We start from the raw sequence: 56,039 nt of genomic DNA, 5'->3' as shown, positions 1-56,039 counted from the left end.
CTCCTTCCGGCAGGTCATTCATGAGGCAGCCCTTGGGCTGTCTTACCCTGCCAATAGTTGACGGTTGATTAGCAACACCCAGGCGGGCGGTGCTCCTGGCATCCACTGCGCTTCTTCCCCGGGCCATGGGCCCGGACCGTAAGAGGCGCAGTCCTCCGCACACTGAAGGGTTTAAGCTTCGAATGTGGAGGGCTGGATACGCGTAGTCAGCCACTGCTCCCCCGCACCCCAGAATGAGGCGTGCCGGCTTGAACAATGGATTGATCAAGCGTGAGGGCACAGCAAACTGCTCCACCAAGTGTACTACAGGGCGGCTGGCGGATTGAACGGATTGCGGGGATGCCGGGGGTTGGCTGCGGCCGTTCGGGACCCGAGGCGGCCACTGTGCCGGCGGCTTCTGCGGGGCAGCCTTGGGGTCGCCCTGCGGGTCGTTTCTGGGCCGCCGCGCGGGCCGTCCCTCGTGTCCACATAGCGCGATGCGGTACTTCCGACGATCCGGCGTCGGCGGCAGGCTGGGTCCATGAAGTCTCCGGCGCCCCTTGCCACCCTTATTGCCGCACTGCTGCTGGCGTTCGCACCCGTGACTGCGTCCGGCGGACCTGGTCCGGCAGTCCGCGCCGCGACTGACCCCGCGGTTCAGTCGGCGCTGAGCGCTGTGGCTGGACCGACAGCCGGACCGGCGGATGGTCCGTCCGCCGAGGCAGGCACCTGGAGCTGGCCGCTGGATCCCCGGCCAGAGGTAATTCGTGCCTTCGATCCGCCGGCCCGGCCCTGGCTGAGCGGCCACCGCGGTGTCGACCTCCGGGCCGCGCACGACGGCGTTCCGGTCATCTCGCCGGCCGCCGGCACCGTGAGCTTTGTCGGCGCAGTGGTAGACCGGCCGGTCATCACCGTTGACCACGGCCACGGACTGCGGAGCAGCTTCGAAGCGGTACGCAGCGACCTCAGCATGGGGGCAACCGTCGCGGAGGGGGATGTGCTCGGCTGGCTGCAGCCCGGGCACTGCGGTCCGGCGAACTGCGTTCATTGGGGTGTGCGCCGCGGAGAGGTGTACCTCAATCCGCTGGCCTTCGTGACGGACCTGCGGCCCTCCGTCCTGCTTCCGCCCCTGGATCCCGCACCCGGGTAGGGCATGGGTAGGGGTGACTTTAGGATGAAGGGCCGCGGGCAGTGCTGCCGGCCACCGGGCGCCTGTCGTCTTGGGGCCGACGCGCGCTTCGGAGGCCGTCTCCTAGACGATCGCGGAAATTCCCGTGATCGCCCGGCCGGTGACGAGGGTGTTGATCTCGTGGGTGCCCTCGTAGGAATAGATGGCTTCGGCATCGGAGAAGATCTTGGCCATCTCGTAGTCCGTGACGATCCCGTTGCCTCCGAGGAGGCCGCGGCCCAGGGCGACGCTCTCGCGCATCCGGGCCGTGGTGAAGGCCTTGGCCAGTGCGGACTGCTCGTCCTTCGCCTGGCCCAGATCCTCCAGCTGGGAGAGCCGGACCATCATGCCCATTGAGCTGACGGCATTTCCGAGGATCTGTACGAGCTGGTGCTGCACCAGCTGGAAGGAGGCGATCGGGCGTCCGAATTGGCTGCGCTCCACCGCATAGCGGCGGGCGACGTCGAAGGCCGCAAGCTGCTGGCCGACTGCCTGCCAGGCGACGGCCAGGCGGGTGACTTTGAGGACCTTGTTCGTGTCGCGGAAGCTGTTGGCGTTCGCCAGCTTGAAGAACTCGGGCACGACGACGTTGTCCAGCGTGATGTCGGCGTTCTGCACGGTGCGCAGGGAAATCTTGTTCTCGATCTTCGTGGCGCTGTAGCCCTCGGCTTTGGTGTCGACAAGGAAGCCCTTGACCTGGTTGTCTGCAAGGTCGCGTGCGTAAACGACGACCCAGTCGGAGAACGTGGCATTGCCGATCCAGCGCTTGGCGCCGTTGAGAATCCAGCTGTTGCCCTCCCGGCGCGCTGTCGTCCGGGTGCCGCCGGCGACGTCTGAACCGCCCAGGGGTTCGGTGAGGCCGAACGCGCCGATCTTCTTGAGTGAGTAGATGTCCGGCAGCCAGGCTTCCTGCTGTTCCTGCGAGGCCAGAGCTTCGATGGAGCCGGTGAAGAGGCCGTCATGGACGCCCAGGAACGTTGCAATGGAGGTGTCCGCCCGCGTCAGTTCAGCATGCAGGACGCCCGCAAAGAGGTTGGAATAGCCCTGCCGCCTGACGGGGCTCACCAGGTCGATCTCGGCAAGCTTGGGAATAAGCTCCATGGGGAACTCGCCGCGGTTCCAGCAGTCGGCGGCTATCGGCTTGACCTCACGGGCGAGGAATTCGCGGACTTCGGCGAGCCGGTCCTGCTCCTTGCCGCTGAGCAGCTGTTCGAAGGCAAAGAAGTCGCCGTCGGCGTACGGGAGGTTATTGATGTCGATGTCAGCTTTGGACATGGTGTTCCTTCACGTGTGTTCTGCAGCGACCGGATTGACGCGGACGTCGAACCGGCGGAATGTTACTCACGAGTAACTTACCGCATGGCGTGGAAGCCCTGCAAGTGATGGAGCCGGTGCGCAGGCCGACTATGCAGTCGATCGCGTTACTGGATGGGGACCGCCGACATCAGGCGGGCTCCGGACTTCTGGCAGAGCGGAACCGGTAACGGGGATCGGGAGGGATGAAAAAACAGAGCCGGGGCCGACGTCGAAACGTCAGCCGCGGCTCCTTGGCGGCGGATCCCTGACCGGGTACTGCCGAAAGTAGGGCTACTCGGACTTGAACCGAGGACCTTAGGATTATGAGTCCCGCGCTCTAACCAGCTGAGCTATAGCCCCGTGGCCCGGAAACTGTGCAGGCCCGCAAGAGGCCGGACGGTTTCCGGGCGAAAATCACTCTAACAACAATAGTGGCCAGAGTCAGACAACGAGATCGTCGTAGCTCGCGCCGCGGTACAGATCCTCGAAGGCCTGCAGGGTGCGGCCGAGGCTGTGGTTCTCCACGATCCCCCGGCTCGCCTTGCCCATCGCCGCCAGCTCGTCCGCGGGAAGCGAGAGCACGCGGACCATTTTGGCCGCGAGGTCGTCGCTGTCATTGGGCGTGAACAGGTAGCCGTTTTCACCGTCATGCACGAGGTGAGGCAGCGCCATGGCGTCAGCGAGGAGCACCGGGGTGGAGGCCGACATCGCCTCAAGCGTCACGAGCGACTGCAGTTCTGCCGTGCCGGGCATGCAGAACAGGTCTGCCGCGAGGTAGGCCTGGCGGAGATCGGCGTCGCTGGCCAGTCCCAGGAATTTGACCCGGTCCTGCAGTCCGAGCCGTTCCACCTGGGCTTCGAGTGCCGGACGCACTTCGCCGCCGCCGACGACCTCGAGGTGGATGTCCAAGTCCTGCGGCGTCTTGGCAACAGCGTCGATCAGGACATCGATGTGCTTTTCCTCGGCGAGCCGGCCGACGAACAGCACGGTGGGGCTGGCGTGGGGCTCCAGTTCCTCGCCTGGCTTGAGTTCGTAGGCTGCGGAGTCGATGCCATTGGAGAGCGGCAGCACCTTCCGGAGGAAGGCGTGTTCGTGCATCGCCTTGGCCGCGAGCGGCGTGGGGGTGGTGACGACGTCGGCCTGGCCCATGACCTTGCCCATGTCCTTCCAGGAAATGCGTCCCACGATGTCCTTGAACCACTGCGGGAAGGGCAGGAAGGGGTTCAGGTTTTCTGGCATGAAGTGGTTGGTCGCCACGATCCGGATGCCGCGTTTGACGGCCTCGTACAGCACGTGCTCGCCGATCATGTAGTGGCTCTGGATGTGCACGACGTCGGGCTGGACGCGGTCAAACAGGAGGCTGATTTCCTTCTTGATCTCCCAGGGGAACGTGATCCGGAAGTATTCGTGAGTAGGAACTGAATGCGAACGGATCCGGTGGACTGTGCCTTCGTCGCCGAATTCCGTGTAGCTCTTGCCCTTATCGGGGCGGCAGGCGAGGACGTGCACGTCATGTCCACGCGCCGTCATCCCCTTGGCCAGGCGGTAACTGAACATGGCAGCACCATTGACGTGGGGCGGGTAAGTGTCCGCGGCAATCAGTATGGTCAGCGGGTGCTGGTTGTCGGGCATGGTCACGTGGAGAGCTCCTGGTGGTCACGGTGCGGGCAGCTGGGACGGTAGTGGCCGTCGGCGCAGGCCTGCCAGGCCTACTGCTGAGGACTGGTCTTGTCCTGGGACACCCGGCCCGCGGCCTTCCGCGCGTCCTTCTTGCGCTTGGTGACTTCGGGATGATGCCTGGACAAGGCGATCACTCCCACGATAGCAAGCGAACCGGCCGCCCCCATCCCAATCGCCATCACGGCGTGGACATCGGGGCGCAACTCGCCGAGGATGGTGATGCCGATCGCGATCCCGACGATCGGGTCAATCACCGTCAGCCCGGCAATTACGAGGTCCGGCGGGCCGCCGGAGTAGGCGTTCTGGACAAACCACGAGCCTAGGCCGCCGGCGGCCGCGAGGGCCACCACCGAATACCACGGCACATTCAGCACGCCGAGACCGTTGGGATCCAGCAAATGCTTGCCGATAATGCGGGTCAGGACTGCGACAAAGCCGAACAGGATGCCCGCGCCCAGGATATAGATGAAGGCGCTCATCCGGTGCCTGAACATCAGGGCGAGTGTGCCGAACAGTCCGACCGCCAGGGTCAGCAGCAGCACAATCGTGAGCTCGTCGGAGGAGCTGACCTTATGGTTCTCCTGGGTCACGTTAACCGCCAGCAGCACGAAGAGGGCCGAACCTGTGACGCAGGCGGAAATGGCAACCACCGTCGCCCGGTTGATGCTGAGCCCCTGGTCCTTGCTGTTGACGATTGTGGTGATGACGAGTGCGATCGCCCCGATCGGCTGGACCACGGTCAATGGCGCCATGACCAGTGCGACGGCGTTCATCGCCATGCCAACGCACAGCAGCAGCAAACCGAACACCCAGCGGGGGCTGCGGATCAGGCGGAGCATACCGTGGGTGCTGAGCGCGAGTCCGCCGGTGTCGGCCTTGACCGCACTGCCCTGGCGCTGGGCGCCGAACGCGAGGCAGAACGCGCCCAGCACAGCAAGGAGTACCGCGAACCACACCATCAGCGGATGCCGCCGTCGACCGGGGTGTCCTTGAGTCGTCTGCCTTTGCGGATGATCGCCCAGAAGTAGTTATAACCGGCGATCCAGTGCCCCACGAGCCCCAGCCCGAGGAAGATCCAGGCGGCCACGAAGTACGCCTCGGTGCCAGGGATTGGGAGCTTGGAGAGGACGAGCAGCGGTGTGCCGACCAGGAGGAGTGCCGTCCGGATTTTCCCGATCCTGCTGACCGGCAGGTCGGGGTGGCCGTGGAAATAGTAGAGCGAGAGGGTGAGCAGGATGGCGTCCGGCACGAGCAGGGCCGTGAGGTACCACCACTGCACCACGCCGGCGATCACCAGTGTGACGGCGACCGCGATCAGCGACAGCCTGTCCGCGATGGGATCCATGACCCGTCCGAGGTTGGACATTTGGTCGAACCGTCGGGCGACATAGCCGTCCACCCAGTCCGTGCTGCCCATGATGGCCAGGACGAGGGCGGCGAAGCCGTATTCGTGCGCCCCGAGCACGAGCCAGATGAACAGCGGGACGCCGAGGAACCGCACCACGGTCAACACGTTAGGGATCGTGAGGACCCTGTCGTGGTGGATCTGGGCCTGACCAGGCCGGGAACCAGCACCGATAAACTTCATCCAGGTCCCCTTTCCGTGGCCGGCAACGTTCGGGCGTCGCAGTTCAGCGGGCTGCCTAGCCCTTGATCAGTTTGCGCAGCAGGAACACGAGCGCGGTGGCCGAGGCGGTCAGTGCCACGAGCGGTTTCCACCGCTGGCCCAGCTGGCGGGGAACGCCGGTGCCGGCGCTGTCCGCATTGGTTCCGGCCGACGTCGTGCGCTGTTTCGCGGTGCGTTCAGCCGCGGCCCGGAAACCGGCGATCTTGTCGCTGAGCTGTTCCTTGCCGCCCTGCAGTTTGACCTGGGCCGTTGCAAGCAGTGCCTTCGCCTGGGTCTTGACGTCCAGTTCCTCGTCGAGTTCATCGCGGACTCCGGTGAGGTGCGTGCGGCGCTGGTCCAGCCGGCGACGCAGTTCCGCTTCGGTGGGCGGCGGGCCGAACTCCGGCTCAGCGGCCTTCTTGGCTTCCTTCTCGGCTTTGGCCTTGGCCGCGGCTTCTGCTTTAGCGGCCTTGGCTGCCTTGTACGGCTCGGATTCAGGATCCAGCACGGCGGGATCGAAGGCGGAGCCCGCCTTGGCGATGCCGAGGTCGTACTTGAGCCCGCGGAGGGTATCTTCCGGAACCAGCGGCATGGCTTTCTTGAACTTGCGGACGCCGACCAGGCCGACGATGAGGGCGATCAGCAGGAAGACCCCGCAGACCAGCAGGGCCGCGAGCCAGGCGGGCATGATCGTGGCCAGGCCCATGATGGCGGCGACGATGAGGCCGATGACCAGGAATGCTACGAAGACGATGGCGACGCCGAGAAAGGCGGCGGCAACGCCGACCTGGATGCCCTTGCGCTTGATTTCGACCTTGGCGAGGGCAATCTCGTCGTTGAGCTGCCGCGGAGCCAGCTTGGCAATCAGTTTCAGGGTTCTGGGCAGCGCGGAAATGCGCAGCCCCGCGCTTGTCCCGCCGCTGTGACGTCCGCTCATCGGTCCCGCCTAACTGGTTACATCTGTGATTCCGCTTCCGCGGGCTCGCCGGTCTGGGCAGCTTCATGCACGCCCCGGTGTCAAAACTACCATTCAGGCTCTGCGCCGGGCGCGGCGGCGGGCTGTGGCGCGCCGCCTTCCCGCACACCCGTACGGCTTTCGCGAGCCCTAGGATGGACCTCTGTGACGATACCCAGCAATCCCGGTGATTCTCTGAGCCGGCGCCGCAAGCTCCTCTATATCCTGATGCTGGGCGCCCTGACGGCTTTGGGTCCGTTCACGGTGGACTTGTACCTTCCGGCCTTCCCGGCACTGGAGGAAAGCCTGGGCGTCTCGGAGGCGGCCGTGCAGCTGACGCTGACCGGCACCACGATCGGCTTCGCCCTGGGCCAGCTGGTGGTGGGCCCGCTCAGTGACAAGTTCGGCCGGCGGATGCCGCTGATCCTGGCGACGGCGGTGCACATCGGGGCCTCCCTTGGCGCGGCACTGTCAACCGACATCTCGACGCTGGGCCTTTTCCGGGTGCTGATGGGAATCGGCGCGGCGGGCGGCGGCGTCGTGGCGATGGCCATGGTGCGGGACCTGTTCAGCGGCTTCGCCATGGTCCGGATGTTCTCCCGGATGGCCCTGGTTAACGGCCTGGCACCGATCCTCGCGCCGGTGATCGGTTCGCAGCTGCTGCTGTTTATGCCGTGGCCCGGGATCTTCTTCTTCTTGGCCGGCTACGGGCTGTGTGTCTTCATCGCCGCGCTGTTCGTCGTGCGGGAAACGCTGCCACGCGAACTCCGCGGCAAAACCGGCATGACCGCGCGCCAGCGTTACGGCGTGCTGTTCGCGGACCGGATCTTCGTTGGCCTGCTGATGGTGGGCGGGATGAACTTCGCCGGGCTGTTCACCTACCTTTCCGCGTCGCCGTTCCTGTTCCAGGACGTCTACGGATTCAGCCCGCAGCAGTACGGGCTGCTCTTCGGCGTGAATTCGCTGGGCATCGTCGCGGGCGTGCAGACCAGTTCCCGTCTCGTCCGGCGGATCCCGCCGCAGTGGATCCTGGCTGGATCCACGGCCTGGATGTTCCTCATGGCGGTGCTGATCGTGATCTTCGACCAGCTGGGCTTCGGGCTGTGGGGCGTGATGGTGCCGCTGTGGTTCTACATCCTCGGGGCCGGCTTCACCTTCCCCTGCGTCCAGGTCCTGGCGCTGGCCAAACACGGCGCGCAGGCCGGCACCGCAGCGTCCCTGCTCGGCGCCGCCACCTTCCTGATGGCCGGCCTCATCTCGCCGGTCGTGGGCTGGTTCGGCGTCAGTTCCGCCACGCCGATGGGCGCCGTCCAGGCTGCGTGCATCTTCCTCGCCGCGGCCGCCCTGTGGCTCATCGTCCGGCCCCGCACGGTCCCGTCGATCCAGTAGCCCGTCTGCCCAGACACCCGCTCCCCCGCACCGGCCGCCCCTGCGACACACCCGGCCCCAGGGGGGGACATGTCCAGTGCTCGCGGCCAGGAGTGGGCATAGTGGCATCATGTCCACGCCCCCGTTCGAGCGCGGGGCACGTCCAGCCGGCGGGGTGGGGCCGCCAGGGTGCACCACTGGGGACATGTCCCGTGGTGGAGGCCAGGACTGGGCAAAGTGGCATCATGTCCACGCGCCGGCCCGAGCAGGGGGCATGTCCGCTTTGGGGAACAGTGTGCTCGCTCGCCGCAGACCTTGTCGCCGCGGACCCTGTTGCCGTGGACTCTGTTGCCGTGTGACCTCGGGCGATAAAGTTGTTGATGTGCCCCACTGGCAGGATCATCCGCCCCTCCCCGCCACGTGGCAGCGGTATGACACCGGGATCCTGCCACTGTGGTGGGATCGCTTGTGCAGCCAGACCAGCCAGCAGTCCGCGGCACTCTTCGCGGCCGGGCTGTTCACCGAGGACCGCCGCCGACCGATTGCCCAGTGGTACAACGCGGCCCTGGATGCCGCGCTGCTGGTTGCACCGGAATCCTCCCCCGAGTGGCCCGTGCAGCGCTTCGGCATTTTTTACGCCCCACCGGGGGCCGGCTTCACCCAGGTCCATTCCGCCCCGCACGAGTGGCACCCGCGCGAGCCCCGCAAGTCCCCCACGGAGCATGAAGCCTTCGAGGCGGCCGTGGCGGAGGCCGAGCGGTTCCTGCAGGTAGAGCTGGACTTCGTTTGAACGCAAACTTTTAACACTGTCATGGCGCCGTAAGAGGGCACAAAAAAGGTCCCGCACCCGGGTTCATCACCGGGTGCGGGACCTGTCCGCTCCTCCTGCTGGACTTGAACCAGCAACCCTTCGATTAACAGTCGAATGCTCTGCCAATTGAGCTAAGGAGGAATGAAGCAGGTATGACATTAGCAAAGGTTTTCCCGGTTAGGAAATCGGCCCATCACCCGTCGCGCAAATCGTGGCCATACCCCCTGCGGGTATAAAAAAGCCCCCGTCCCGGTGACCCGGAACGGGGACTACGCGCTCCTCCTGCTGGACTTGAACCAGCAACCCTTCGATTAACAGTCGAATGCTCTGCCAATTGAGCTAAGGAGGAATGAAGCGGATATAAGCCTAACAAACACCCGGCCGGGAAGCGAAATTGCCCCCGGATGGGACGACCAGGCAGGACAACCGGCGGGACGACCAGACCGGACAACTAGGCGGGAGGATCAGGCAGGGCGACCGGCGGGACGACCAGGCAGGACGACCAGTCGGGACAACCGGAGCGGGACAGCACGGGTCAGTCAGGCATCCGAGCGCAGGGATCGTCGCTGCATTTCCAGCTGCATCAGCTCGCGGTTCAGCCGCTGGAACTCCTCCGGGTCGGCGGACGCGTCCAGACGCTGCAGCTGCCCCATCTTGTCGGCCTTCACCCGGGTGATCTGCAGTTCGAACAGGCGCGCGAGGATGTCCCGGCAGTAGCGGAGGACTCCGTCGGCGGTGTTGGCCGGCAGCGGAACCACCGCGAGCTCGGACACGAGCGGGCGCAGCGGCTCGGGAACCTCCTGCAGCAGCTGTTCGACCCAGCGCACCGGGTCGGCAGCAAACGCCAGTCCGGTGGCACGGATGGCCTCGTGGATGGCGAGGTACGCCGGCGTTGAGAACCTAGCCTCGGAGAAACGCTGCCAGGTCTCACCTTCCAGCATTCCTGGCTGCTGCAGAGCGACCTCGAGCGCCTGCCGTTCCATCGCGGCCACGGGGTCGCGCGGGTCGGGCCGGTTGAACGACGGCAGCCCCGGCGACGCCGGCAGGGGGGCAACGCCGGGTGCGGATCGCCCGGCGGGTGCGTACCCTGAGGCCGGGCCGCGGCCCTGACCGTTGCCTTGCGCCGTGTGCTGGCCTGAACCGGAACTTCCCGACGGCGGCTGGGCCGCGCGCTTGGCGGCCGCGCCGACAGCGCGGCTGACTTCCTCGACCGGCATTCCCAGCCAGCCGGACAGTTCCCGGGCGTAGCCGGGTCGGATGGCGGCGTCGCGGATCTGGGCGACGACCGGAGCGGATTCCCGCAGGGCGGCAATCCGGCCTTCAACGGTGTCCAGATTGTGCCGCTTCAGCGCGGCCCGGATGGCGAATTCAAACAACGGGCGCCGGGTGTTGATCAGGTCCCGGACGGCCGCGTCGCCCTTGGTCTGACGCAGCTCGCAGGGATCTGCCCCGTTGGGCTCCACGGCGACGTAGGTCTGCGCGACGAAGCGCTGGTCCTCCTCGAAGGCGCGCAGGGCCGCCTTCTGGCCGGCGGCGTCGCCGTCGAAGGTGAAGATGATCTCGCCGCCGCTGCCGTCGTCCGAGAGCAGGCGGCGGGCAATTTTGATGTGCTCGGCGCCGAACGCTGTGCCGCAGGTGGCGACCGCCGTCGGGATCCCGGCGAGGTGGCAGGCCATCACGTCGGTGTAACCCTCGACGACGACGAGCTGCCGGTCCTTGGCGATGTTGCGTTTGGCAAGGTCGATGCCGTAGAGGACCTGGGATTTCTTGTACAGCGTGGTTTCGGGGGTGTTCAGGTATTTGGGGCCCTGGTCGTCCTCGTAGAGCTTGCGGGCGCCAAAGCCGATCGTGTCCCCCGAGATGTCGCGGATCGGCCAGATCAGCCGGCCGCGGAAACGGTCGTAAATCCCCCGCCCACCTTCGGAAAACATCCCGGTCAGCTTGAGCTCGGGATCCGTATAGCCCTTCCCGCGGAGGTGCTTGAGCAGCGCGTCCCAGCCCTGCGGGGCGTAGCCGACGCCGAACTGGTCGGCCGCGGCGCGGTCGAAGCCGCGGTCGTGCAGGAAGTTGCGGCCCTCGGTGGCACCCGGGGTGAGCAGTTGGGCGCGGAAGAACTCGTCCGCGACCTTGTGGGCGTCGAGCATGCGCTGCCGGCGGCCGACCTCCTCGCGGTTCGGGCCGGAGCCGCCGTCTTCGTAGCGGAGTTCGAAGCCGATCCGGGCGGCCAGTTTTTCGACAGCCTCGTGGAATGACGTGTGGTCCAGTTTCTGCACGAAGGAGATGACGTCGCCGTCCTCGCCGCAGCCGAAGCAGTGGTACCGGCCCACCTGGGGCCGGACGGTGAAGGACGGCGATCGCTCGTCGTGGAAGGGGCACAGACCCTTGTAGGAGCCCAGTCCCGCGACCTTGAGCGTCACGTAGCCGTCGACTACTTCCTTGATGTCCGTGCGCTGGCGTACTTCGTCGATGTCTTCGCGTTTGATCAGGCCGGCCACTGTGCCATCCTAGTCCCGTGCCCCGAGGGCTCCGGCGCGAAACGGGACACTGCGGGCAAGCTCACCCCGCCGGTCATGACGCCCCGCACTCCCCCGGTCACCACAGTGACGGCAGGCTGCCCACGAGCCGCTCGTACATCGCCAACGCTGAGCCGTCGGTCAGTGATGCGACCTGGTCGATCACGACGCGCAGCCGCCCGCCCTCGTCCTCGGCGTCGCGCCAGTCGGCCGCGAACATTGGCTCCAGGTGGCGGTCCCCGGTGGCGCTCACGGCCGTGACGAGGGCGTGCAGGACCTCGCGCTGGCGTTCGTAGATGGGCTGCCGGTGCTCGGTGGTCATCACGAAGGTGGTGGCCAGGCCTTTCATCACGGCGATTTCCATCACGGTCTCGTCCGGCACCATCAGCTCGGCGTTGTAGCGGGTCAGGTTCTCCGGGCCGTACACCGTGCGGGTGGCCGCCAGCGCGCTCTGGCAGAACCGGCCGATCAGCTGGCTGGTCATGTCCTTGAGCGCTGCCATGGATTTGCGACTGCCGTCGGCTTCGCGGACCCACACACTGGTGGCTTCCAGCCGGGCCAGGGCCGCGTCGATCGCGGCCGGGTCGTTGTGTGGCAGGTACCACTGCTTGGCATACCCGACGACGCGGGCGCGGTGGTCCGGGTTGTCCATCCAGCGCAGCTGGAAGTGCCCGGCGACGATCGCGTCCTCGACGTCGTGCACGGAGTAGGAGATGTCGTCGGCGAGGTCCATGACCTGCGCCTCCAGGCAGGAGCGGCGCTCCGGGGCGTCCTCGCGGATCCAGTCAAAGATCGGCAGGTCGTCCTCGTAGGCGCCGAACTTGCTGGTCCGCTCGCCGTGGATGATGGGGGCGTTCTCGGCCGACCACGGGTACTTCGCGGCGGCGTCGAGGCTGGCGCGGGTGAGGTTGAGCCCGGCAGGACGCCCGTCGGGGGCGAGGACCTTGGGCTCGAGCCGGGTCAGCAGGCGCAGGGTCTGCGCGTTGCCCTCGAAGCCGCCGATCGCGTGGGCGACCTCGTTCAGGGCCGATTCGCCGTTGTGCCCGAAGGGCGGGTGGCCGAGGTCGTGGCTGAGGCAGGCGGTGTCCACAACGTCCGGGTCGCAGCCCAGGGCACGGCCCAGTTCGCGGCCCACCTGGGCCACCTCGAGGCTGTGCGTGAGGCGGGTGCGGACGAAGTCGTCGGTGTCCGGTGCCACGACCTGGGTTTTGGCGCCGAGCCGGCGCAGCGCCGAGGAGTGCAGGACCCGGGCGCGGTCGCGTTCGAAGTCGGAGCGGTAGGTGGACTTGGGCGGCTCCTCCACCCAGCGGGCGGTGTCGCGGGCCACGTAGCCGTCCAGCACGGGGGCGGTGGTTCTGGTTTCAGCCACCGGACACGTCCAGTTCCGCGTGGCAGATCTCGCGCGACTGCTCCGCGTCCATGGTGCGGTCCAGCAGCCAATCCTTGGGCAGGGCCACCTTCTTCGGCGAACCTGCGCGGCCGCGGGGGCCCTCGGCGTCCCCTCCGGGGTAGGGCGAATCCAGGTCCAGCTGGTCCAGGGTCCCGCGGAGCACTTCAAGGCTTGTCACCATCGCGAGTTTGGTCCGCAGTTCACTGCCGACCACGTAGCCCTTGAAGTACCAGGCCATGTGTTTGCGGATTTCCCGCAGGGCCTTGCCCTCATCGCCGAAGGTTTCAACCATCAGCTCGGCGTGCCGGTAGACGCTCTCCGCGACCTTCCGCAGGTCCGGCGTGTGCCGCTTCTCGCTGCCCTCGAAGGCGGCCATGAGGTCGCCGAACAGCCAGGGGCGGCCCTGGCAGCCGCGGCCCACCACCACACCGTCCACGCCGGTCTCGCGGACCATGCGGATGGCGTCCTCGGCGGACCAGATGTCGCCGTTGCCGAGCACCGGGATGTCGGGCAGGGCTTCGCGCAGCCGCGCAATCGCCGACCAGTCGGCCTGGCCGGAGTAGAACTGCGCCGTGGTGCGGCCGTGGAGCGCGACGGCCGCGACGCCGGAATCGCGGGCGATCCGGCCGGCGTCGAGGTAGGTGAGGTGGTCCTCGTCGATGCCTTTGCGCATCTTGATGGTCAGCGGGATGTTGCCCTGGGAGGCTTCCTTGACCGCGGTCCGGACGATCGAGGTGAACAGATCGATCTTCCAGGGCAGGGCCGATCCCCCGCCGCGCCGGGTCACCTTGGGCACCGGGCAGCCGAAGTTGAGGTCAATGTGGTCCGCGCGGTCTTCCTCGACGAGCATCCGGACGGCCTGGCCGACGGTGACGGGGTCGACGCCGTAGAGCTGGACGGACCGGATCTTTTCGTCGTCGTCGTGCGAAATGATGCGCAACGATTCCGGTGTGCGCTCCACGAGGGCGCGGGATGTGACCATCTCCGCGACGTACAGGCCGCCACCGTATTCGCGGCAGAGCCTGCGGAACGCGGAGTTGGTGATCCCCGCCATGGGAGCCAGGATCACGGGCGTGTCCACCGTCAGGGGGCCGAGCTTCAGGGGCGGGAGTTCCAGCTTGGGCGCGGGAGGGGTAGCTACAACAGTCACCCGTTCATTGTCTCAAAGCCGGGCAAATCGGCCCGATCCGCGCCGGCTATGTGGAAAACCGGCGTCAGTCCCGCGCGGCGGCGCGGCGGCCACGGCGCCCGGTAGGCGCCTCACTGGCTGCATCGGCGGGCGCGACGGCGTCCTCCACCCGACGCAGGTGGGCCTCGGCCGCCCGCTGGGGGCCGGCGCCGTCGGGAGTGACGACGACGGCGGGGGCGGCAGCCGCGGGGGCGTTGCCGGTGGGCCCGATCAGGGCCGGCCCGACGCCGGCAGCCTTCAGTCCCGTTGCCTTGACCACCAGCACCGCGATCAGCGTGGTGACCGGGATCGCCAGGACCAGCCCCACGGAACCTACGAGCGTGCGGATCACTTCCTCGGAGAGCTCGGCGCTGGTGAGCGCTTCACCGATCGGCCGTTCGTAGAGCATCACCAGGATCAGCACCGGCAGGGCGGCGCCGGCGTAGGCGAAGGCGATGGTGTAAACAGTGGAGGCGATGTGGTCCCGCCCGATCCGCATGGCGGAGGTGAACAGCTGCCGGGCGGACGTTTCCGGGGCCAGTTCCCACAGTTCCCAGACCGCCGAGGACTGGGTGATGGTGACGTCGTTGAGCACGCCCAGGCCGGAGATGATCAGTCCGCACAGGATGATGCCGGAGATCGAAATATTGTCCGAGATGTTCGAGAGGGTGGCGGAATCGTGGCTGCCGACGCCGGCGAGGTTGGCGGCGTCGGTGGCCCAGGCTGCCAGCAGCGCGGTTATCGCGAGCCCGAACATGGTGCCGAGCAGCGCCGTCGAGGTCCGGGCGGAAAAGCCGTGGGCGAAGTACAGCACCCCGATCATGATCACGGTCGATCCCACCAGCGCCAGCAGCAGCGGCGGTTTGCCCTCCACCAGCCCCGGCAGCATGAAGGCCACCAGCACGCCGTAGGCCCCCACGAGCCCGATCAGCGCGCGCAGCCCGCGCCAGCGCGCCACTGCGATCACCACGACGGCGTAGAGGACGGCCAGGAAAATGATCGGCAGGGTCCGGACAAAGTCGACGAAGATATAGGCCGGCGTGCCCTGGGCTTCGGCGCCCTGGGCCTTGGAGAGGTTCAGGTAGCGGATGTTGTCGCCGACCTTCACGCCATGGGATTTGGCGACGTCGGGGTTGATGACCACCTTGACGGGGCTGCCGCCCTTGTCCGGGTCCGTGAACGCAAAGGTGCACTCGGCTCCCTGTTGCGGTGCCGCCCCGGTCCCGGTCTCTCCCTGCCCGAGGGCGTCCATGCAGCTTCCGGTGACCACCCGCTGGATCTTTCCGGTGTCGAACGTGACTCCCGGCGCGGCCGCATAGGGGCTGGCCAGGGTAATCCCCTCCTTGCTGCCCGAGGGCCAGAGCAGGGCCATCGCCACGAGGGTCAGCAGCGTCAGCGGGATCAGGATGGCGGCCAGGATGAGGTTGGCCTTCTTCCGCGCGGCGAGCGCCTCGGGCGACGGATCGGCGTGTCCCTGCGGGATGTGTGAATGTCCGGCGCCCATCAGCAGTTCAACCTCATGCCGAAGACTTTACGGCGTTTCGGGGTGCTCTGATGACCGGGCAGGCGGCGGCCGCACCTTATGACCCATGCCGCCGGGGCGGCGGCGGGCGCACGTTATGGCGCACGACGCCGGGACGTGCGCCGGTGTCTCCCGCGCCCGCCGCGGCCACGCCCGGTCCGGTCAGGCCGGGGTGATGTTCTGGTTGACGTGGAAAAGGTTCTGCGGATCGTACTTGGCTTTCACCTCGCGCAGGCGTTGATAGTTCGGCCCGTAGTTCTCCGCGACCCTGCCCTGGTCGTCGCGATCCATGAAGTTGATGTAACCGCCGGGGGCCGAGTGCGGCCGCAGCGCCTCCGCATATTCGCGGACCCAGGCGACGTTCCTGTCATTGTCGGCCGGGTCCGGCCAGAGGGCGGCAACGACGGGCGAGAACTTCACGTTCCGGTTGGCGAACGCTGTTTCCGTCGGTCCCACCCGCTGGACCGCCCCGTCAATGGGGTAGAGGTGCACGCCGGTCTGCACGGTCGGAATCGTTGGCGCGTGCCGGATGTGCTCCTCGATGGCACCGTCAGTGAGCTCCGGCAGGAAGTCAGCCTTCCAGTAGCCCTGGAGGCCCTTGGGCTGCAGCGCATCGAAGGCTTGGTTCAGGACCGGGTAGGGCATCGGCGCCACCATGGAGCCCGCCACCGGGGCGGCATCGAGGAAGGGCTGCCAGCGGGCGGGTCCCTCGGCCGGGTCGCCGGTCCACATCCCTACCACCACGCAGACCGGCTTGCCATGCCATTCCCCGGGCAGGAACGGCACCGGGGGTCCGAGGGCGAATCCCAGGAAGGCTCCCAGCTCTTCGGGCGCAGACGCCAAGTGGTCCCGATAGAACTTCGCTACCGTTTCGGCATGCTCCAGGGGGTAGGCGATGATGCCGGAATGGACCATGTCCACGGGGTGCAGGCGGAATTCCAGCGAGGTCACGACGCCGAAGTTCCCGCCGCCGCCGCGCAGGGCCCAGAAGAGGTCGTCGTTCTCGCTCTCACTGGCCGTCAGGAACTTTCCCTCCGCGGTGACAACGTCGGCCGAGATGAGATTGTCGCAGCTGAGCCCGTACTTGCGGCTCAGGTAGCCAATGCCCCCGCCGAGGGTCAGCCCGGCGACTCCGGTCGAACCAACGATCCCGCCCGTCGTCGCCAGCCCGAAGGCGTGCGTGGCGTGGTTGAAATCGGCCCAGGTCGCGCCGGCCTCGCTCCTCGCCGTGCCGTTTGCCGGATCGACCCGGACCCCCCTGGTGTTGACGAAGTCGATGACCAGCGCGTCATCCCAGGTCCCGAAGCCCGGGACACTGTGCCCTCCCCCTCGGATGGCGAGGTCCAGGGCGTTGTCCCGGGCAAAGTTGACGCTGGCAATGACATCGGCCACCTGGGATACCCGGACCACGGCGGCCGGTTTTTTGTCGATCATCCCGTTGTGGACCGCCCGCGCGGCGTCGTAGTCCTCGTCGCCAGGGGTGATGACCTGCCCGCGGACCTGCCCGCGCAGACTGTCGAAGCTGTTTCCGTTCATGTCCTGTACCGTCTCATTTTCTGTATCGGGGAAAATGTGTGATGAGACCCGATCCGGACGGTGGCCCGTGCTCCCAGCCGGCAGGAGTCCGGAGGTTTACGAGCACAGGACTACTCTTCCGGCCCGGCTCCGTCAAGAGGATCCGGACTGGACCAGTCAGCGGTCCCATCCTTGGGCGTCTCCGCGCCGAATGCTCAATGGACATGCGGGCCCAGCGCCCTATGGTTGGAATTGACGGACAAGATGGAGGAGACTGCGTGGCCATACGGAAGACAGACGACCGCGACGCTGGTACGGGCGGTCCCGGCGACGCTGCGAAGGCCGTCTTGAGCATCGCAGGGGCCCGCGGGACAACCCGGGGAGTCGCCCTGGTCCTGCACGGCGGACGCTCCAACAGTTACGAATCCGTCCGCGGCGGGCACTTGAGCCCGGCGCGGATGCTCCCGTTCGCCCGCGCCCTCCACAGTGGCGCCGGGTCTGACGGGCTGGCCGTCTGGACCCTCCGGAACCGGTACCGCGGCTGGAACGGGAAGGACATGTCCCCCGTTCAGGACGCCCGCTGGGCACTGTCCCACATCAGCCGCGACCACCCCGGCGTTCCCATTTTTCTCCTCGGCCACTCGATGGGCGGCCTGACCGCGCTCTGCGTCGCGGACCACCCGGAGGTGCAGGCCGTCGTCGCCCTCGCACCCTGGCTCGATGCCAGGACCCCGGTGGAACCCCTGGCGGGCCGGCGCATCCTGATTGTCCACGGGACCGGGGACCGCTGGACCAGCCCCGCGAACTCGCTCGCCTACGCCCGCCGCGCCGAGGGCGTCGCGGAATCCGTGGACTACGTCTCCCTCAAGGGGGCCGGACACTTTATGGTCCGCCGGGTAGGCCTGTGGAACTCGCTGGCCACCAGATTCATCCTCGAGGCCTTCGCCCGAAGCGCCGGGCACGAACTCCCGTCCAGCACGGACACGTTCCGCAGCCTCCTTCCCGCCGCCGGCGCCAGCCTCCCGGTGGTGCTGTGATGCCGGACTTTCCGTTAGTCGCGTTCCTTGCCAGCCTGCCGTGGGTGGCCGCGGGACTCGTCGCGCTGCTTGTTTTGACGTTTGCCGTTGCCGTGCGCCAGAGCCGCCACTCCGTCATTGACACCGTCTGGGGTCTCGGCTTCGTGGTCGTGGCCGCAATCTCCTGGCTGCTGTCGGCCGGACACGGCGACGACGGCCGCCGGCTGCTGCTGCTGGCGCTCGTGGCCGTCTGGGGCATCCGGCTGGGGCTCCACATCGGACTCCGGTCCCGCGGCGGCCACGAGGATCCGCGGTACGTGGACATGCTCTCCACGGCCCCCGGGTCCCGCAACGTGTACGCCCTGCGCAAGGTCTACCTGCCGCAGGGCGTGATCCTGTTCTTCGTTTCGCTCACCGTGCAGGTGGGGATGTTCAGCACCGGAAGCCTCGGCTGGCTGGCCTGGCTGGGTGTGGTGCTCTGGATCGTAGGCTTCGTCTTCGAGACGGTCGGCGACTGGCAACTGGGGCAGTTCAAGTCCGATCCGGCCAGGCGTGGGACCGTGCTCAATACCGGACTCTGGCGCTACACCCGTCACCCGAATTACTTCGGTGACGCGGCCGTCTGGACCGGGATCTTCCTCGTCGCCGCTGATTCCTGGCCCGGCGTGCTGACCGTCCTCTCCCCTGCCCTGATGATCTGGCTGCTCGCCGGCAAGTCGGGCAAGCCGCTCACCGAAAAGGCCATGTCCGGCCGACCCGGCTACCAGGACTATGTGGAATCCACCTCAGGCTTCCTGCCGCTGCCGCCGCGCCGGCCCCAGGGCAGTGGGCCCCGGCCCGGCGGGCAGCAGCCAGGCGGGCGCTGAGATGCCCTGGCGGCCCCGGCCCAACGACCGCTTCTACCGCGTCATCGTCCGCGCCGGGCAGGCGCTGCGCGGGATGTTCCGGATTCGGGTGATCGTCACCGGACAGGAGCACCTTCCAGCGCCGGAGCCTGGCGGCCGAGCCATCCGCGGCCGTGCACTCCGCGGCCATGCACCGAACGGCGCCTCCCGCCGCGTCGTCCCGGGCCGGGGAGCCGTCATCGCCGTGACGCATTTCGGCTACCTCGACTTCGCCTTCGCGGAACTCCTGCTGTGGTCGCACAGCAGGACCCGGCTGCGGTTCCTGATCACCCAGGCGGCCGCCGATCACTGGCTGGCCGGGCCCGCGGTCAGCGCCGCCGGGCACGTCGTCGTCGGGTACGGCCCGGGATCCGACGCCTACGACGCCGCCGTCGACCGGCTCCGCGACGGCGAGTACATCGCGATCCTGCCGGAGGCCGGTGTCAGCCGCAGTTTCCGGGTGCGCGACTGCAGGACGGGGGCCGTGCGGATGGCCGCCGAGGCCGGCGTGCCCATCATCCCCGTCTCCATCTGGGGCGCCCACCGGCTGATGACCCGGCAGCACGGCTTCTCCCCCGCCCGTGCCTGGCGCGCCCCGGTCCGGATCCATGTCGGCGAACCCATGATCGTGCATCGGGCCCGCGACGCCCGGCCCGCCACCGAATTGCTGCGTGCGGCGCTGCAGGCCGGCATTGATGCCTGCATCGCGGACTTCCCGCTGAAGCCGGAACCCGGCGCGTGGTGGATGCCGGCGGACCTTGGCGGCGGTGCACCGACCGAGGACGAACGGCGGCGCCTGGACGAGGCGGAAGGTCCGCGGCGCGCGGGCGGCCGGCGCCGATAAGCCCGGTTTCCGAGATTTTCATCACTAAACTCCAACGGGTACAAAATTCGCACCCAATGGAGAGGGACTCCCCTGTGGCAAACACAGTCCTGACAAAAAGCGGCATCGGCGAAGAACGCGGCCTGGCCCGCGTTGCCCAGCGGATGGCAGCGTGGACCGAGAAGTGGTTCCCGGACGCCTATATCTTCGCGCTGGCCGGCGTCATCATCATCGCCGTCGCCGCCCTGGCCATCGGCGCCTCGCCGCAGTCCATCGCCGACTCGTTCGGCAACGGGTTCTGGGACCTGACCGCCTTCACCCTGCAGATGGCCATGGTGGTGCTCACGGGCTATGTCGTCGCGACCTCCCCGCCCGTGGCCAAGCTGATCAACCGGCTGGCCCTCGTCCCGGCGACGGCCCGCACCGCGGTGAGCTTCGTGGCCCTGATGTCGATGTCGGTGTCCTTCCTCAACTGGGGCCTCAGCCTCATCTTCGGCGGCCTGCTGGCCCGCGCCATCGCCCGCCGCAAGGACCTGACCGTGGACTACCGCGCGCTTGGCGCCGCGGCCTTCATGGGCCTTGGTGCCGTCTGGGCGCTCGGTCTGTCCTCCTCGGCGGCGCAGTTGCAGGCCACGGCGGCCTCGCTGCCGCCGGCCCTGCTGAAGATCACCGGCATCCTGGACTTCGGGACCACGATCTTCACCTGGCAGTCGCTGCTCACCCTGGCCATCCTGATGGCGCTCACCACGGTGATCGCGCACTTCTCGGCACCGCAGGGCGGATCCATCCGCACCGCGCAGGATCTCGGCGTCGACCTGGATGACGAACCGGGCGAATCGGAGCCGCGCTCGCGCCCGGGCGAATGGCTGGAGTTCAGCATGATCCTGCCCATCCTGGCCGGGGTCCTGACGCTCGGCTGGCTGGTCTCGCAGTTCCTGACCAAGCCGTTCCTGACCGTGGTGAGCAGCCTCAACGGGTACCTGCTGGTCTTCCTGATCCTGGGCCTGGTGCTGCACGGCACGCCGCGGAACTTCCTGCAGGCTGTCACCAAGGCAGTCCCGGCGACGGCCGGCATCCTGGTCCAGTTCCCGCTGTACGCCGCGATGGCGGCGATCCTGACCAAGGCCACCGGCCACGGCGGCATGACGATCTCGGCCCATCTGGCCGAGTTCTTCACGCAGATCGGCAGCGGCGGCGGGTTCGCCGTCGTGATTGCGCTGTACACGGCCCTGCTGGGCCTGCTGGTCCCCTCGGGCGGCGGCAAGTGGCTGGTCGAGGCGCCGTATGTGATGCAGTCCGCCACCGATGTGCAGATGAACCTCGGCTGGACGGTGCAGATCTACAACATCGCCGAAGCCCTGCCGAACCTGATCAACCCGTTCTTTATGCTGCCGCTGCTGGCGGTGCTCAGGCTGCGGGCCCGGGACCTGGTCGGCTTCACGTTCCTGCAGTTCGTGTTCCACCTGCCGGTGGTGCTGCTGCTCGTCTGGCTGCTGGGGATGACGTTCGATTTCGTTCCGCCGGTAATGCCGCCGGGGAAGTAGCCCGCACCGGTTCACCCGCTTGACGCCTTAACGCAGCCGCCCCGCAGTAGCAAAACTACTGCGGGGCGGCTGCGTTACTGCGTTAACGGACGGCTAGGCCGGGTCGGAAACCACCAGGGTTTCGGCTCCCTGGAGGCGGGCCTGGCCGCTCTCCAGCAGGGGCTCGACGACGGCGCGCAGCGCCTCCATCGAGTCGTCCAGTTCCAGCACCACGGGGTGGTTGAACGCGATCAGTGCCAGCAGGTCCCGGACGGCGGCCCGGGCCTGGTCCGCGTCGAGTTTGGGCTCGTGGCCCAGGAACACGTCGGTTGGCCGGCCGGAGGCTGCCGTGCCCTGCCCTGCTGTGCCCCGCCCTGCTGTGCCTTGTCCTGCGGCGGCCTGCCCTGCCGAATCCCCGGCGGGGGCAAGCGCGGCGTAGCTGATCGCGAAGGCCTGGAGCTGGCCCTTTCGGCTGGCCGGCACGCCCTGGCCGAAGGCACTGGCTTTCGGCGCCCGCAGCACGATCGCGCCGTGCGCTCCGCTGAGTTCGTCCAGGAACAAACGCTGGACTGTGCCGATGCCGAGCTCGCCGGGGCTGTCCCAGGCGTGAACGGCCGTGTAGTACCGGCCGACGACGTCGCTGAGCTCCACCGAGCCGGTGGCGAGGTCCTCGACCTGCTCGGCGGCGGCAGCCTCCGAGCCGTCCCCGAAGACGGGCAGCTTGAGCGACCCGGGCTCCACGACGACGAGCCGGGAACGCTGGATCGGGGCCAGGCCCGCCGCCTCGGCGAAGGCCGCGCCGGCTGTGCCCGGCTCCACCTTGGTCCGGAGCCGGGAGACGCCCGACGGCGACTGCGCGGCTTCGTGCCGCAGCATGGTCAGCAGCGTGGATCCGACGCCGGTGCGGCGGTGCTGCCGGTCGACCTCGACGTAGGCCCACAGCCGCTGCGGGTGCAGCGAGGCTTCGTGGACCACGCCGGCCGCGACCGGGATCGCCACGCCGTCGACGACGTCCTCGGCCACGATGCAGCGCCGCCACGGCGCGTTGCCCGAGGGTGCCAGGGTGCCGCGGAACTGCCGGGCCTGCTCGGTTTCGGGCCCGCCCCACATTTCCAGCAGCGCCAGGTCATCGCCGTCACGCCATTCACGGTAGGTGATCGCCACGATCAGGCGCCGATCAGCCGTGCGGCCAGGTAGCCCTCCACCTTGTCCAGGGAGACACGTTCCTGGCTCATGGTGTCGCGTTCGCGGATCGTGACGGCCTGGTCGTCCAGGGTCTCGAAGTCCACGGTGATGCAGAACGGGGTGCCGATTTCGTCCTGGCGGCGGTAGCGGCGGCCGATGGCGCCGGCGTCGTCGAACTCGATGTTCCAGCTCTTGCGCAGCTGGGCGGCGAGGTCCTTGGCCTTCGGGGACAGGTCCTCGTTGCGGCTCAGCGGCAGCACCGCTGCCTTGACCGGCGCCAGACGCGGATCGAGCTTGAGCACGGTGCGGATGTCGACGCCGCCCTTGGCGTTGGGCGCCTCGTCCTCGGTGTACGCGTCGATCATAAACGCCATGAAGGAACGGGTCAGACCGGCCGCCGGTTCAATCACATACGGGGTGTAGCGCTCGTTGGTGGCCTGGTTGAAGTAGCTCAGGTCCTGGCCGGACGCCTTGGAGTGGGTGGACAGGTCGAAGTCCGTGCGGTTGGCGATGCCTTCGAGCTCGCCCCACTCTGAGCCGTGGAAGCCGAAGCGGTACTCGATGTCCGTGGTGCCCTTGGAGTAGTGGCTGAGCTTCTCCAGCGGGTGCTCAAAGAAGCGCAGGTTGTCTTCCCGGATGCCAAGGGAGGTGTACCAGGACATCCGTTCCTTCATCCAGTACTGGTGCCACTGCTCATCGGTGCCGGGCTCGACGAAGAACTCCATCTCCATCTGCTCGAACTCGCGGGTGCGGAAGATGAAGTTTCCCGGCGTGATCTCGTTGCGGAAGGACTTGCCGATCTGGCCAATGCCGAACGGGGGCTTCTTGCGGGAGGTGGTGAGCACGTTGGAAAAGTTGACGAAGATGCCCTGGGCCGTTTCCGGGCGCAGGTAGTGCAGGCCTTCCTCGCTGGCCACCGGGCCGAGGTAGGTCTTGAGCAGCCCGGAGAACTCCTGGGGTTCGGTCCATTCGCCGCGGGTACCGCAGTTGGCGCAGGCGATGTCCTTGAGGCCGTTCTCGGCGGGGCGGCCCTTCTTCTCCTCGTATTCTTCCTCGAGGTGGTCCGCGCGGTAGCGCTTGTGGCAGGAAAGGCACTCGACGAGCGGGTCGGAGAACACGTCGACGTGGCCGGACGCTTCCCAGACCTGGCGGGGCAGGATGACGGAGGAGTCCAGGCCGACAACGTCTTCGCGGCCGCGGACCACGGACTGCCACCACTGGCGCTTGATGTTTTCCTTGAGCTCGGCACCCAGGGGCCCGTAGTCCCAGGCGGAACGCGAGCCGCCATAGATTTCACCGGCCTGGAATACGAAACCCCGGCGCTTGGCGAGGGAAATGATCTGGTCGAGGACGGATTTTGCTGCCATGGGAACTAACTCCAGTTTCTACAGGGCCGCTGGGTGCGGTCCGTGGTCTCAGCCCCGGAACACCGGCTGGTTGCCGGACGGGACACTGCCAATAACGCAAGACTTAAACACAAAGCCGCCCGCACACAGCAAACAGCGATTGCTCACTGATGGCGGCGCAGGAAGGTGCGCCTCCTAGCCTACCGGCCTGCCGGCTTCCGGCGCTGCCTCGACGGAGCCGTCTCAACGGCGCTGCCCCAGGGCGCCCCTCGGCCAGGGCAGGCTGGCGAGCACAATGGCGGCCAGCGTCAGCAGGGTTCCGAATATTGTGGGCAGCCCCACCACGGTTCCCGGCACCGGGAACGCCAAGTCCAGCCCCAGCGAGCCCAGCAGCTGCCCGGCGATCATGCCGAGCCCAGTCACCAAGACGCCCAGGCTGCGGACCAGCAGGGCGGCGACGACGATAAACACGCTGCCCAGCGGCCCGCCCAGGTAGTACCACCACTCCGCCGGCAGCGGGTTGCCGGGTCCGGCAATGGCAATCTTGACCAGCCAGGCGGCCCAGAGCAGAACGCCGCCGGTCACGAAGTTCACCACGGTCGCGGCGAGGGGCGAGCCGTAGTGCATGGCGGCGGTGCCGTTCATGGCCTGCTGGAAGCTCATCAGGAACCCCGCCAGCAGCGGGAGGAGCAGCGGAACCAGCAGCTCCGCCGGGCCCGGACCGTTGCCGGCGAGGCGCGGCGACACCGCCCAGGCGACGGCGGCAACGGTAAGGATGCTGCTGACCACCCGGATCCCGGTGATGGATCTCCGGGCGCCGGGACCGATCCCCATCCGGTCCACGAACAACCCGCTGAGGGTCTGCCCGGTCACGGTGGCAACGGTGAAGAGGGCCACACCCAGCAGTCCGATGGTGAACGTCTGCGCGAAGACGAAATACGCACCGATGCATCCGGCAAGAACGTAGTAAGGCGGGAACCGGCGCTCCTGGAGGGCCGGAAGGATCTGCCGCAGCCCGGCGCGGCCGCTGGGCACCGCCACCGAAATGGCGGCCATCAGCACCAGTCCCGCCGTGAAACTCACCACAGAGGCGGCAATTCCATCGGCGAGCGCCAGCGCCAGTGCGCCGTTGATCCTGCCCTGCAGCGGCATCAACAGGCCTGCCGCGACCGCGAGGGGCAGCCCCGCGAGGTACGGAAGCCGGGGCGTGTGCGTCATTGTGGCCACCTTACGTCAGGCATCATTGCTGGTATGAGCAACCAGGAAATTGAAGAGATCCCCATCCGCGACGACATGATCCGGCTTGGGCAGTTGTTGAAACTCGCCAGCCTGGTCGAGGACGGCGTCGAGGCGGCCGAGCTGATCAAGGGCGGCCTCGTCAAAGTCAACGGTGAGATCGACGAACGCCGCGGCCGCCAGCTTCACCACGGCGACACCGTGACGGTCAATGGCCGGACCGTGCGGATCAGCACACCCGCCGGAGCCTGACCGGGCCGTCAACCTCAGTGTTGACGGACCTGTTTATCGAGGCACCTACTTGTTGAGCACCTCATGGGTGAGGAACTCGGAGACGTGCCCGATTTCCTGCTCGTTGATGCCGTGCCACATGCCGGTGTAGAGCACCTTGGTGAGCTTCACGTGTTTCCGGACCCAGCCCATGGTGAACTCGACCTTGTCGGGCGTGATCACCGGATCCTGCTGGTCGCGGCCCCAGAACACCGGCACGGTCCCGTCCAGGTCGGCGTCACGGAAGCTGGGGTCACCGCCGGCGTCGACCGCAAAACCGGACAGCCCGACGACGGCGGCATAGTCAGCGGGCCGCCGGCGCAGCAGGCTGGTGGCCAGGGCCATCCCCATCGAAAAGCCCAGCAGCGTCACGGACTGGTGGTTCGGCCGGACCGCGTCGAGCCAGTCCTCCACATACGCGGCAGCATCCTTGACGGCGTCGAGGCTGTAGTCGATCGAGGCGGTCAGCGGGAACCAGGTGAAGCCGGCGCCGGACACCATCGGGGCGCGCACCGAGGCGACCACGAATTCCTGCGGCAGCAGGTCCGCGAGGCTCATAAGGTCCGATTCGTTGGCGCCGTAGCCGTGCAGCAGGACCAGGAGCGGCTTGCCGGCGCGTTCCTCCTCGGGCTTGGACCACAGGACAACAGGGGCGGGGAAGGCAGCGGCGGAAGTCATGGCTCCATTCTTACAGTTACCCTCAAGTAACAACCTACGTTGGCGTAGCGTTGCGGGAGGAGTGCAGGATATGAACGTGAACGAAACCGACGCCGAGGAGAAATCCGCCGGCCACACCGTGACCCATCCCTGGACCCGCTATGTGGCCATGGGCGACTCCTTTACCGAGGGCATCGGTGACCCCGAGCCCGCGAGCCCGGGTGGACACCGCGGCTGGGCGGACCGGGTGGCCGAGGAGCTCAGCCGCGGCCACGAGGACTTTGCCTACGCCAACCTGGCCGTCCGGGGCCGGCTCCTGCAGCAGATCGTGGACCAGCAGCTGGCGCACTGCCTGTCCCTCCGGCCGGATCTTGTGACGCTGTCCGCCGGCGGGAACGACCTGATCCGCCCCGGCGGGGACCCGGATGCCCTCGCCGAGAAGCTGGACTCGGTGGTGCAGATCCTCAGCCTGGCCGGCGCGACGGTGGTGCTCTTCAACGGTCCGGACACCGGCTCGTCGGTACTGGGCCGGGTCCGCAGCAAGGTCGCCATTTACAACGAGAACCTCCGCACCATCGCCGCACGCCACGACGCCATCATCGCGGACATGTGGTCCCTGCGGCAGCTCACCGATCCGCAGATGTGGGATGCGGACCGCCTGCACTTCTCACCGCTGGGCCACCACACCATCGCGGCGATGGTCCTGGATTCGCTCAACGTCGAGCACACCCTGGAACCGCTCTCCCCCAAGCCCCTGCCGCAGCGCAGCTGGCGGCAGGCACGGTCCGGTGACCTGGTCTGGGCGCGGGAGCACTTCATGCCCTGGGTGGTCCGCCGGCTCCGGAACCGTTCTTCCGGCGACGGTATCACCGCCAAGCGTCCCCTCCCCGGGCCGGTCTTCGGCCCGGGGGTGCCGCTGGGTTCGGGCGAGGGGCCGCCCGGCGTCGACGAGCAGGTGCGGCCCTGAGCGCCGCAACCCTGGCGGGGCACGGGGGACGGTGCGGGAGCGTTAAGCTGGAAGGACACTTCCTGAGAGGCCCGGTACCGTGAACAATTTGTTCTTTTGGATCATCGTTCTGTCATTCCTGATCCCGATGGCGATGCGCTACTACAAGAAGTCCATGCGCGGCCGGAACCAGAACCAGGACGCGCCCGGCGGCGTCCCGGGCCAGTTCGGGCAGTTCCCCGGCGACGCTCCCGGAAACTACCCCGGCCCGCAGAGCAACCAGCCGCGCGACGGTTACACCCAGCGGGACTATTACGGGGCCTTCGGCCAGCTCGGCGCGCCGCAGCAACCGGCGCCGCCGGTCCCCTACGAGGACAGCCCCGGCTACCCGGGCAAGCCGTCCCAGCCTTTCCCGCCGCAGGACGCGCCGCAGTTCAACGGCCAGCAGTTCAATGGCCAGCAACCCGGCGCCCAGCCGGCCCCCGGCCCCGCCGCGCCCCTGCCGCCGTCGGCCCCGCAAGGCTTCCGGGCGCGCAAACTTGCTGAACTGGACCAGTGGTACAGCGACGGCGAACTCGCCATGGAGGACTACATGGCGCAGCGCGCGGAGATCATGAAGGGCTAATCCCCCACCCACCAACTACAAGCAACGCGGGGTCATTTACCGCCCATAATCCCCTCCGGGATGGGCTGTAAATGACCCCGCGTTGCTTGGTGCGGTGGGGTTAGTCGACCTGGGGGAAGCCGAGGTCGATCACCGAGGTGGACGGATCCGGCCAGCGGGTGGTGACGACCTTGCCGCGGGTGTAGAAGCGGATGCTCTCCGGGCCGTACATGTGGGTGTCGCCGAAGAGCGAGTTCTTCCAGCCTCCGAACGAAAAAGTGCCCACCGGGACCGGGATCGGCACGTTGACGCCCACCATGCCGGCTTCGACGTCGAACTCGAACTGCCGCGCGGCGCCGCCGTCGCGGGTGAAGATCGCCACGCCGTTGCCGAACTCGTTGTCGTTGACGAGCTTGACCGCGTCCGCGTAGGTCTCCACCCGGACCACGGAGAGGACCGGGCCGAAGATCTCGTCGTCGTAGACCTTCATGCCGGGCTTGACGTGGTCAACCAGGCTGACGCCGATGAAAAAGCCCTTGGAGTCGAACTGCTGGTCCCGCCCGTCCACCACCACGGTGGCGCCTTCCTCGGCCGCGCCGGCAACATAGGAGGCCACCTTGGCGCGGTGCTCGGCGGTGATGAGCGGGCCCATCTGCGACGCCGGGTCGGTGCCGGGGCCAATCTTCAGGGTGGCCATCCGGGTGGTGATGGCCCCGACCAGATCATCGGCGATGTTCCCGACGGCGACCAGGACGCTGACGGCCATGCAGCGCTCGCCGGCGGAGCCGTAGGCCGCGGAGACGGCGGCGTCGGCAGCCATGTTCAGGTCAGCGTCGGGCAGCACCACCATGTGGTTCTTGGCGCCGCCCAGGGCCTGCACCCGCTTTCCGTGATCGGCGGCGCGCTTGTAGATGGACTGGGCGATCGGCGTCGAGCCGACGAAGCTGATCGCCTTGACGTCGGGGTGCTCCAGCAGCACGTCGACGGCTTCCTTGTCGCCGTGGACCACGTTGAGGACACCGGCGGGCAGACCGGCTTCGGCGAAGACCTGCGCGATGAAGACGGCCGAGGACGGGTCCTTTTCGCTGGGCTTGAGCAGCACGGTGTTGCCGCAGGCCAGGGCGCTGCCGATCATCCACAGCGGCACCATGGCCGGGAAGTTGAACGGGGTAATGCAGGCGACCACGCCGACGGGCTGGCGCACCGAGTGGACGTCGACGCCGCTGGCGACCTGCTCCGAGCGTTCGCCCTTGAGTGCGTGCGACAGCCCGGTGGCGAATTCGATGTTCTCCAGGCCGCGGGTGATCTCGCCCTCGGCGTCGGAGAGGACCTTGCCGTGTTCGCTGGTCAGCAGGGCTGCCAGTTCCGGGCGGCGCTCCATCAGGATTTCGCGGACCTTGAAGAAGATGTTGGTGCGCTTGCCCAGGCTGGTGGCGCGCCAGCCCGGCAGGGCGGCCCGGGCCGCGCTGATGGCTTCCCCGACGCGGTCGGCGGAGGCGAGGGCAACCTCTTTTTCCTGCTCGCCGGTGGCCGGGTTGAAGACGGGGCCGTAGCGCTCGGCGTCGGAAATCAGGGCGCCGTTGATGAAGTGCGGAATGCGTTCCATGGTGGTTCTCTTTCGTGGGACTGTTCGGGGCCGCTGTGCGCGGGGAGTTCTGGGTGGGAAATTCTGAGGAAGGACGGCCAGGTGACGGCGTGACGGTTACGACGTCGTCCGCCCGGGGCTGCTACTTCGCCGTGTCCAGGGTGCCGTCGACCAGCTTGACGATCGCGGAGCAGTCCATGCCTGCCTTGCCGGAGTCGATGAGGCGCTGGAAGAGCTGCTGGACGTGCTCGCCGATTTCCAGCGGGGTGCCGGTGTCCCGCGCCGCGCTGATCGCGAGTCCGATGTCCTTGTTGGCCAGCTCCGTGGTGAAGGTCGGCGCGAAGTCGTTGTTCGACGCAGCGGTGGGGACCACGCCGGCGACCGGATACCAGGTGCGCAGCGCCCAGCTGTCACCGGAGGAAACCGAGGCGATGTCCCAGAAGACCTGCTTGTCCAGCCCCAGCCGGTCGGCGAGCACCGCGCCTTCGGCGGTGGAGGCGAGGTTGATGAAGAGCATGAGGTTGTTGCAGATCTTCGCGGCCTGGCCGGTGGTGGCTCCGCCGGTGGGGATGATGTTCGCCGCCATCGGCTTGATGTATTCGGTGGCCTCGGCCACGGCGCCGGCTTCGCCGCCGATCATGAACGTCAGGGTGGCGGCTTTGGCGCCGCTCATCCCGCCGGACACCGGGGCGTCGACGAAGCGGAAGCCGGCGGCAGCGGCGGCGTCGTGCAGGGCCTGGGCAGAGGCGATGTCGATCGTGGAGGAATCCACCAACAGGGTGCGCGTGTCCGCATGGGCCAGGACGCCGTCCTCGCCGAGGTAGACGGCCCGGGCGTGCTCGCCCTTGGGGAGCATCGTGAAGACGACGTCGGCGCCGTCGACGGCGTCGGCGATGCTTCCGGCGGGTTTGACGCCGCCTGCCACCGCGGCGGCAACGGCGTCGGCGTTGAGGTCAAAGCCGCGGACGTCGTGGCCGGCCTTGGCGAGATTCACTGACATGGACCCGCCCATGTTCCCCAGTCCGATCCAAGCGATTACTGCCATGGCATAAGCTCCTTTGCTTTGCGTCGTGCTGTGGGTGTCGCCGTAGGTGTTGCAGCCGGCCATTCGCCGGACTTCCGTGTCCAGCATCACACCCTGTTACAGTGCAATCAAGATAAAAAACTACAGATGGCATGTGCATGGATGCACATGCCTGATTTTGGAGGATTCAGCGTGGACTTGAGGCGGCTTCCGAGTCCGGACGACCTGCTCATCCTGCTGACCGTGGCGCGGCTGGGCCGGTTCAACGCGGTGGCGGAAGCCCTCGGCACAACCCACACCACGATCTCCCGCCGGATCCTGGCCCTGGACAAACAGCTCGGCGGCCGCACCCTGGAGCGGAGTCCGCACGGCTGGGAACTGACCGATCTGGGCACTGACGCCGTGGTGGCCGCCGAAGCGATCGAGGGCACCCTTGGTGCGCTGACGAACCGGATCGCCCGGTCCGAAGATGTGCTCTCCGGCCTGGTCCGGATCAGCACCCCCGACGGCTTCGGCGCCGAGTTCCTCGCGCCGGCGCTCGTCCGGCTGCAGCGGAACCACCCGCTGCTCAACGTTGAAATGCTCAGCGCCACCCGCAAGGTCAGCAAGAACCGGTCCGGGGTCGACCTCGAGGTGGTGGTGGGCAATCTGGAGGACGTCAGCAATGCGCAGACCATTTTCCTGTCCAATTACTTCCTCCGGCTGTACGCCAGCCCGCAGTACGTCCGCGAGCACGGCCTGCCGGTGACGCTCGACGACGTCCGGCAGCACGGCTTTGTGTCCTACGTGGAGTCGGCGCTGCAGGTCGCCGAACTGGGCCACCGCTCCACCCAGTTGCCCGTCCCCCGCTCGAGCTTCCAGGCCACCAGCATCTTTGCCCAGCTTGAGGCTGTCCGCCGCGGCGCGGGGATCGGTCTGCTGCCCAACTTCCTGGCGGTTGGTGACGCCAGTTTCGTGCCTGTGCTGCCGGACGACTTCCAGCGGCAGCTCCCGATCTGGGCCGTGGCACGTTCGGAGTCCCTGCGCTCGGCCCCGGTGCAGGCGGTGCTCGAGGCGATCCGCACGGAGATTTCCGAACGCCGGGCGGTCCTGGCCGGCTGAGCGGTTCTCGCGGGGTTGAGCGGTCCCGGCGGGATGAGCCGCGGCCCGGGCTTCGCGGTCCTGACAAGCTAAGCCGGCGGCAACGGCAACAGCCCGGGTTCCGCCTTTGCGGAACCCGGGCTGCTGCATATTCGCACTGCCTTGCGGGCAGTTGCTTGCTTGTTGCCTGTTACTTCTTGGCTGTTACTTCTTGCCTTTTACTTCTTGCCTGCGGCAAGCAGGTCCGCGGTGCCCTTGGCATCGGCGGCGTCGACGTCGTGCAGGGAGATGCCGCGGGTTTCCTTGAGGAAGAACACCGCCACCATCGTGACCAGGCAGGCGCCGAGCAGGTAGACAGCCACCGGGGTGGAGGACTTGAACTGGCTCAGCAGGGCGGTGGCGATGATTGGGGCCATTGAACCGGCCACGATCGAGGTGACCTGGTAGCCCAGCGAGACGCCGGAGTAGCGCATCCGGGTCGGGAACATCTCAGCCATGATGGCCGGCTGGCCGGCATACATCAGGGCGTGGAAGAGCAGGCCGATCGTGATGGCGGCGAGGATGATGAGGTCGTTCTTGGTGTCCATCATCGGGAAGGCGAAGAAGCCCCAGGTGCCGCCCAGGATGGCACCGGCCATGTAGACCGGCTTGCGGCCGAAGTGGTCGGACATGCGGCCGACCATGGGCACCACCGCGAAGTGGACGAGGTGCGCCGCCAGCAACAGAAGGAGGATCCGTGAGGTGTCCGTCTGGACAACCACCTTCAGGTAGGTGATGGAGAACGTGACCACGAGGTAGTACAGGATGTTTTCCGCGAAGCGAAGGCCCATCGCGGTGAAAACACCACGCGGGTAGCGGCGGAACACCTCTCCGACGCCGTAACCCTTCTTCTCGACGGTGACTTCCTTCTGGGCCTCCAGGAAGATGGGGGCGTCCGTGACCTTGGTCCGGATGTAGTAGCCGATCAGCACGATCACGGCCGAGAGCCAGAAGGCCACACGCCAGCCCCAGCTGAGGAAGTCGGCGGAAGACAGCGTGGAGCTCAGGATGAACAGCACGGCCGTGGCCAGCAGGTTGCCCAGCGGAACGGCGGACTGCGGCCAGCTGGACCAGAAGCCGCGGGATTTGCTTGGGCTGTGCTCTGCCACGAGGAGGACGGCGCCGCCCCATTCACCGCCGACGGCGAAGCCCTGGGCGAAGCGCAGGAACACCAGGAGGGCCGGGGCCCAGTAGCCGATCTGCTGGAAGGTCGGCAGGCAGCCCATCGCGAAGGTCGCGACGCCCACCAGGATGATGCTGAGCTGGAGCAGCTGCTTGCGGCCGAACTTGTCGCCGAAGTGGCCGAAGACGATGCCGCCGATCGGCCGGGCGACGAAACCAACAGCGTAGGTCAGGAAGGCGGCAATGATGCCGTCCAGTTCCGAGCCGGAGTTGGGGAAAAAGGTCTTACCGAAAACGAGGGTCGCCGCGGAGGCGTAGAGGAAGAACTCGTACCACTCAACTACGGTGCCGGCCATGGAGGCCGTTACTACCTTCTTCAGGCCGGACGACTTGACGTCTTCCTCTTGGGGGCGCCTGGCGGCGTTTTGAGAACTCATTTTCGACTCCTTTGGTGTCTCCGTCGACACCCTATGGACCTTTGCGGCGGTGGACGCCTGTGATTTGTGACACGCGGCATCATTCTCAACGAGTATGGACGTTCACGCCCGCAGGCTCAACGGCCATTAGTGCAGAGCGTATCTGCATAAATGCACACCCGGCCCGGTTTTTGGTCGAAGGACTAGCCGAAGAAGTGCTGCCGGAGCTGGTTGGTGAGCTGGCCGATCTCGGTCAGGAAGCCGTCATGCCCGATCGGCGCCTCGATGGTGTGCACGGCCACGTCACCCGGCAGGGCAGCGGCGAGGGCATCGGACTGGGCCGGGAAGTACAGCCGGTCCGAGTCGACGGCTGCCACCAGGAACTGCGCCGTGGTCGGAGCCAGGGCCTCGGTGAGGGCGCCGCGGCCCCGGCTGATGTCGTGGCTCATGAGCGCCTCGGTGATGGCGATGTAGCTGTTCGCATCGAAGCGCCGGACCAGTTTGTTGCCCTGGTGGTCCAGGTAGCTCTCGACCTGGTAGCGTCCCCGGCCGGCCAGGGACCCGGCTTCGAGCGGGGACTCGGAGTCCTGGGCGTTCCGGCCGAACCGCTCGTCCAGCTCTGCGGCGGAACGGTAGGTGATGTGCGCTATCCGCCGGGCGAGGGCCAGGCCCGCTTCCGGCTCCGGGCCGCCGTAGTAATCTCCGCCGTTGAAATTGGGATCCTGCCGGATCGCCAGCGTCTGCGCCTGCGCGAAGGCAATCTGTTCGGCGGTGCTGCTCGCCCCGACGGAAATCACGGCGCAGCGCTGGACCCGCTCCGGACAGCTGACCGCCCACTCCAGGGCCCGGGCCCCGCCCAGGGAACCACCGAGCACGGCGAACCAGCTGCGGATGCCCAGGGCGTCCGCCAGCCGTGCTTCGGCCGCCGTCGTGTCCCGGAGCGTGACGAGCGGGAACCGTGAGCCCCAGGGCTTTCCGTCGGGAGCCGTGGTGGAGGGCCCGGTGGAGCCGTAGCAGCCACCGAGGATGTTGATCGAGACGACGAAGTACTTGTCCGTGTCCACGGGAGCACCGGGGCCGGCGAGCTGCTCCCACCAGCCGGGCTCCTCGCTGTCGCCGCGCGTGACGTGGGTGTCCCCCGTGAGCGCGTGCTCGATCAAAACCGCGTTGGAGCGGTCCGCGTTGAGGGTCCCCCAGGTCTCGTAGCCGAGGGTGACGTCCGGCAGCCGGGCGCCGGATTCGAGTTCCAGGTCGCCGATCCGGAGGTGCCGGACGGTTCCGTCCGGGACCGCCGGGGCAGCGCCCTGGCCGGCCGGGGCGGGGGCGTGGGGTTGGGTGGTCGTGGTTACAGATGCACCCTGGCGGGTGGCGGCAATCGTCATTTGGGACCTCACTTCGCGCTTGCCCACCGTCAGCTGACCGGCGGGCCAGGTCTTCACCCGGGGCACCCCGCCGCAAATGGAGGGTTGCCGGCCAGCAAGCCGGGGCTGTCGCTGGCGCTCATGACCTTCCTTGAGTCTACGAAACGCGGCGGGCAGGTGGCGAAGATTGTGACGTCCGTGTGACTCCCCGCGTTGGACCGGCGCCCGGGCAGCCCAGGCTGTCCCAGACCTGGCGCCGGGCGCCGGTGCTGCTCAGGCGGTCTTGGCCGCGCGGAATCCGGCGTCGAGGTCGGCGAGGATGTCGTCGATGTGTTCCAGGCCTACGGAGAGCCGCACCAGGCCGGGGTTCACGCCGGCGATGGTCTGCTGTTCCGGGGAGAGCTGGCTGTGCGTGGTCGACGCCGGGTGGATGACCAGCGAGCGCACGTCGCCGATGTTGGCCACGTGCGAGTGCAGTTCGAGGGCGTCGACGAACCGCTTTCCGGCTTCGGCTCCGCCGGCGATGTTGAAGGCGACGACGGCGCCGGTCCCCTTGGGCCCGTATTTGCGGCCGCGCTCGTACCAGGGGCTGGAGGGCAGCCCCGCGTAGGCGACGGATTCGACGTCGTCCCTGGCTTCGAGCCATTCAGCCACCCTGATGGCGTTCGCGACGTGCCGCTCCACCCGCAGGCTCAGGGTTTCGATGCCCTGGGCGATGAGGAAGGCGTTGAACGGGGACACCGCCGAGCCGAGGTCGCGCAGCAGCTGGACGCGGGCCTTGAGGATGTAGGACAGGTTGGCGCCGAGGGCACCGTCCGCGCCGAGGTCCCGGGCGTAGACGAGGCCGTTGTAGGTGGGGTCGGGGGTGTTGAAGCCGGGGAAACGCTCCGGGTCCTTGCCGAAATCGAAGTTGCCGGAATCCACGATCACTCCCGCGATCGCGGCGCCGTGGCCGCCGAGGTACTTCGTGGCGGAGTGCACCACGATGTCCGCACCCCACTCGATCGGCCGGATCAGGTACGGGGTGGAGAGCGTGTTGTCCACGATCAGCGGGACACCGGCCTCGTGCGCCACCTGTGAGATGCCTTCGATGTCCAGCACGTCCTGGCGCGGGTTGGAGACGACTTCGCCAAAGAACAGCTTGGTGTTCGGCTGCACGGCGTCGCGCCACTGGGCTAGGTTGTCGGGGTCCTCCACGAAGGTGACAGAGATGCCGAACTTTTTCAGCGTATGCGCCAGCAGGTTGTAGGTGCCGCCGTAGAGGCTGGGGCTCGCCACCACATGATCCCCGACCTCGGCGACGTTGAGGATCGCGAAGGTTTCCGCGGCCTGGCCGGAGCTCAGCAGCAGTGCCGCGAGCCCGCCTTCCAGGCTGGCCACCCGCTGTTCCACCGCGTCCTGGGTGGGGTTGCCGATCCGGGTGTAGATGGGGGCAAGTTCGGCCAGGGCGAAGCGGTTGGCGGCGCTCTCGGCGCTGGGGAAGACGAACGACGTCGTCTGGTAGATCGGCAGCGAGCGGGCGCCGGTGGCGCTGTCCGGCTCCTGGCCGGCATGGATCTGGCGGGTTTCGAAGGACCAGGCGTTCGACATCGGGACACTCCTCAAGGGACTGGGCACAGGCATTCCGGAGCCTCTTGGCCCGGGTCAGCACTGGCGCCGCGCTTGCCTTCCGGCGGGCGCCGGACGGCCAGGTCTTCACCCGGGGCACCCCACCGCGATACGAGGGTTGCCGGCCAGCAAGCCGGGGCTCTGTGCTGGCACTCATGACCTGCCCTCAGTCTAGGAAGCGGTGACGGGTCGTGAATAGCTTTGTGACGAAGATGAAGCTGGATGCGCGGCGGGGGCTGTCAGTCGCGTTGGAGCGCCACTGACACCCCATTGACGCCCTATTGACAAGGAGGAACAGCCGTGAGCGCACCCCGGAATTTAGGATCCCATCCCGGTAAGGGCACCCTAAGCTGAGAGCCGCATCACAAAGTGCCAAGATGATGGCATGCGCATGGATCACGTCTCTTACGCCTGTGAACAAGATGGCCTCGCTGCCACCACCGAACGAATTGCGTCTGCCCTCGGCGTTGAAGCCGTGAAGGGCGGAGTACACCCCAGATTCGGGACCCGCAACATGATTATCCCGCTCGCGGGACACAAATATCTCGAGGTTGTGGAGGTGCTGAACCACCCGGCCTCGGACAAGGCTCCCTTCGGGCAGGCCGTCCGTGCCCGCTCCGAAGCCGGCGGCGGCTGGATGGGCTGGTGCGTCGAAGTTGACGACCTGGCCCCGTTCGAGGAACGGCTCGGCCGCGCCGCCGTCAACGGCAACCGCAAGTTCCCCGACGGCCGCGAACTGGTCTGGAAGCAGATCGGCATCCTGGGGCTCATCGCCGATCCGCAGGTTCCGTACATGCTCAAGTGGGAAGGCGATCCGGAACTCCACCCGTCTAAGGCCTACGAGAGCAACGTCAAGATGTCCGCCCTCACGATCGCCGGTTCGGCAGAGCGGGTCACCGAATGGCTCGGTGTGCCGGTCGAAAAGCCCCTCGAAGACGTGGCCGTCCACTGGCTCGCTCCCCGCGGCACCCCCGGTATCCTGTCCGTCACATTCGAGACCGCCACCGGGGCCGTCACCATCTAGCGTTTCACCGCCCAACACTTCGGCCGCCATCAGCGGGTGCCAATGACGTCACCCACCGATGGCGGCCGATACTTTTTAATACCGGCAACCTAATACCGGCAACGCGGAGTCACTTCGCGCCCGTCCGAAGGCTCCGGATGGGCCGGAGGTGACTCCGCGTTGATTGGGTGCAGACTCAGCCCAGGCCGATGGCCTTGCCGAAGAGGCTGAAGCCGACGAACGCCACGATGTCCAGCACGGCGTGGGCGATCACCAGCGGCATCAGCCGCCGGGTCCTCGTGTAGATGAGCGCGAAGATGACGCCCATGATGGCGTTGCCGATGAACGGGCCGAAGCCCTGGTAGAGGTGGTAGCTGCCGCGCAGCATGGAACTGGTGAAGACCGCCAGCGGCACACCCCAGCCGAACTTGCCGAGCCGGTCCAGCAGGTAGCCCACCACGATCACCTCCTCCACGATCCCGTGCCGGACTGCGGAGAGGATCAGCACCGGCACCGTCCACCAGTACGCGTCCAGCGCGCTGGGGATGATCGCCGTCGTGATGCCGAGAGCCCGGCCGGCAGCGTAGAGGCCGAGGGAGGGGATGCCGATCAGCGCCGCCAGGCCGAAGCCCTGCAGCAGGTCCCTGCCGGGGCGGGCAAAACTGAGGCCCAGGGTCCGGAACGCCGTGACGCCCCGGCCACCGCCGCCGGACAGTCCGGCCGGCCGGTGCTCGGTCAGGAAGTAAATCACCAGGGCCACCGGCACCAGGGCGAAGAAGATATCCAGCAGCTGGTAGGTCAGATCAAAGTACTCCCGGGTACTTTGCGAACGGTTCAGGGTGGAGGTGCCCTCCGCCAGCGGCGCACGGGTCATCTTGTCCAGGAGCTGAACGACCGAATACACGGCGGACTGCCCCAGGGACAGGCCCAGGACGATCCAGACTTCTAGCCGCAGACGGCGGCGGGAGGGAACGAGCATGTTCCTATCTTGCCCGGAGTTGCCGCCTATGCTTGGGGATTATGAGTGCGCCCGGGAAAATCATCATGATCCGGCATGGCCAGTCCGCCGCCAATGCCGACACCTCGATCTATAACCGGGTGCCCGATTACCGGATTCCGCTGACCGAGCTCGGCCTGGACCAGGCCCGGGCGGCCGGCGAGCAGGTCCGGCGGCTGCTGGACGGCCGGCAGGTCTGCGTGTACGTCTCCCCCTACCTGCGTGCCTACCAGACCCTTGAGGCGCTCAACCTCGGCGCGCTGGTCGAGCGCGTGATCGAGGAACCGCGGCTGCGGGAGCAGGACTGGGCCAACTTCCAGATCGCCGGCGAGATCGAGGACCAGAAGGAACTCCGCAACGCCTACGGCCACTTCTTCTACCGCTTCCGGGAGGGCGAGTCCGGCTCCGATGTCTATGACCGGGTCTCCTCGTTCATGGAGACCCTGCACCGGCACTGGGCAAGACCGGACTACGCCCCCAATGCACTGTTTGTCACCCACGGCCTCACCATGCGGCTGTTCTGCATGCGCTGGTTCCACTGGTCGGTGGAGTACTTCGAGTCCCTCAACAACCCGGACAACGCCGAGGTCCGCACCCTGCACCGCACCGAGGACGGCAAGTACGAGCTGGACAAGCCGTTCACCCAGTGGGAAGACCGGCGCGTCGATGAAACAGTGCTGGACGCCCCGCCGATGTTCTTCTAGCCGATGAGCCTGCAATATGTACGACTGCGACGTCGCGGGTGGCCGGGTGCCATCCTCTGGTCCATCCTGGTTCTGGCTTCCGTCGTCCTGATGGCCGTTGGCCTGTGGAGGTCATTCTTCATCCTGGGGTACCAGCCAGTGCCGGGACTTGAGGAGGATGCCCGTATTGGCGGCCTCTATATCCATGCCGGCTCCGCCGCGTCGCTGGCAGGCGCCGCCTGGTCATTCCTGCGCGGCCATCCGCATTGTGTGACTGCATGCGTGGCGGCCCCGGCAATCGTGGTCGGCGGCATCGCCCTGGTATCGCCGCACAGCATGCTGCGGCAGCTGGGCGCCCTCTGGGCCCTTCCCGGCGCGATGGTAGGAGTGATCGGGGGCCTGGCGGACCGCGGCTACCGGCGATCAGCTTCTGCAGCAGATTCGGCGCGTTGACTGCGACGACATCAAGGCTGAAATTTCGAAGCTTTGGCTCGCAAGACCCGACGCTGAACGGCTGTGACCCACGGTCCGGGACACCTGCTGACGCGCGCTGCACCGCCGTGATCAGAGGTGCCGAAGGTACCGCTCCGGTGAATCCAGGAACAAACGCAGGTTCGTGACCAGATCCAGATCCGACCAGTCCCGGCGCCGCAGGCCCCAGGAGCCGACTTCCAGAATCTGTGCGCCAGGAAGGGCCGCCAGCACCGGTGAGTGTGTGGACATGATGACCTGGGACTTGCCGGTGGCCAGAAGGTCCTTCAAGACGGCCAGCAGGGTGAGGCATCCGGTGAAGGACAACGCGGATTCCGGTTCATCCAGCACCCACAATCCGGGGCCCCGGAACCGGTCAACGGCCAGCTCCAGGAACGACTCGCCGTGGGACATGTCATGGAACGGGATGTCGGGACCGGACGTGCTCGGGTTCTTCTCGAGGTAGGTGAAGAAGCCATGCATGGTTTCCGCCCGAAGAAAGTAGCCCCGCCTCGTGGCGCCGGCGTTCCGGACCAGCTGCAGGTGACCGGCGAGCAGGGATTCCGTGGACCTGGTGGTGTGGCGTGCGCCGGTTGACCCGCCTTCGGGGGACAAACCGTAGGCCAGCGCAATGGCTTCCACGAGGGTGGATTTTCCCGACCCGTTTTCGCCGACCAGGATGGTGGCGGACGTCAGTTCCAGCCCCTGGTCAAGGATCTGGGCCACGGGAGGCAGGGATGCCGGCCACTGCCGGCGGTCCAGAACGTGGCCGGGATCCTCGGCCAGCCGCCGGATCGGATAGTTGTGGAGGGCCATGCGCCCATTGTTGCAGGCTGCCCGTCTGGTCCCGGTTCACCAGGCCAATATCAGCGGCCGCACGTCAGTCCGGACGGTGGCCGATCACCTGCCGGAACTTCCCACTCACGCCGGACTGTTCCGGCGGCTCCTCAGCGCGGACGACGTCGACGTTCCCCAGACCCAGCGAGGCGAGGTACGCCAGCAGCTTCGCGGAGGCGGTGGCCCACACCGTGCCGGCGTCGGCGCCGGGTTCCGGGTCGAGCCGGAGCCGGAGGGTCGCCGGTCCGGTCTGGAGCAGCTGGCTGCGGTGCAGGCCGGGCGTTTCGTCCGCGACGGACCCCACCGCGAGCGGAAGGATCTGTACCGTCGTGCCGTGGGCGTCGAGGAACCGGAGGATGTCGTCGCGGCGCCCGGCGACCTGGATGGCGGGCAACGGGTTGCCGCAGTCGCAGGGACCGGCCTTGGCCAATACGGAGTCCCCGAGGTCGTAGCGGATCAGCGGCTGGATCCGGTTGGCGAGGTTGGTCAGCAGCACGGTGTGGGACGGTTCGCCCGGGGGCGCGGGCCGGTAGTCGGCGTCGACCGGCTCCAGGATGACCCAGTCGCTGTTGACGTGCAGCCAGCCGTGGGCGCAGCCCAGCGCGATAAGAGTGAACTCTGAGGCGGCGTAGACGTTGTGGATCTCGCAGCCCAGCGCCGCGGCCAGGCGCACCCGGTCGCCAAGGGACTCGCCGCTGGACTCCACAATCACCGGCCGGAGGTGCAGCCGGCCCGCGGCCTGCTCCTCGGCCAGAAGCTCGAGCGCGCTGGGGTAGCCGATCATGAGGGCCGGGTCGAAGTCGTTGAGCGCCGCCACCAGCCGGTCCAGGGGCTGCTGCACGGGGAAGAGGCGGTAGGCGCTGCGGTGGAACCGGCTGCGGCGCCGTTCGGACTCGAGCCAGACGACGCCGGCGAAATGGCCGCCGGTGCCTACCACCACGGCCGTCCGGAATCCGCGCCCCAGCATCGCCAGCAGCCGGCCGGCGTTCACGGTGGTCCCGACGATCCGGATGGCTAGTGCCCGGTAGCAGGCGACGGCGGCGGCGTCGTGCACGAACAGGCCCGGATGCCCTGTGGTGCCGGAGCTCGAAAAGACGAAATATCGGCCGCGGTAGCGGCTCCCGACCAGGGCCGGGTCGGCGGCGAAGGCCTCAAGACCGGCCCGGGTGACGGCGGAGTCGGTGACCCAATCGTCGAAGTGAGCCATCAGCTGCGGTTTGGTGACCGGCGGCAGGTCCCAGAGCCGGATGTCATCGGCCGGGAGCCCGCGGTACAGCTGCCGGTAATACGGTGAGCCGGTGCGGGCGTGGGCCACGAGGGCGGCCAGCCGGGTGTCCCGGCGCCGGGCCAGGGCGCGGGGGCCGCCGCGCGTCGCCCGCCACAGATCGACCATGATGCGCAGTTCCTCGACGTATCCGGCCATCCGGTCCCTCCTGCTGGAAACCTGTGCTGGGAGCGTCAGCGGGCGCGGACGCCCGCGCGCCAGACGGCGTGGGTGAGTGGGATGCCGGGCCGGTAGGCCAGGTGGGTGGCCGAGGGCGCGTTGAGCAGGTGCAGGTCCGCGCGGTGGCCGACGGCGATCGAACCGACGGCGCGTTCGCCGTCGGCGTCGTTCCCGGACTCCCGGCCGAGGGCCAGGGCGCCGCCGTAGGTCGCGGCGCGCACCGCCTCGTGGACGCTGAGGCGCATCTGCAGCACGGCGGTGGTGACGCAGAACGCCATCGAACTCGTGTAGGAGGTGCCGGGGTTGCAGTTGGACGCCAGCGCCAGCTGCACGCCGGCGTCGAGCAGTTCCCGGCCCGGGGCCAGCGGCTGGCGGGTGGACAGGTCGCAGGCCGGCAGGCAGGTCGCCACCGTGCCGCGCCCGGCGGATTCGCCGTCCCAGCCGGACCAGCTGGCCGCGAGGGCGCCGACGTCGGCGGCGGAGAGGTGGTTCACGTGGTCCACGCTGGCCGCGGCGAATTCCACCGCCAGCCGGACGCCGGGGCCTTCGCCGAGCTGGTTGCCGTGCACCCGCAGTCCCAGTCCGGCATCCCGGCAGGCCTGGAGCACGCGGCGGGACTGGGCCTCGGTGAAGGCGCCGCGCTCGCAGAAGACGTCGGCCCAGCACACGAACGGCCGCACGGCGTCGAGCATCGGGCCGCAGACCAGCTCCGTGTACTCGTCGGCGTCCATGCCGGCGGGCACCAGGTGGGCGCCAAGGTAGGTGACCTCGTCCACCACGGTGGAGGCGATGCGGGCGCTGCGGGCCTCATTTTCGACGTCCAGGCCGTAGCCGGTCTTGGTCTCCAGGTACGTGGTGCCCTGCGAGACGGCCTCCGCCACCCGGCCCAGCGCGAGCCGGGTGAGGTCGTAGTCGGACGTGCTCCGGGTCGCGGCCGTGGTCACGGCGATCCCGCCGGCGCTGTAGCTCTCCCCCGCCATCCGGGCTTCGAATTCGGCGGTCCGGTCGCCGGCGAAGATGAGGTGGGTATGGGAATCGACCCAGCCGGGCAGCAGGGCGCGGCCGCCGGCGTCGACGGACTCGTCGGCCGCCGGCGCGTCCGCCGCCGGCCCCAGCCAGGCGATCCGTTCGCCCTCGACCAGCACCGCCGCGCCCTTCAGGACGCGGTGTTCCCGGTCCTGGGTCATCAGCTCGGCGATGTTGGTGATCAGGGTGCTCATGGGTCCATTCTTCAGCGCCGGATGGACCAGCGCGTTGCCGCCAGCGCCTCCGCTGTCCGGGATGCCGGACCGGCAGCCGGTGCAGCGTCCGTGGCGGCACCCTGGCCGGCGAGGATGAGCCCGGCGGCCAGTTCGGCGACGCCGGAGGAGGTCTGGAAGCCGTAGCCGCCCTGGCCGGCGAGCCAGAAGAATCCGGGGGCTTCGGCGTCGAACCCCACCACCGGGATGCCGTCGGCCGCTTCGGTCCGCAGCCCGGTCCAGGCCTGTTGGACACCGCGCAGGCCGAGGGTGGTAAGGCTGTTCAGCCGGGTGATGAGGGCTTCGATGTCCCCCGGGTGCGGCTGCGCGTCTTCGGGACCGCTCGGCACGGACTCGGAGGGCGAGATCAGCACCTGCCCGCCGTCGCGCCGGAAGTAGAACGACTCGTCGGCGGCGGCCACCATGGGGCTGCCCTCCGGGAGGGGATGCTCGACGTCGACAATCGCCGCGGTGCGCCGGTACGGCTGCAGCTGGACCTTCTCGACGCCGCTGAGGACGGCCAGTTCGTCGGCCCAGGCGCCGGCGGCGTTGACCACGACGGCGGCCTGGAAGCCTTCCTGCCCGGCGCCGAGTTCCCAGCCGGAGCCGAGGCGCTGGGCCGAGTGGACCCGGGCGCCGGTGATGATGTCCACGCCGCCGGCTACGGCGAGGCGGCGGTGGTCCCCGAGCAGCAGGGGCGCGTTGCAGGCGAAGGATCCGGTGTCCAGGCCGGCGGCGGTGAAGGCCTCCGGGCGCAGCGCCGGGCAGAGCTTCAGGGCTTCGGCGTGGGTGATCGGATTCATGTGGCCGCTGGCCTTGTCCCGGACGGCGGCTTCGTCGCCGATCAGCAGGAAGCTGCGGGGTGAGAGCACCGGTTCCGGCCGGGAGGCATCCTGGGCGGCGATCAGTTCGAGGGTCCGGAGGGTGAGCTCCTGCACCACGGGAGGGCCGTAGCTGGGGATCAGTTGCCGGGCCGAGCGCGACGAGGCGTGGTAGGCCAGGGACTGCTCGGCCTCCACCAGGGCGACACTGCATTTCCCGGCGAGGGCTGAGGCAAGGGACAGGCCGGCGATACCGCCGCCGACAATCACGACATCGTAATTAGCTGACATGGTCCCATCCTTGCAGATGGACGCGGTTGCGGCGCCGTTTGCGACGCCGCAACCTTTGGTCCTGCCCGCGGCTGGTGTCCGCCGGGGTCCGGCTAGCCGGCGACGGCCGCGCGGCTGCGCACAAAGGCCTGCACACACGCCTCGACGTCCTCGGCGCTGTGCGCGGCGGAGAGCTGGACCCGGATCCGGGCCGCACCCTTGGGCACCACCGGGTAGCTGAACGCGGTGACGAAGACGCCGTTGTGCAGCATTGTGTCCGCGACCTTGGCGGCCATCACGGCGTCGCCGAACATGACCGGGACGATCGCGTGCTCGCCCGGGAGCAGCTCGAAGCCCTCCTCCGACATCCGGCTGCGGAACAGCCCGGCGTTGGTGAAGAGTTTGCTGCGCAGTTCCCCGGAGTTCTCCACGAGGTCCAGGGCCGTGAGCGTTGCCGCGACGATGGCGGGGGCCAGCGAGTTGGAGAACAGGTACGGACGGGCCTTCTGCCGGAGCATGGCCACGACTTCGCGTCGGCCGGAGACGTAGCCGCCGGAGGCACCGCCCAGGGCCTTGCCGAACGTGCCGGTGTAGATGTCCACCCGGTCCGCGACGCCGGCGTGCTCCGGGGTGCCCGCACCGCTGGCGCCCATAAAGCCCACGGCGTGGGAGTCGTCCACCATGACAAGGGCGTCGTATCTCTCCGCGAGGTCGCAGATCGCTTCCAGCGGGGCGAGGAATCCGTCCATTGAGAAGACGCCGTCGGTGACGATGACCATCCGCCGGGCCGGGTTCTCCTGCGTCGTGGCCTCGATCAGCTTGGACTCAAGGTCCGCCATGTCCTGGTTGGCGTAGCGGAAGCGCTGGGCCTTGCAGAGCCGGATGCCGTCGATGATCGAGGCGTGGTTCAGCGCGTCGGAGATGACGGCGTCTTCCGGGCCGAAGAGCGATTCGAACACCCCGCCGTTGGCGTCGAAGCAGCTGGAGAACAGGATGGTGTCCTCGGTGCCGAGGAACTTCGAGACGCGTTCCTCCAGCGCCAGGTGCAGGTCCTGGGTGCCGCAGATGAACCGGACGCTGGCCATCCCGAAGCCGCGCTCGTCCATCGCGGATTTGGCGGCGGCGATGATCTCCGGGTGGTCCGCGAGGCCCAGGTAGTTGTTGGCGCAGAAGTTCAGCACGTCCGCGCTGCCCTCGCCGATCTGCCCGGCTTTGATGTGGTTGCCCTGGGGCGAGTCAATGTGCCGTTCGGTCTTGAACAGGCCGGCGCCGCGGATCTCGTCCAGTTCGTGCTGCAGCTGGTCCTTGATGGCTGAATACATGGGTTGCGCTCCTCAGCGGGTGGGTCGGTGGGCCGAATCGGTGGCGGGTTGGAAGGGCGGGTTGGAAGGGCGGGTTAGAAGCAGGTCCAGTCCAGGACGACTTTGCCGCCCACCCCGGCGCGGGCAATCTCGAAGCCCTTTTCCCAGTCGGAGGCCGGAAGGGTGTCTGTCACGACGGCGGAGATGTTGGCGTGCAGGACCGGGTTCGAGGACAGCATCGCGCTCATCGCGTACCAGGTCTCGAACATTTCGCGGCCGTAGATGCCCTTCAGGGTGAGCATGTGCGTGACCACTTTGCCCCAGTCGATGTCGATGGACTGGCTGGGCAGTCCCAGCATCGCGATCCGGCCGCCGTGGTTCATGTTCTCGATCATCTCAGGCAGCGCCGTGGGGTGTCCCGACATTTCCATCCCGATGTCGAATCCCTCGCGCATGCCGAGTTCGCGCTGGGCGTCCTTGACGCGCATTTTGGAGACGTCGATCGCGAGGTCGACGCCGAGCGTCCGGGCCAGTTCCAGCCGCGGGGCGGAGACGTCCGTGATCGCGATCTTGCGGGCGCCGGCGTGGCGGGCGACGGCGATGGCCATCAGCCCGATCGGCCCGGCGCCGGTGATCAGCACGTCCTCGCCGACGAGGGGGAAGCTGAGCGCGGTGTGGACGGCGTTGCCGAAGGGGTCGAAGATGGCGCCAAGTTCCGGCGTAACCGAGGGGTCCTGGTGCACCCAGACGTTGGTCTCGGGGATCACAACGTACTCGGCGAAGGCGCCGTCGCGCTGGACACCGACGCTGACGGTGTGGATGCACATCTGCTTGCGGCCGGCGCGGCAGTTCCGGCAGATGCCGCAGACGATGTGCCCCTCGCCGGAGACGCGGTCGCCGACCTTGACATCCAGGACGTCCTCGCCGGTCTCCACGACTTCGCCGTAGAACTCGTGGCCGGCAATCAGCGGGGCGTTGATGATGCCCTGCGCCCAGGCGTCCCAGGACTGGATGTGCAGGTCGGTGCCGCAGATGCCCGTAGTCATCACGCGGATTTTGACGTCGCCGGGGCCGGTTTCAGGCTCCGGCCGGTCCACCAGCTCGAATCCTGCGTGGGCGCCGGACTTGTAGAGAGCCTTCATGGGCCTTCCTAACTGTGCCCATTCACCGGGCACACTGAGATCCGCTGCCTGGGCAGCTCCTGTGGGACAACTCACCCCATTACAGCCCCTGCAAAGCGTTAGCACAACCGGATTATTCTCAATCGACGATTTAGCGTTGCCTTGCGCTTAGAATGGTCGGCATGGAAATCCACCAGCTGGAAATGCTCCGCGAACTCGGGGCCCTCGGCAGCGTCAAGGCGGTCGCCGAAACGCTGCTCGTCACGCCCTCGGCGGTCTCGCAGCAGCTGGCCGCGCTGCAGAAATCCGTGGACGTGCCGCTGACCCGCAAGGAGGGCCGGAACCTGGTCCTGACCGAGGCCGGGCAGGTGCTCGCGGACGCCGGGGCCGCCGTCGTCAGCGCGATGGCGGACGCGAAGACCGCGATCGGCGCCTATCATGGCTCCCCGGTGGCCCCGGTGACGCTCAGCGGTTTCCACAGCGCGGGGCAGGCCCTGTTCGCCCCGCTGGCGCGGCTGCTCGCCGGACCGGGGCAGCCGCGGATCCTGCTCTCCGACGAGGACGTGGCCCAGCAGGACTTCCCGGCGCTGACGGCCCGGTATGACCTGGTGCTCGCGCACCGGATGGACCACAGCCCGCGCTGGCCCGAGGAGCGCGTCGCCGTGATTCCGCTCGCACACGAGCCGCTGGATGTCGCGCTGCCGGCCGGGCACCGGCTGGCAGGCCAGCGGGCGGTGACGGCGGACGACGTCGTCGGCGAACCCTGGGTGACCAGCCGCGCCGGCTACTCCCCCGCGGACGTGCTCTCCGCCGTCGCGGCTGTTTCCAGCCGGGAGCTGAACATCGTCCACCGGATCAACGACTACTCCACGGTGGCCGCGCTGGTGGCGACCGGCAGCGTGATCGGGCTGCTGCCCCGGTACACCGCACGGCCGGTACTGAACCCGGGCATTGTGCTGCGGCAGCTGGAGGGCATCAGCACCCGGCGGCGGATCGACGTCCTGGCCCGCCCGGAGAACCTCAAACGCAGGTCGGTCATGATGGTCTGCGACGCGCTGCAGACGATCATGACCGAGCTGGCCACCGACCTGCCCTAGGGGTTGGGCCCCGCGGCCTTGTCCTTCCAGTGCCCGTTTCCGAGCTGCTTACCCAATCCGTTGCCCATTCCCTTGCCCCATCCCCTGCCCGGCCCCTCGGCGTCCGGAGCTCCGGCAACAATGTGCCCGGCAGTGATGCCGGACCCGTCCTTGACGCCCGTGATCCGCACCTGGCCCCCGGTCGCGAGCTCCGCTGCGGTGGCGGCGGAGGGCTTGAGCCGCTTTCCTACGCCGTCCCTCGGTATGGTGCCGTCAACGGCAGGAGCGGGCAGTTTCAAGATCCTTGTTCCGGCGTTGATGGCGTAGACCTGGCTGAAGCCGTCCTCGCTCTTGACTGTGATGGACGAACCGCTGACGGCTTCGATGGCGCCCTGCTGCGTCAGCCGCGTCTCGAATCCGCCGTCGACCTTTTTGACCACGCTTTCGCCATGCAGTGGCACGGCACGGTTTTTCTTCTGCGCCGGCCCCTCTCCGGGCGGAAACTCCGCTGGCGGGGTCACCGACGTCGTGGGGCCGGCCAGCGGGGTCACCGACGTCGTGGGCATGGTGAGCGGGACCGCGGGCGGTGCGGTGCCGGCCCAGACCGCGGCCGCTCCGGCCCCGGTGAGGGCGAGGACGATGCTGCCCGCCAGGGCAGCGTTGCGCAGTCCGGTGCGCTGTGGAATCGCCATTGGTTCGCCTTCCCCCGGGCACCGGCCTGTCACCGGAGCCTCGGGCACCAGCATAGGGCCGGAACGGCCCGCTGAACATGCCCGGGTGCCCCTTAACCCAAGTAACGCGCAGCAGGGGCCGTTCTGAGGGTTCAAAACGGCCTGCTGCGAGCCAGATGGGTCGGGCGTTAGCCTTCGACGCCGAGGCGTTCCAGGATCAGCTCCTTGACGCGGCCGGCGTCGGCCTGCCCGCGGGTGGCCTTCATGACGGAGCCGACGATCGCGCCGATCGCCTGGAGCTTGCCGCCGCGAATCTTGTCCGCGACGCCGGGCTGTGCGGCGAGGGCGGCGTCGACGGCTTCGAGCAGGGGGCCGTCGTCGGAGACCACGGCGAGGCCGCGCTTGGCCACGATTTCCGCCGGCGTGCCTTCGCCGGCGAGCACGCCGTCGAGGACCTCGGTGGCCATCTTGTTGTTGATCTTGCCGTCCTCGACCATCGCGTTCAGCTCCACGATGGTGGCCGGTGCGACGCCGAGCTGGCCGGGGTCGACGTCGGCGTTCTTGGCGCGTCCGACGATCTCGCCCATCCACCACTTGCGGGCCACCGTGGCGGTGGCGCCGGCGGCGATGGTTTCCTCGATCTCGTCCATCACGCCGGCGTTGACGACGTCGCGGAATTCGAGGTCGGAGTAGCCCCAGTCGGCCTGCAGCCGCTTGCGCCGGTCGGCCGGCGGCTCGGGCAGCGTGGCCCGGAGTTCCTCGACCCATTCGCGCGAGGCCACGATCGGCACCAGGTCCGGTTCCGGGAAGTAGCGGTAGTCGTCGGCGTCGGACTTGGGCCGGCCCGAGGTCGTGGTGCGGGTGTCCTCGTGCCAGTGCCGCGTCTCCTGGACGATGGGCTCACCAGAGTCCAGGACGGCGGCGTGCCGCTGGATCTCATAGCGGACGGCGTGTTCGACGGCGCGCAGCGAGTTGACGTTCTTGGTTTCGGAGCGGGTGCCGAAGCGTTCGCGGCCGTGCGGGCGGAGCGAGACGTTGGCGTCGCAGCGGACGTTGCCGCGTTCCATCTTGGCGTCCGACACGCCGAGGTTCTTGACGATCTCGCGGACCGCGGCCACGTAGGCCTTGGCGAGTTCCGGCGCGCGGCTGCCGGCGCCCTCGATCGGCTTGGTGACGATCTCGACCAGCGGCACACCGGAGCGGTTGTAGTCCACGAGGGAGTAGTCCGCGCCCTGGATCCGGCCGGTCGCGCCGCCCATGTGGGTCAGCTTGCCGGCGTCCTCCTCCATGTGGGCGCGTTCGATTTCGACGCGGAAAATGGTGCCGTCGGAGAGCTCGATGTCCAGGTAGCCGTCGTACGCGATGGGCTCGTCGTACTGGGAGGTCTGGAAGTTCTTCGGGGTGTCCGGGTAGAAGTAGTTCTTCCGGGCGAAGCGGCACTTCTCGGCGATGGTGCAGTTGAGCGCCAGGCCGATCTTGATCGAGGACTCGATCGCGGTCCGGTTCACGACGGGCAGCACGCCGGGCATGCCGAGGTCCACCTCGTTGACGTTGGTGTTGGGCTCGTCGCCGAACACGTTCGGCGCGGAGGAGAACATCTTGGTCTTGGTGTTGAGCTCCACGTGGACTTCGAAGCCCAGAACGGGATCGTACTTCTCCATCGCCTCTTCGAAGCTGAGGGTTGCATCAGTCATTAGTGGGAACCTCCGTGGCTCGCGACTGCAGCGGCTGCAGCATCCGTCGGTGAAGAATCAGTCAGTGATGGCGCCCGGTCCAGCAGCGGGCCGCCCCACTGTGTCTCGAGCAGCGATTCGAGCACGGCGCCGACGCGGTACAGCCGGGCGTCCTGGCGGGCCGGGGCCAGCAGCTGGACACCGACCGGCAGTCCGTCCTCGTCGGCCAGTCCGCCGGGCAGCGAGAGTCCGGGGACGCCGGCCATGTTGGCCGGGATGGTGGCGACGTCGTTGAGGTACATCGCCAGCGGGTCGTTGAGCTTCTCGCCGAGCTTGAACGCCGTGGTGGGCGCCGTCGGGGAAATCAGCACGTCGGCCTTGGCGAACGCGGCGTCGAAGTCGCGCTGGATCAGGGTGCGCACCTTCTGGGCCGAGCCGTAGTAGGCGTCGTAGTACCCGGCGCTCAGCGCGTAGGTGCCGAGGATGATGCGGCGCTTGACCTCGTCGCCGAAGCCGGCGGCCCGGGTGGCGGCCATGACGCGTTCGATCGTCATCGGGCCGTCTTCGGGCAGCACGCGCAGGCCGTACCGGACGCCGTCGAACTTGGCCAGGTTGGAGGAGGCCTCCGACGGCATGATCAGGTAGTAGGCGCCCAGGGCGTACTTGAAGTTGGGGCAGGACACCTCGACGATTTCGGCGCCGGCGCTCTTGAGCAGCTCCAGGGATTCGTTGAAGCGGTTCTCCACGCCGGCCTGGTAGCCCTCACCGTGGAGTTCCTTGATGATGCCGATCTTCATGCCGCGCACGTTGCCGATCGATGCGGCGGCCACCAGGTCCTCCAGCGGGTCCTGCAGCGAGGTGGAGTCGTGCGGGTCGTGCCCGCCGATGACCTGGTGCAGCAGCGCGGAGTCCAGCACGGTGCGCGAGACGGGGCCGATCTGGTCCAGCGAGGAGGCCATCGCGATCGCGCCGTAGCGGGAGACGCCGCCGTAGGTGGGCTTGACGCCGACCGTGCCGGTGACGGCGCCGGGCTGGCGGATCGAGCCGCCGGTGTCGGTGCCGAGGGCCAGCGGGGCTTCGAAGGCCGCGACGGCGGCGGCGGAACCGCCGCCGGAACCGCCGGGGATCCGGTCCAGGTCCCAAGGGTTGTGGGTGGGGCCGTAGGCGGAGTGCTCGGTGGAGGAGCCCATCGCGAATTCGTCCAGGTTGGTCTTGCCCAGGATCGGCATCTTCGCGGCGCGCAGACGCTTGACCACGGTGGCGTCGTAGGGGCTGTGCCAGCCTTCGAGGATCTTCGAGCCGGCCGTGGTGGGCTGGCCGACGGTGACGATCAGGTCCTTGACCGCGATCGGGACGCCGGCGAGGGCGTGCAGATCCTCGGCGGCGGCGCCTCCCGCGGCGCGGATCGCGTCCACTTCGGCGGCGACGGCGAGGGCCTCGTCCGTGTTGACGTGCAGGAAGGCGTGGACCTTCCCGTCGACGGCGGCGATGCGGTCCAGGTGCGCCTGGGTGACCTCGACGGCGGAGACTTCGCGGGCGGCCAGCTTGCCGGCGAGAGCGGCGGCGGAGGAGCGGATCAGTTCGTTGTTCTCAGTCATGTTCTTAGCCCTCATCCAGGATTGCCGGGACCTTGAAGCGGCCTTCGTACGCGTCGGGGGCGCCGTTGAGTGCCTGCTCGGCGGTGAAAGTGTGGCCCACAACGTCCTCGCGGAACACATTCGTCAGCGGGATCGGGTGGGACGTGGCCGGGACGTCATCACCGGCGGCTTCACTGACGGATTTCACTGAATCGACGATGACGGCGAGTTCGCCGGCCATCCGGTCCAGCTCTTCAGCACTCATCTCGATGTGCGCGAGACGCGCGAGATGCGCAACGTCGTCGCGGTTGATCGCAGCCATGGATCTCCCCTGCAAGTTCGGATTATTTTCCGTCCCAGTCTACGTGGGTTCGCCTGCCGCCGCCGTCCGCCCCCACCCCAACCAACGCGGGGTCACCTACGGCCCATCCGGAGGTCCGGGATGGGCCGTAGGTGACCCCGCGTTGGTGTGTGGGGGTGGGGCGGGTCAGCCGATGCCGATGGCTCCGGTGAGGACCCCGACGGCGAGCATCACCAGGGAGATGACCGCGGTGCGCCAGAGGACCTTTTTGTGGTGGTCGCCCAGGTCCACCTTGGCCAGGGAGACCAGGAGCAGGATCGCGGGGACCAGCGGGCTCTGCAGGTGGAAAGGCTGGCCGGTGATGGAGGCGCGGGCCATGTCCGCGGCGCTGACGCCGTAGTGGGCCGCCGTTTCGCTGAGGACCGGGAGGACGCCGAAGTAGAAGGCATCGTTGCTCATGAAGAACGTCATCGGGATGCTCAGCACACCGGTGATGATGGCCATGAACGGGCCCATGTCGGCCGGAATGATCGCCACCAGCCACTCGGACATGGCCTTGACCATGCCGGTGCCGTTGAGCACGCCGGTGAGCACCGCGGCGGCCATAACCATGCTGACGACGGCGACGATCGACGGTGCGTGCGCGATGAGCTGGGCGCCCTGGTCCTTGACCTTGGGGAAGTTGACCAGCAGCGCGATGGCGGAGCCGACCATAAAGACGAACGGGAGCGGAATGACGTTGGCCACGAGCGTGACCATGACGGCAACCGTCAGGCCGAGGTTGAACCAGAACAGCTTGGGACGCAGGGTCTTGCGGTTGGGGTCCAGCGCGGTGTCCGCCATGGCGGAATCCCGGTCGTCGACGAGGTCCTCGGTGCGTTCCAGGACTGCTACGGATGAACCTCCCGCGGAGGGGCCTCCGACGGCGGGAACTCCCCCGGCAGGCCGGGAAGACTTGGGCCCGGAAGACTTGCGGCCGAAACCGAAGCGGCCGGTGCCGCCGTCGCCCAGGGAGGTGCCGCCGTCGGACGTGTTGGCGGTATCCCAGATTTCCGGAGCGGTGGCGCGGAGCCGGTTGCGTTCCTGCAGGCCCAGCAGCCAGGCGAAGACGAAGACCACAACGAGGCCGGCGATGAGCGAGGGGACCATGGGAACGAAGACATCATTGACGTCGAGCTTCAGCGCGGTTGCTGCCCGGGCGGTGGGGCCGCCCCACGGCAGGATATTCATGGTGCCGTTGGCGAGGCCCGCCACGCAGGTCAGGACCACGGGGCTCATCTTGAGCCGCAGGTAGACCGGCAGCATGGCCGCGGTGGTGAGGATGAAGGTGGTGGAGCCGTCGCCGTCGAGGGACACTGCCGCCGCAAGGATGGCCGTGCCGAGGACCACCTTGGCGGGGTCGTTGCCGAGCTTGCGCAGGATGAACCGGACCAGCGGGTCGAACAGCCCGACGTCGATCATCAGGCCGAAGTAGATGATGGCGAACATCAGCAGGGCTGCAGTGGACGTCATCGACTTCATCGAGTCCATGACCATGGGGCCGATGCCCAGCCCGGCGCCTGCGAAGAGTCCGAAGACGGTGGGGACGATGATCAGCGCCAGCACCGGCGTCAGCTTCTTCGTCATGATCAGCACCATGAAAACCGCAATCATGGCGAATCCTAGTAATACCAGCACGGCCGGCTCCTTCTTCATTGAATCGCACCACCCCGGTGTGATGCGTACAACAGACGTTAGAGTGGCGCGGGTCACGGCTGGGCCTTTGCCTGATTTGATTGGCATACTGCTTATTGGACGCATTTTGCGCATTCTGCTCACACGCTTGGGAGGACCGATGAAGGGAACATCCCGCCGGACACCCCTGCGCTTCTCCACCCAGACCCTGCTGCTCCAGCTGGGGGTGGTGGCACTGGTGGTGCTCCTGACCAGCGCCGTCCACATCTGGCTCACGTTCGAGCGGCTGGGCCGCGAGGCGGAGAACCAGGCCCTGACCCTGGCCCGGGCGGTGGCCTCGGACCCGGAGGTGCGGGCGGAGGTCCGGCGGATCAGCGCCCAGCCCGGCACTCCCCCGGCCGCCGACCTGCTCGCCGGCCCGCTGATGGCCGCCGCCGAGGGCGCCCGCACCCGCACCGGTGCCCTGTTTGTGGTCATCACCGATGAAACCGGCCTGCGCCTGGCGCACCCCGACGCCGACCGGCTCGGCGAACGCGTCAGCACCGACCCGTCCGAGGCGCTGGCCGGCAGGGAAGTCACCACCCGGAACACCGGCACCCTCGGGCCCTCCGCCGGGGCCAAGGTGCCGGTGTACGCCCCGGGCGCGGACGCCGTCGTGGGAGAGGTCAGCGTGGGCTACTCCACCGAAACCATCGCCCAGAGCCTGGCCCGGGACGTCGTCCCGATCGCCCTGACCGCCGCGGGCGCCCTGCTCGTCGGCGTCCTGGCCTCCTTCCTGCTCCGGCGCCGGCTGCAGCGGCTGACACTCGGGCTGGAACCGGAGGAAATCAGCACCCTGGTCCACGACCAGGTCGCGGTGCTGCAGGGCGTCGACGACGGCGTGATCGGCGTCGCCGCGGACGGCCGGATCAGCGTCTTCAACGCCGCCGCCCGCCGGCTGCTGGGACAGCCCGACCTCACCGGAACGCCGTGGGCCGAGGCCCCGGTGCCGCCCCGGCTGCTCGCCCTGACCAGGGCCGACGCCGCGGAAGGCGATGCGGCGGAACTCGTTGCCGGCGGGCGCGTGCTGGTGGCGAGCGCCCGGAAGGCGCTGCACGGCCGCGAGGACCTGGGCTGGGTGGTTATGCTGCGGGACCGGACCGAACTCCAGCAGCTGACCCGCCAGCTCGATGCGGTGGGCACCATGTCCACCGCGCTCCGGGCCCAGCGGCACGAATTCGCCAACCAGCTGCACACCATCGCCGGCTTCATGAGTATCGGCCAGCACCAGCAGGCCCGGGAGTATCTGGCCAAGCTGGCCGCCACCGGTCCGTTGAAGTTCCCCGTGGACCAGGCCGAGCTGCTCCAGGACCCGTACCTGCAGGCCTTCCTCGGTGCCAAGGGCGTGGAGGCGGATGAACGCGGCGTGACCCTGCGGCTGGGCCCGGAAACCCTGGTCCGGGGCCACGTCACCGAACCCCAGGAGGTCACCACGGTCCTCGGCAACCTGATCGACAACGCCGTGAACGCCGCCGTCGCGGGCTCCGCGCCGGACCGCTGGGTCGAGGTGGAGGTGCTCGACGGTCCCGGCACCGGAACCGGCGGCGGCACGCTGCACATCGTCGTCGGGGATTCCGGCGACGGGCTGCCCGCCGCCGGGGCCGCCGGGTCCGGCGGAGCCGACGCGGTGTTCGCGGAAGGATTCACGACGTCGGACCGCCCGGCCCGGGCGGGCGCGGGCCAGGGCCTGGGCCTCGCACTGGCCCGCCAGCTGGCGCGCCGCCGCGGCGGGGACGTCCGGGTGCTGGACCCGGGCTCCCCCGGCGGGCCCGGCGCGGTGTTCATGGCGACCCTGCCCGGGACGACCAAGCCCAACGAGACGAAGACCAACGAAAGGGACAACGGTGTCTGAAGACCTCAGGGTGTTGATTGTCGATGACGATTTCCACGTCGCCAAGCTGCACGCGGCCTATGTGGACTCCGTGGCAGGATTCCTGGCGCTGCCCCCGGCCGGGTCCGCCTCGCAGGCGCTGCAGGCCATCCACAGCCTGCGCCCGGACCTGGTGCTGCTGGATGTCTACCTGCCGGACGCCTCCGGTCTGGACCTGCTGCACCAGCTGGACGTGGACACCATGATCCTCAGTGCCGCCTCGGACACGGCCTCACTCCGGCTCGCGTTCCGGCGCGGCGCGCTGGGCTATCTGCTCAAGCCGTTCACGGCCGAATCGCTGTCGCAGCTGCTGCGCTCCTATGCGCGCTACCGGCGGATCCTCGCCCAGCCGGGAAACGTCAGCCAGGAAACGGTGGAACGGGCCAAGCGCGCGCTCATCCCGGGGGACGTCATCGCCTCGGCCAGGCCCCGGTCCGCCACCGAGGCCGCCGTGCTGGAATCCCTCGAACCGGGCGAGCAGTATTCGGCGGCCGAGGTGGCCACCCGCGTCGGTGTTTCCCGGGCCACCGCCCAGCGCTACCTCTCAGCGCTCGCCGACGACGGCGCCGTCGACATCCAGCTCCGCTACGGCACCACCGGGCGGCCCGAGCACCGCTACGGACTCCCGCCGGGGTCACCCGCCTGAGCGCCGCTACTACCAACGCGGGGTCACCTACGGCCCATCCGGGGACCCGGAACGGGCTGTAGGTGACCCCGCGTTGGGGTTTAGCTGGTGCTCTTGTGGGCGACGAGTTCGATTTCGACCAGCATCTTGGGATCCAGGAACGGGAGCACGTGGACCAGGGCGAGGCTGGGTCGGATCTCGCCGAAGACCTCTCCGTGGGCGCGTCCGGCTTCCTCCCACTGGCTGATGTCCGTCAGGTACAGCTTGGACTGCACGACGTCGGCATAGTCGAAGCCGGCGTCGGCCAGGACGGTGCCGAGTTTGTCCAGGATGTACCGGGTCTGGGTGTAGAAGTCCTCGCCGACCACGCCGTCCTCACCGCTGGCCGCGGTGGCCGAGATGTAAAGGGTGTTGTCCACCTGGACGGCTCGGGAGTAGCCGACCTTCTGTTCCCAGACGGAACCGGTGCCGAATGTCTTGCGCATGGAGATGCCTTTCGCAGTGTGGCTGGAGTCGGCACCACTGTAGGACGGCGCGCGCCACCACCGGTAACCCGGCGGAAATGTGTCAGCCGGGGCGAGGCCGAGCCACTCACTTACCAGCAACGCGGGGTCACTTACGGCCCATCCCGGACGCCGGAATGGGCCGTAA

Annotated in this window: 49 protein-coding genes, 3 tRNA genes and 2 riboswitches; of the genes, 17 read left to right on the top strand and 35 right to left on the bottom strand. The window is 68.0% G+C overall.

Annotation, left to right across the window (positions count from 1 at the left end; genetic code table 11):
- The first annotated feature begins 520 nt into the window (after window positions 1-520).
- Window positions 521-1,129 (top strand): M23 family metallopeptidase, encoded by a 609-nt coding sequence (locus tag AC50YM_RS09330; RefSeq protein ID WP_494956668.1) that lies wholly within the window; start codon window positions 521-523, stop codon window positions 1,127-1,129.
- Window positions 1,130-1,231: 102 nt separating this feature from the next.
- Here AC50YM_RS09330 and AC50YM_RS09325 read toward each other — a convergent pair whose 3' ends face one another.
- From AC50YM_RS09325 to AC50YM_RS09300, 6 genes are all read right to left on the bottom strand, one after another.
- On the bottom strand, window positions 1,232-2,422 hold the full coding sequence (locus AC50YM_RS09325) for an acyl-CoA dehydrogenase family protein (protein WP_494956667.1): 1,191 nt from the start codon (window positions 2,420-2,422) through the stop codon (window positions 1,232-1,234).
- Between the two features lie 307 nt (window positions 2,423-2,729).
- Window positions 2,730-2,803: transfer RNA gene (locus tag AC50YM_RS09320), tRNA-Ile, on the bottom strand.
- Between the two features lie 81 nt (window positions 2,804-2,884).
- On the bottom strand, window positions 2,885-4,081 hold the full coding sequence (locus AC50YM_RS09315) for a glycosyltransferase (RefSeq protein ID WP_494956666.1): 1,197 nt from the start codon (window positions 4,079-4,081) through the stop codon (window positions 2,885-2,887).
- Window positions 4,082-4,152: 71 nt separating this feature from the next.
- On the bottom strand, window positions 4,153-5,082 hold the full coding sequence (locus AC50YM_RS09310; RefSeq protein WP_494956665.1) for a DMT family transporter: 930 nt from the start codon (window positions 5,080-5,082) through the stop codon (window positions 4,153-4,155).
- Window positions 5,082-5,711, bottom strand: coding sequence for a CDP-alcohol phosphatidyltransferase family protein (locus AC50YM_RS09305; protein ID WP_494956664.1), 630 nt, complete (start codon window positions 5,709-5,711; stop codon window positions 5,082-5,084). The genes AC50YM_RS09310 and AC50YM_RS09305 overlap by 1 nt, the downstream gene beginning before the upstream one ends.
- Before the next feature lie 55 nt (window positions 5,712-5,766).
- Complete coding sequence (locus AC50YM_RS09300; RefSeq protein WP_494956663.1) at window positions 5,767-6,666, bottom strand: phage holin family protein; 900 nt, start codon at window positions 6,664-6,666, stop codon at window positions 5,767-5,769.
- Window positions 6,667-6,849: 183 nt separating this feature from the next.
- Here AC50YM_RS09300 and AC50YM_RS09295 point away from each other — a divergent pair, with 183 nt between their 5' ends.
- Window positions 6,850-8,073 carry a multidrug effflux MFS transporter gene (locus AC50YM_RS09295; protein ID WP_494956662.1) on the top strand — a complete coding sequence of 408 codons (1,224 nt, stop codon included), beginning with the start codon at window positions 6,850-6,852 and terminating at the stop codon, window positions 8,071-8,073.
- Between the two features lie 361 nt (window positions 8,074-8,434).
- On the top strand, window positions 8,435-8,842 hold the full coding sequence (locus AC50YM_RS09290) for a hypothetical protein (RefSeq protein WP_494956661.1): 408 nt from the start codon (window positions 8,435-8,437) through the stop codon (window positions 8,840-8,842).
- An 89-nt stretch (window positions 8,843-8,931) separates the two neighbouring features.
- Here AC50YM_RS09290 and AC50YM_RS09285 read toward each other — a convergent pair.
- The 7 genes from AC50YM_RS09285 to AC50YM_RS09255 form a co-directional block, all read right to left on the bottom strand.
- Window positions 8,932-9,004 (bottom strand) — tRNA-Asn (locus AC50YM_RS09285).
- A gap of 135 nt (window positions 9,005-9,139) precedes the next feature.
- Window positions 9,140-9,212 (bottom strand) — tRNA-Asn (locus AC50YM_RS09280).
- 190 nt (window positions 9,213-9,402) lie between these two features.
- A complete protein-coding gene (dnaG, locus tag AC50YM_RS09275) occupies window positions 9,403-11,358 on the bottom strand; it encodes a DNA primase (RefSeq protein ID WP_494956660.1) in 1,956 nt (651 codons plus the stop codon).
- 97 nt (window positions 11,359-11,455) lie between these two features.
- Window positions 11,456-12,745: a deoxyguanosinetriphosphate triphosphohydrolase gene (locus tag AC50YM_RS09270; RefSeq protein ID WP_494956659.1), complete on the bottom strand. Its 1,290-nt coding sequence runs from the start codon at window positions 12,743-12,745 to the stop codon at window positions 11,456-11,458.
- A complete protein-coding gene (dusB, locus tag AC50YM_RS09265) occupies window positions 12,738-13,916 on the bottom strand; it encodes a tRNA dihydrouridine synthase DusB (protein WP_494956658.1) in 1,179 nt (392 codons plus the stop codon). Before dusB ends, AC50YM_RS09270 begins: the two co-directional genes overlap by 8 nt.
- 64 nt (window positions 13,917-13,980) lie before the next feature.
- Window positions 13,981-15,438, bottom strand: coding sequence for a YibE/F family protein (locus tag AC50YM_RS09260; RefSeq protein ID WP_494956657.1), 1,458 nt, complete (start codon window positions 15,436-15,438; stop codon window positions 13,981-13,983).
- A gap of 180 nt (window positions 15,439-15,618) precedes the next feature.
- A complete protein-coding gene (locus tag AC50YM_RS09255) occupies window positions 15,619-16,992 on the bottom strand; it encodes an FAD-binding oxidoreductase (protein ID WP_494956656.1) in 1,374 nt (457 codons plus the stop codon).
- Between the two features lie 257 nt (window positions 16,993-17,249).
- Here AC50YM_RS09255 and AC50YM_RS09250 point away from each other — a divergent pair, with 257 nt between their 5' ends.
- The 4 genes from AC50YM_RS09250 to AC50YM_RS09235 all read left to right on the top strand — a co-directional run bounded on the left by AC50YM_RS09250 (window position 17,250) and on the right by AC50YM_RS09235 (window position 21,238).
- Entirely contained in the window at window positions 17,250-18,008 is a 759-nt protein-coding gene (locus AC50YM_RS09250) for an alpha/beta hydrolase (protein ID WP_494956655.1), read from the top strand.
- Window positions 18,008-18,853, top strand: coding sequence for a DUF1295 domain-containing protein (locus AC50YM_RS09245; protein ID WP_494956654.1), 846 nt, complete (start codon window positions 18,008-18,010; stop codon window positions 18,851-18,853). Before AC50YM_RS09250 ends, AC50YM_RS09245 begins: the two co-directional genes overlap by 1 nt.
- A 1-nt stretch (window position 18,854) precedes the next feature.
- Window positions 18,855-19,715, top strand: coding sequence for a lysophospholipid acyltransferase family protein (locus tag AC50YM_RS09240; protein ID WP_494956653.1), 861 nt, complete (start codon window positions 18,855-18,857; stop codon window positions 19,713-19,715).
- Between the two features lie 74 nt (window positions 19,716-19,789).
- Window positions 19,790-21,238 (top strand): short-chain fatty acid transporter, encoded by a 1,449-nt coding sequence (locus tag AC50YM_RS09235; RefSeq protein ID WP_494956652.1) that lies wholly within the window; start codon window positions 19,790-19,792, stop codon window positions 21,236-21,238.
- A gap of 93 nt (window positions 21,239-21,331) precedes the next feature.
- On the opposite strand, the gene AC50YM_RS09230 is transcribed toward AC50YM_RS09235, so the two are convergent.
- The 3 genes from AC50YM_RS09230 to AC50YM_RS09220 all read right to left on the bottom strand — a co-directional run bounded on the left by AC50YM_RS09230 (window position 21,332) and on the right by AC50YM_RS09220 (window position 24,966).
- Window positions 21,332-22,381, bottom strand: a complete 1,050-nt coding sequence (locus tag AC50YM_RS09230) for a GNAT family N-acetyltransferase (protein WP_494956651.1) — start codon at window positions 22,379-22,381, stop codon at window positions 21,332-21,334.
- A gap of 2 nt (window positions 22,382-22,383) precedes the next feature.
- Window positions 22,384-23,769: a glycine--tRNA ligase gene (locus AC50YM_RS09225; RefSeq protein ID WP_494956650.1), complete on the bottom strand. Its 1,386-nt coding sequence runs from the start codon at window positions 23,767-23,769 to the stop codon at window positions 22,384-22,386.
- 222 nt (window positions 23,770-23,991) lie between these two features.
- A complete protein-coding gene (locus tag AC50YM_RS09220) occupies window positions 23,992-24,966 on the bottom strand; it encodes a DMT family transporter (RefSeq protein ID WP_494956649.1) in 975 nt (324 codons plus the stop codon).
- 33 nt (window positions 24,967-24,999) lie between these two features.
- Between AC50YM_RS09220 and AC50YM_RS09215 the strand changes: the two genes are divergently transcribed.
- A complete protein-coding gene (locus AC50YM_RS09215) occupies window positions 25,000-25,236 on the top strand; it encodes an RNA-binding S4 domain-containing protein (RefSeq protein ID WP_494956648.1) in 237 nt (78 codons plus the stop codon).
- Window positions 25,237-25,281: 45 nt separating this feature from the next.
- Here AC50YM_RS09215 and AC50YM_RS09210 read toward each other — a convergent pair whose 3' ends face one another.
- Window positions 25,282-25,932 (bottom strand): alpha/beta hydrolase, encoded by a 651-nt coding sequence (locus AC50YM_RS09210; protein WP_494956647.1) that lies wholly within the window; start codon window positions 25,930-25,932, stop codon window positions 25,282-25,284.
- A gap of 70 nt (window positions 25,933-26,002) precedes the next feature.
- On the opposite strand from AC50YM_RS09210, the gene AC50YM_RS09205 reads away from it, so the two are divergent.
- On the top strand, window positions 26,003-26,878 hold the full coding sequence (locus AC50YM_RS09205) for an SGNH/GDSL hydrolase family protein (RefSeq protein WP_494956646.1): 876 nt from the start codon (window positions 26,003-26,005) through the stop codon (window positions 26,876-26,878).
- 79 nt (window positions 26,879-26,957) lie between these two features.
- Window positions 26,958-27,482 carry a hypothetical protein gene (locus AC50YM_RS09200; RefSeq protein ID WP_494956645.1) on the top strand — a complete coding sequence of 175 codons (525 nt, stop codon included), beginning with the start codon at window positions 26,958-26,960 and terminating at the stop codon, window positions 27,480-27,482.
- A 100-nt stretch (window positions 27,483-27,582) separates the two neighbouring features.
- On the opposite strand, the gene AC50YM_RS09195 is transcribed toward AC50YM_RS09200, so the two are convergent.
- Window positions 27,583-29,067 (bottom strand): CoA-acylating methylmalonate-semialdehyde dehydrogenase, encoded by a 1,485-nt coding sequence (locus AC50YM_RS09195; RefSeq protein WP_494956644.1) that lies wholly within the window; start codon window positions 29,065-29,067, stop codon window positions 27,583-27,585.
- 121 nt (window positions 29,068-29,188) lie between these two features.
- Window positions 29,189-30,091, bottom strand: a complete 903-nt coding sequence (mmsB, locus tag AC50YM_RS09190; RefSeq protein WP_494956643.1) for a 3-hydroxyisobutyrate dehydrogenase — start codon at window positions 30,089-30,091, stop codon at window positions 29,189-29,191.
- 147 nt (window positions 30,092-30,238) lie between these two features.
- On the opposite strand from mmsB, the gene AC50YM_RS09185 reads away from it, so the two are divergent.
- On the top strand, window positions 30,239-31,171 hold the full coding sequence (locus AC50YM_RS09185) for a LysR family transcriptional regulator (protein WP_494956642.1): 933 nt from the start codon (window positions 30,239-30,241) through the stop codon (window positions 31,169-31,171).
- Between the two features lie 197 nt (window positions 31,172-31,368).
- On the opposite strand, the gene AC50YM_RS09180 is transcribed toward AC50YM_RS09185, so the two are convergent.
- The 3 genes from AC50YM_RS09180 to AC50YM_RS09170 form a co-directional block, all read right to left on the bottom strand.
- Entirely contained in the window at window positions 31,369-32,748 is a 1,380-nt protein-coding gene (locus AC50YM_RS09180; RefSeq protein ID WP_494956641.1) for an MFS transporter, read from the bottom strand.
- A 182-nt stretch (window positions 32,749-32,930) separates the two neighbouring features.
- Window positions 32,931-34,109: a homoserine O-acetyltransferase MetX gene (metX, locus tag AC50YM_RS09175; protein WP_494956640.1), complete on the bottom strand. Its 1,179-nt coding sequence runs from the start codon at window positions 34,107-34,109 to the stop codon at window positions 32,931-32,933.
- Between the two features lie 10 nt (window positions 34,110-34,119).
- Window positions 34,120-34,235: riboswitch (SAM riboswitch) on the bottom strand.
- A 126-nt stretch (window positions 34,236-34,361) separates the two neighbouring features.
- The gene (locus tag AC50YM_RS09170) at window positions 34,362-35,678 is read right to left on the bottom strand and encodes a bifunctional o-acetylhomoserine/o-acetylserine sulfhydrylase (RefSeq protein WP_494956639.1); all 1,317 of its coding nucleotides are present in this window, start codon (window positions 35,676-35,678) and stop codon (window positions 34,362-34,364) included.
- 63 nt (window positions 35,679-35,741) lie between these two features.
- A riboswitch (SAM riboswitch) is annotated at window positions 35,742-35,857 on the bottom strand.
- Window positions 35,858-36,081: 224 nt separating this feature from the next.
- Here AC50YM_RS09170 and AC50YM_RS09165 point away from each other — a divergent pair.
- Window positions 36,082-36,720, top strand: a complete 639-nt coding sequence (locus AC50YM_RS09165) for a VOC family protein (RefSeq protein ID WP_494890398.1) — start codon at window positions 36,082-36,084, stop codon at window positions 36,718-36,720.
- Between the two features lie 175 nt (window positions 36,721-36,895).
- Here AC50YM_RS09165 and AC50YM_RS09160 read toward each other — a convergent pair whose 3' ends face one another.
- Window positions 36,896-37,678: a CPBP family intramembrane glutamic endopeptidase gene (locus AC50YM_RS09160; RefSeq protein WP_494956638.1), complete on the bottom strand. Its 783-nt coding sequence runs from the start codon at window positions 37,676-37,678 to the stop codon at window positions 36,896-36,898.
- A 41-nt stretch (window positions 37,679-37,719) separates the two neighbouring features.
- Here AC50YM_RS09160 and AC50YM_RS09155 point away from each other — a divergent pair, with 41 nt between their 5' ends.
- Window positions 37,720-38,400 carry a histidine phosphatase family protein gene (locus AC50YM_RS09155; protein WP_494956637.1) on the top strand — a complete coding sequence of 227 codons (681 nt, stop codon included), beginning with the start codon at window positions 37,720-37,722 and terminating at the stop codon, window positions 38,398-38,400.
- 3 nt (window positions 38,401-38,403) lie between these two features.
- Complete coding sequence (locus tag AC50YM_RS09150) at window positions 38,404-38,832, top strand: hypothetical protein (protein ID WP_494956636.1); 429 nt, start codon at window positions 38,404-38,406, stop codon at window positions 38,830-38,832.
- 111 nt (window positions 38,833-38,943) lie between these two features.
- On the opposite strand, the gene AC50YM_RS09145 is transcribed toward AC50YM_RS09150, so the two are convergent.
- The 6 genes from AC50YM_RS09145 to tdh form a co-directional block, all read right to left on the bottom strand.
- Window positions 38,944-39,666, bottom strand: coding sequence for an AAA family ATPase (locus AC50YM_RS09145; RefSeq protein WP_494956635.1), 723 nt, complete (start codon window positions 39,664-39,666; stop codon window positions 38,944-38,946).
- A 64-nt stretch (window positions 39,667-39,730) separates the two neighbouring features.
- Window positions 39,731-41,110 carry a phenylacetate--CoA ligase family protein gene (locus AC50YM_RS09140; RefSeq protein WP_494956634.1) on the bottom strand — a complete coding sequence of 460 codons (1,380 nt, stop codon included), beginning with the start codon at window positions 41,108-41,110 and terminating at the stop codon, window positions 39,731-39,733.
- A gap of 35 nt (window positions 41,111-41,145) precedes the next feature.
- On the bottom strand, window positions 41,146-42,351 hold the full coding sequence (gene hutI / locus AC50YM_RS09135; RefSeq protein ID WP_494956633.1) for an imidazolonepropionase: 1,206 nt from the start codon (window positions 42,349-42,351) through the stop codon (window positions 41,146-41,148).
- Between the two features lie 11 nt (window positions 42,352-42,362).
- Window positions 42,363-43,481: an NAD(P)/FAD-dependent oxidoreductase gene (locus AC50YM_RS09130; protein ID WP_494956632.1), complete on the bottom strand. Its 1,119-nt coding sequence runs from the start codon at window positions 43,479-43,481 to the stop codon at window positions 42,363-42,365.
- A 92-nt stretch (window positions 43,482-43,573) separates the two neighbouring features.
- Complete coding sequence (locus AC50YM_RS09125) at window positions 43,574-44,782, bottom strand: glycine C-acetyltransferase (RefSeq protein WP_494956631.1); 1,209 nt, start codon at window positions 44,780-44,782, stop codon at window positions 43,574-43,576.
- Between the two features lie 74 nt (window positions 44,783-44,856).
- Window positions 44,857-45,903, bottom strand: a complete 1,047-nt coding sequence (gene tdh, locus AC50YM_RS09120) for an L-threonine 3-dehydrogenase (protein ID WP_494956630.1) — start codon at window positions 45,901-45,903, stop codon at window positions 44,857-44,859.
- A gap of 161 nt (window positions 45,904-46,064) precedes the next feature.
- Here tdh and AC50YM_RS09115 point away from each other — a divergent pair, with 161 nt between their 5' ends.
- A complete protein-coding gene (locus tag AC50YM_RS09115) occupies window positions 46,065-46,979 on the top strand; it encodes a LysR family transcriptional regulator (RefSeq protein WP_494956629.1) in 915 nt (304 codons plus the stop codon).
- On the opposite strand, the gene AC50YM_RS09110 is transcribed toward AC50YM_RS09115, so the two are convergent.
- The 5 genes from AC50YM_RS09110 to AC50YM_RS09090 all read right to left on the bottom strand — a co-directional run bounded on the left by AC50YM_RS09110 (window position 46,976) and on the right by AC50YM_RS09090 (window position 52,857).
- A complete protein-coding gene (locus AC50YM_RS09110) occupies window positions 46,976-47,650 on the bottom strand; it encodes a hypothetical protein (protein WP_494956628.1) in 675 nt (224 codons plus the stop codon). The genes AC50YM_RS09115 and AC50YM_RS09110 overlap by 4 nt on opposite strands.
- A gap of 167 nt (window positions 47,651-47,817) precedes the next feature.
- Window positions 47,818-49,323, bottom strand: coding sequence for an Asp-tRNA(Asn)/Glu-tRNA(Gln) amidotransferase subunit GatB (gene gatB / locus AC50YM_RS09105; RefSeq protein WP_494956627.1), 1,506 nt, complete (start codon window positions 49,321-49,323; stop codon window positions 47,818-47,820).
- Window positions 49,323-50,900, bottom strand: coding sequence for an Asp-tRNA(Asn)/Glu-tRNA(Gln) amidotransferase subunit GatA (gene gatA, locus AC50YM_RS09100; protein WP_494956626.1), 1,578 nt, complete (start codon window positions 50,898-50,900; stop codon window positions 49,323-49,325). The genes gatB and gatA overlap by 1 nt, the downstream gene beginning before the upstream one ends.
- A gap of 4 nt (window positions 50,901-50,904) precedes the next feature.
- Window positions 50,905-51,201 carry an Asp-tRNA(Asn)/Glu-tRNA(Gln) amidotransferase subunit GatC gene (gatC, locus tag AC50YM_RS09095; protein WP_494956625.1) on the bottom strand — a complete coding sequence of 99 codons (297 nt, stop codon included), beginning with the start codon at window positions 51,199-51,201 and terminating at the stop codon, window positions 50,905-50,907.
- 165 nt (window positions 51,202-51,366) lie between these two features.
- Entirely contained in the window at window positions 51,367-52,857 is a 1,491-nt protein-coding gene (locus AC50YM_RS09090; RefSeq protein WP_494956735.1) for a CitMHS family transporter, read from the bottom strand.
- 157 nt (window positions 52,858-53,014) lie between these two features.
- On the opposite strand from AC50YM_RS09090, the gene AC50YM_RS09085 reads away from it, so the two are divergent.
- Together AC50YM_RS09085 and AC50YM_RS09080 are read left to right on the top strand one after the other, a co-directional pair.
- On the top strand, window positions 53,015-54,745 hold the full coding sequence (locus AC50YM_RS09085; protein ID WP_494956624.1) for a sensor histidine kinase: 1,731 nt from the start codon (window positions 53,015-53,017) through the stop codon (window positions 54,743-54,745).
- Window positions 54,738-55,409, top strand: a complete 672-nt coding sequence (locus tag AC50YM_RS09080) for a response regulator (RefSeq protein WP_494956623.1) — start codon at window positions 54,738-54,740, stop codon at window positions 55,407-55,409. Before AC50YM_RS09085 ends, AC50YM_RS09080 begins: the two co-directional genes overlap by 8 nt.
- Before the next feature lie 80 nt (window positions 55,410-55,489).
- Here AC50YM_RS09080 and AC50YM_RS09075 read toward each other — a convergent pair whose 3' ends face one another.
- Window positions 55,490-55,873 (bottom strand): RidA family protein, encoded by a 384-nt coding sequence (locus AC50YM_RS09075; RefSeq protein WP_494890429.1) that lies wholly within the window; start codon window positions 55,871-55,873, stop codon window positions 55,490-55,492.
- Window positions 55,874-56,039 lie beyond the last annotated feature (166 nt).

The organism is Pseudarthrobacter sp. RHLT1-30-1 (assembly GCF_059383415.1).
Note: the sequence above shows the minus strand (reverse complement) of the source record. Positions and strands in the feature narration are given on the sequence as shown.

What these genes read in the sequence shown, in the direction of transcription:
- AC50YM_RS09330 (WP_494956668.1), top strand. Translation starts at nt 521, where the DNA reads ATGAAGTCTCCGGCGCCCCTTGCCACCCTTATTGCCGCACTGCTGCTG.
- AC50YM_RS09325 (WP_494956667.1), bottom strand. Translation starts at nt 2,422, where the DNA reads ATGTCCAAAGCTGACATCGACATCAATAACCTCCCGTACGCCGACGGC.
- AC50YM_RS09310 (WP_494956665.1), bottom strand. Translation starts at nt 5,082, where the DNA reads ATGGTGTGGTTCGCGGTACTCCTTGCTGTGCTGGGCGCGTTCTGCCTC.
- AC50YM_RS09305 (WP_494956664.1), bottom strand. Translation starts at nt 5,711, where the DNA reads ATGAAGTTTATCGGTGCTGGTTCCCGGCCTGGTCAGGCCCAGATCCAC.
- AC50YM_RS09300 (WP_494956663.1), bottom strand. Translation starts at nt 6,666, where the DNA reads ATGAGCGGACGTCACAGCGGCGGGACAAGCGCGGGGCTGCGCATTTCC.
- AC50YM_RS09260 (WP_494956657.1), bottom strand. Translation starts at nt 15,438, where the DNA reads ATGGGCGCCGGACATTCACACATCCCGCAGGGACACGCCGATCCGTCG.
- AC50YM_RS09255 (WP_494956656.1), bottom strand. Translation starts at nt 16,992, where the DNA reads ATGAACGGAAACAGCTTCGACAGTCTGCGCGGGCAGGTCCGCGGGCAG.
- AC50YM_RS09245 (WP_494956654.1), top strand. Translation starts at nt 18,008, where the DNA reads ATGCCGGACTTTCCGTTAGTCGCGTTCCTTGCCAGCCTGCCGTGGGTG.
- AC50YM_RS09240 (WP_494956653.1), top strand. Translation starts at nt 18,855, where the DNA reads ATGCCCTGGCGGCCCCGGCCCAACGACCGCTTCTACCGCGTCATCGTC.
- AC50YM_RS09225 (WP_494956650.1), bottom strand. Translation starts at nt 23,769, where the DNA reads ATGGCAGCAAAATCCGTCCTCGACCAGATCATTTCCCTCGCCAAGCGC.
- AC50YM_RS09220 (WP_494956649.1), bottom strand. Translation starts at nt 24,966, where the DNA reads ATGACGCACACGCCCCGGCTTCCGTACCTCGCGGGGCTGCCCCTCGCG.
- AC50YM_RS09215 (WP_494956648.1), top strand. Translation starts at nt 25,000, where the DNA reads ATGAGCAACCAGGAAATTGAAGAGATCCCCATCCGCGACGACATGATC.
- AC50YM_RS09210 (WP_494956647.1), bottom strand. Translation starts at nt 25,932, where the DNA reads ATGACTTCCGCCGCTGCCTTCCCCGCCCCTGTTGTCCTGTGGTCCAAG.
- AC50YM_RS09205 (WP_494956646.1), top strand. Translation starts at nt 26,003, where the DNA reads ATGAACGTGAACGAAACCGACGCCGAGGAGAAATCCGCCGGCCACACC.
- AC50YM_RS09195 (WP_494956644.1), bottom strand. Translation starts at nt 29,067, where the DNA reads ATGGAACGCATTCCGCACTTCATCAACGGCGCCCTGATTTCCGACGCC.
- mmsB (WP_494956643.1), bottom strand. Translation starts at nt 30,091, where the DNA reads ATGGCAGTAATCGCTTGGATCGGACTGGGGAACATGGGCGGGTCCATG.
- AC50YM_RS09185 (WP_494956642.1), top strand. Translation starts at nt 30,239, where the DNA reads ATGCCTGATTTTGGAGGATTCAGCGTGGACTTGAGGCGGCTTCCGAGT.
- AC50YM_RS09180 (WP_494956641.1), bottom strand. Translation starts at nt 32,748, where the DNA reads ATGAGTTCTCAAAACGCCGCCAGGCGCCCCCAAGAGGAAGACGTCAAG.
- metX (WP_494956640.1), bottom strand. Translation starts at nt 34,109, where the DNA reads ATGACGATTGCCGCCACCCGCCAGGGTGCATCTGTAACCACGACCACC.
- AC50YM_RS09170 (WP_494956639.1), bottom strand. Translation starts at nt 35,678, where the DNA reads ATGTCGAACGCCTGGTCCTTCGAAACCCGCCAGATCCATGCCGGCCAG.
- AC50YM_RS09165 (WP_494890398.1), top strand. Translation starts at nt 36,082, where the DNA reads ATGCGCATGGATCACGTCTCTTACGCCTGTGAACAAGATGGCCTCGCT.
- AC50YM_RS09160 (WP_494956638.1), bottom strand. Translation starts at nt 37,678, where the DNA reads ATGCTCGTTCCCTCCCGCCGCCGTCTGCGGCTAGAAGTCTGGATCGTC.
- AC50YM_RS09155 (WP_494956637.1), top strand. Translation starts at nt 37,720, where the DNA reads ATGAGTGCGCCCGGGAAAATCATCATGATCCGGCATGGCCAGTCCGCC.
- AC50YM_RS09150 (WP_494956636.1), top strand. Translation starts at nt 38,404, where the DNA reads ATGAGCCTGCAATATGTACGACTGCGACGTCGCGGGTGGCCGGGTGCC.
- AC50YM_RS09145 (WP_494956635.1), bottom strand. Translation starts at nt 39,666, where the DNA reads ATGGCCCTCCACAACTATCCGATCCGGCGGCTGGCCGAGGATCCCGGC.
- AC50YM_RS09140 (WP_494956634.1), bottom strand. Translation starts at nt 41,110, where the DNA reads ATGGCCGGATACGTCGAGGAACTGCGCATCATGGTCGATCTGTGGCGG.
- hutI (WP_494956633.1), bottom strand. Translation starts at nt 42,351, where the DNA reads ATGAGCACCCTGATCACCAACATCGCCGAGCTGATGACCCAGGACCGG.
- AC50YM_RS09130 (WP_494956632.1), bottom strand. Translation starts at nt 43,481, where the DNA reads ATGTCAGCTAATTACGATGTCGTGATTGTCGGCGGCGGTATCGCCGGC.
- AC50YM_RS09125 (WP_494956631.1), bottom strand. Translation starts at nt 44,782, where the DNA reads ATGTATTCAGCCATCAAGGACCAGCTGCAGCACGAACTGGACGAGATC.
- tdh (WP_494956630.1), bottom strand. Translation starts at nt 45,903, where the DNA reads ATGAAGGCTCTCTACAAGTCCGGCGCCCACGCAGGATTCGAGCTGGTG.
- AC50YM_RS09115 (WP_494956629.1), top strand. Translation starts at nt 46,065, where the DNA reads ATGGAAATCCACCAGCTGGAAATGCTCCGCGAACTCGGGGCCCTCGGC.
- AC50YM_RS09110 (WP_494956628.1), bottom strand. Translation starts at nt 47,650, where the DNA reads ATGGCGATTCCACAGCGCACCGGACTGCGCAACGCTGCCCTGGCGGGC.
- gatB (WP_494956627.1), bottom strand. Translation starts at nt 49,323, where the DNA reads ATGACTGATGCAACCCTCAGCTTCGAAGAGGCGATGGAGAAGTACGAT.
- gatA (WP_494956626.1), bottom strand. Translation starts at nt 50,900, where the DNA reads ATGACTGAGAACAACGAACTGATCCGCTCCTCCGCCGCCGCTCTCGCC.
- gatC (WP_494956625.1), bottom strand. Translation starts at nt 51,201, where the DNA reads ATGGCTGCGATCAACCGCGACGACGTTGCGCATCTCGCGCGTCTCGCG.
- AC50YM_RS09085 (WP_494956624.1), top strand. Translation starts at nt 53,015, where the DNA reads ATGAAGGGAACATCCCGCCGGACACCCCTGCGCTTCTCCACCCAGACC.
- AC50YM_RS09075 (WP_494890429.1), bottom strand. Translation starts at nt 55,873, where the DNA reads ATGCGCAAGACATTCGGCACCGGTTCCGTCTGGGAACAGAAGGTCGGC.